The organism is Aeromonas jandaei, assembly GCF_037890695.1.
Lineage (GTDB): Bacteria > Pseudomonadota > Gammaproteobacteria > Enterobacterales > Aeromonadaceae > Aeromonas > Aeromonas jandaei.
In genome coordinates this window covers 600,001-653,347 of the sequence record NZ_CP149571.1, presented here as the reverse complement: position 1 = coordinate 653,347, position 53,347 = coordinate 600,001, and the positions used below count along the sequence as shown (strand labels likewise).

Here is a 53,347-nt window from a genome sequence, read left to right as displayed (position 1 = left end):
GATGATCGCTTTACCAGCGCTGAACTGCGTCTGGTGGAGATCTGGCGTGGCTATCAGGGCTATCGCTGGGTCTATGCCGAGCAGTACCTGACCCTGCGGGCCGTTCGCCCCTTCCGCCAGCGGATCTACCGTTTCTCCCCCAGTCCTGATGGACGCATTCTGATGGCCGAGCTGACCATGCCGCGGGCCACCGACTTTGCCGGCGCCTGGCACAATCCGGAATTGCTCGATAGCCTCACTCCCCAGCAACTTTCTCTGCGCCGTGGCTGCGAGATCTGGTTGAGCCGCACGCCATCCGGTGAATATGCCGGCCATACCCGGGTTGGCCACTGCGCTACCGATTTCGGTGGCGCCAGCACGCTGGTGCAGCATGTCTGGATTGGTCCCAACAGCGTCAGATTGCTGGATCGGGCTTATGATCTGGCGGGCAAGGCGCGCTGGGGGAGTCCGGGGGAGGGATATGTCTATCTGCGCAGGGTGCGCGAGCGCGGGCACTGAGCCTGACGGACGGAAAACGTGAATGATTGTAAGACCACAGAAACAAAAAAGACGCCCTTAAGGCGTCTTTTTCAGAATTCGTCAGAAGTAGAATTACTTCTTGGAAGTCATCGCACCGAAACGCTTGTTGAACTTGTCTACGCGGCCGCCGCTAGAAACTTCTTTCTGCTTGCCGGTGTAGAACGGGTGGCACTCGGAGCACACGTCCAGGTTCAGATCTTTACCGATGGTAGAGAAAGTGTTGATGACGTTACCGCAAGAGCACTTGGCGGTGATGGCTACGTAGTCAGGATGGATACCAGCTTTCATGGACAACCTCAAAGTAATAGGCCGTGTCGCCATCCGATCTCTTGTCGGACACCACACGATTGTTGAACACAGTTTCAAAGGCTGCGAATAATATAGGAAATGCCTGAGATCAGGCAAGTGGCTTCGCAGAAAAAATAGGCAACCTCTGGTGAATTCTTCCCAAACGCTGGATCTGGTTCGTGTGGCTGTACCGGTGCCGCTACGCCGTCATTTCGACTATCTCTCCCCCCTGCCGTTACCTGCTCCCGGTTGTCGGGTCGAGATCCCTTTCGGCCCGCAAACCCTGGTCGGGTTGGTGGTGGATCACCCGGCCGAGAGCCAGGTGCCGCGCAACAAGCTCAAACCCATCAAGCGCGTCCTCGATGGGACGCCTGTGCTGGGGCCCGACATTCTGGCGCTGATGAACTGGAGCGCCAGCTACTACCAGCACCCGTTGGGAGAGGTGCTGCCGCACGCCCTGCCGGTGCTGGTGCGCAAGGGGGAGCCGGCCGCCTATCGCGAGCTGGAGTTCTGGTTTGCCACCGAGGCTGGTATGGCCATCGATCTCAACGAACTCAAGCGGGCGGCCAAGCAGCAGCAGGCGCTCGCCCTGCTGCGCAAGGGGCCGCAGACGCCATCAGCTCTCAAGCAGGAGGAGATCCAGAGCGCAGCCCTCACCGCGCTGGAGAAAAAGGGATTGCTGGAGAAGCGTTCGCTGGAGCCGAGCCACGATGGCGATTGGGCTGCCCGTTTTGAGCCGGGGGAGGGGCTGCGCCTCAACGGCGAGCAGGCGCTGGCCGTCTCTGCCGTTACCAGCCAGAGCGACAAGTTCGGTGCCTTCCTGCTGGATGGCATCACTGGCTCCGGCAAGACCGAAGTTTACCTGAGCATCCTCGAGCCGTTGCTCAAGGCGGGCAAGCAGGCGCTGGTGATGGTGCCGGAGATCGGCCTCACCCCGCAGACCATCAACCGCTTCCGACGCCGCTTCAACGTGCCAGTGGTGGCGATGAACTCCGCCATGAACGACCGGGAACGGCTCGATGCCTGGCTCGCCTGTCGCGACGGTGGCGCCGCCATTCTGATCGGCACCCGCTCCGCGGTGTTCACCCCGTTTCACAACCTCGGCATCATCATCATCGACGAGGAGCATGACGGCTCCTTCAAGCAGCAGGACGGTTTTCGCTACCACGCGCGGGATCTGGCGGTGATGCGGGCCCATCGTGCCGGCATTCCCATCCTGCTTGGCTCGGCCACCCCGTCGCTGGAGACATTGCACAACGCTCGCACTGGCAAGTATCACCATCTCACGCTCACTCGCCGTGCTGGCAATGCCCAGACCGCCCGTCAGGTGATCCTGGATATCAAGAACGTGCGGCTGCAGGCCGGGCTCTCCCCCCAGCTGGAGCAGTTGATGGCGGAGCATCTGGCGGCGGGCAACCAGGTGATGCTGTTTCTCAACCGCCGTGGCTATGCCCCGGCCCTGATCTGTCACCAGTGTGGCTGGAGCGCCGCCTGTGAGCGTTGCGACGCCTGGTACACCTGGCATCAGGCCGGGCGGCGGCTGCACTGCCACCACTGCGACAGCGTGCGCCCGCTGCCCCACCACTGCCCCGAGTGTGGCAGCAACGAGCTCATCGGCTCCGGGGTGGGCACCGAACAGCTGGAGCAGCTGCTTAGCACCGTTTTCCCGCAATATCCGGTGGTGCGCATCGATCGGGACAACACCCGTCGCAAGGGGGAGCTGGAGACCCACCTCGGCGACATCAAGGCGGGCAAGTACAAGATCCTGATCGGCACCCAGATGCTGGCCAAGGGCCACCACTTCCCGGATGTGACCTTGGTAGGGCTGCTGGATGTGGATGGCGCCCTGTTCAGCGCCGATTTTCGCGCCGCCGAGAAGCTGGCCCAGCTCTACACCCAGGTGGCGGGCCGTGCCGGTCGTGCCAGCAAACCCGGGCTGGTAGTGCTGCAGAGCCACCATCCCGAGCACGCCCTGCTGCAGGATCTGACCCAGAACGGCTATGGCCACTTCGCCGATACGGCGCTGAAAGAGCGCCGCCTGCTGGGGCTGCCGCCTTTCAGCTATCAGGGACTGTTTCGGGCCGAGGCCAACGGCCGTGACGAGGTGCAGCTGTTTCTCAGCCGCCTCGCCGATACCCTGCGCAGCGCCCGCTATCCCAATGTTCAGGTGCTCGGGCCCATCAGCGGCTTTATGGAGCGCAAGGCGGGCAAGTTCCGCATGCAGTTACTGGTGCAGGGGTCGAACCGGACGCCACTGGCCCAGCTGCTCGATTGGGCGGTGAAGGAGCTGGAGGGATGGCCCGAGACCAAGCGGGTACGCTGGAGCCTCGACATCGACCCCACCGAGCTGAACTGAGTCAGGTTCTGGTCGCTGGCGGGCTTCGTCAGCGACCGGGTTTGCCATGCGGGTGCCGGTTTCAGACCCGCAGGTCGACCTGCTGCACCCAGCCGCCCTTGCCCTGTTGGGTCACATAGAGGCCGGACTGGCGCAATACCCCCTGATTGCCGCTTTCCCCCAGATGGTTGAAGGGGGTGTCGAGGGGATGCAGCAGGATGGCGCCGATCCCCAGCTCCACCAGAGCGATGGGGGATTGCTCCGGCTGCCAGAACTGCAGCGCCGAGAACTGGCTGTCCCGCTCGTCCAGCACCCCGTTGCCATCCTCATCCAGGGTCGCCAGCTCGCCGAAGCCATTGCCGGAGCGGGCCCCGAACAGCTCGCCGCCGTCATCTATGGTGCCGTTGCCGTTGCGATCCAGCGCCACGAAGCCGCTCCCTTCGCGCAGGCCCGGCAGGCTGTCCTCTTTGCCATCCTGATCGATGTCGAACTTGACCCGGGCGTCGGTCAGGCCGGCGATTTTTCCATTCAGACTGAGCACCAGCGGATCCTTGAGGGCATTGAGGGTAGTGCGGCGCTTGCTGATATCGAGCTGGCGCCAGTCCAGCACAAAACCCAGATCAAGTTGCAGGCTCTGGCCATCCTGAGTCTCTATGCTGGCCGAGGCGACTACGTTGAGCTGCTCCTTTTGCAGCAGGCTGTCGGTTACTTCCACCAGTTGATCCGGCTCGGCGGCGGGTTGACTGCTGTCGCCCGTCGGGGAGCTCGCCCCCTCCGCGCTCTGTTCGGTCGGTTTGATCGGATCCGGCAGCTCGATTTCGTGGCCCAGCATCGCCTCGATCATCAGCTTGATAAGCCGCTGGTGGTTGTCGAGCCCGTCGTTGGGAACGCCGTTCTCCTCCTGATTTTTGCTCCCCTCCGCTTTGGCTGGTGCGGCGGCCGTCTGCGGGGGAGTCTGGGTATTGCTCCGGCTGCTGGCTTGCAGCGTCAGGGCACTGGCTTGCATCAGGGTGGTTCGCTGCTCGCCGGATGGCGGTGTGGTGGCCGTTCCGCTCACGCCATTGGCCTGCGGCGCGACTGGCCCCAGTCTGCGCACCTTGCGGGCCTGCGCCTGTTGCTGCCGGTATTGCACCTCCCCCTGGAGGTCGTAGTGATCGATGCGCATATCTTCGCCCTCGGCGCTATACATCTGGTCAGTTATCGACCAGAAAATGAACTGGGATTAACACCAAATCGGACTAACAGGCAGAATTGTTAGTTCCATGTTGCAAAGTGATGGTGAGGCTGGATGATGGGCATTCAGGTTGCCAGCCCGGTAGCCGGGACGACAAGGGAATGGGAGAGAGGATGAGAAACTGTCTGGTGATGGGGGCGGCGGGCTATATAGGCTCCTATCTGGTGCCTCACCTGCAAACGCTGGGCTACAGGGTGATTGCCGGGGCGCGCCGTCCCTGCCGTCTGCCGGAGGGGGTGGAGTTTCGCCTCGCCGACAGCCTCAAGCCGATCACCCTGCTGCCTGCGCTGGCGGGTATAGATACCGTCTTCTATCTGGTGCATGCCATGGGAGCGGGAGCCGATTTTCACCGGCTGGAGCAGCAGGGGGTGAAGAACTTTGCTGCCGCCGCCCGCGCCGCCGGGGTGCGCCGCATCATCTATCTTGGGGCAATCCAGCCGGAGCAGTGCAACAGTCGCCATCTCAACTCCCGCCGCCACTGTGGCGAGCTGTTTCGCGAATCCGGTGTGCCGACGGTGGAGCTGCGTGCCGGTATCATTGTCGGCCCCGGCTCGGCGGCGTTCGAGGTGATGCGGGATCTGGTGTTCAACCTGCCGCTGATGGTGACGCCCAAATGGGTGCGCTCGCGCACGCCGCCCATTGCGCTGTCCAACCTGCTGCACTATCTGGGTGGGCTGGTGGAAGACGACGAGGTGGATGGCCGCATCTTCAATGCGGTCGGCCCAGAACTGCTCAGCTATCAACAGCAGTTGCAGAAGTTCGCCGCCCATATCGGCAAGCGTTGCCCTATCATTCCCATCCCGTTTCTGAGTCCGCGTCTCTCCGCCTGGTGGCTGCAGTTTGTCACCTCGGTGCCGCAGCCGGTGGCCAAGGCGCTGGTGGGCGGTCTCAAGCACGATATTCCGGCCGATGACGGCACGCTGCGTGCCCTGCTGCCACAGACCCTGCTCAGCTTCGACGAGGCACTGGCCGAGAGTCTGGCGCTGGAGCAGAAGCTGGGGGCCGAGCAACAGGGTCAGGAGACGCCGCTCGGCCTGCGCTGGCGCCATCCCGAATATGGCTTCTATGACCGTACCGCCAGCGGCGATGCCATCTGTCTCGCCTCCCCCGAGGTGGTGTGGCAGGTGTTGCAACAGTTGGGGGGCGAGAAGCGCTACTTCTACATGAACCAGCTGTGGGTGGTGCGCGAATGGATGGATCACCTGATCGGCGGTTCGGCTCGTACCCGTGGCCGCAGCAATCCCGATCGCTTCGTGAAGGGTGACATGCTCGACTCCTGGCAGATCCTCGGGGTGGATGAGGGGCGCAGGCTCGATCTGCTGTTCAACATGAAGGCCCCGGGCGTCGGCCGGCTGGAGTTCAACATCCTGCCGGAGGAGTCCGGGTTGACCCGCATCCGGGTCACCGCTCACTGGCATCCGCAGGGCGCCTGGGGGCTGGCTTACTGGCTCGCCATGCTGCCGTTTCATCTCTTCATCTTTCAGGGGATGACCGAGGCCATCGCCAGAGAGGCGGAGGCAAAAGCCGGTATCCCCGTAATGGACTGAACCTCTTGGCTTCGCGCTGATGGCGCTGGCTGTGGCCAGTCAGATGCCGTCAGCCCTCCCTTTGGCCCATATTGAGGTGCTTCCCCGGGCAAAGGCTGGCATCATGCCGCGGTCTTGTTTACCGCGGATAGATAACCAGTCAGAAAAAGAAGGGATTATGAAGAAAAAACCATCAATTTTGGGGGGCGCCTGCATTATCGCCAGCGTCTGCGTGGGGGCTGGCATGCTCGGTCTGCCGAGTTCGGGGGCGGGGGCCTGGACCCTCTGGTCGGTGTTGGCACTGACCGTCACCATGGTGATGATGACCCTCTCCGGCTGGATGCTGCTGGAAGCCTTCCAGCACCACGACATGCGCGTCTCCTTCAATACCGTGACCCGCGAACTGCTGGGGGAGCGGCTCAACTTCTTCAACAATCTCTCGGTCTACTTTGTCGGCGGCATTCTGCTCTACGCCTACATCACCTCCTCGGGCGCCATTCTGCAGGGGATTCTGGGGATCGACAGCAAGCTCGCTTCCGTGCTGTTCGTGGCGCTGTTTTCGCTGGTGGTCTGGCACTCGACCCGCGCCGTTGACCGCATCTCTGTGGTGCTGATCGCCTTCATGATCATCAGCTTCGCCCTCGGCGTGACCGGTCTGCTCGGCCATATCAAGCTGCCGACCCTGCTCGATCTGGCTGGTGGCGAGAGTCACTACGCCCCCTATGCCATGGCGATGTTGCCGGTGGCACTCACCTCGTTTGGCTATCACCACTCGGTCGCCTCCCTGCGCGCCTACTACCAGAACGAGCGGCAGGCAAAGTGGGCCATTCTGGGGGGAACCCTGATCGCGCTGGCGCTCTATGTGCTCTGGCTGCTGGGGATCTTCGGCAACCTGCCCCGTCAGGAGTTTGCCCCCGTGATTGCCGAGGGTGGCGATGTGAACGTGCTGCTGAAGGCGCTCTCCGGCGTCATCGAGTCGGAGCGGGTAGCCAGTGCCATCAACGGCTTCTCCATGGCGGCCATTCTCTCCTCCTTTATCGGGGTGGGGCTCGGGGTGTTCGACTATCTGGCGGATCTGTTCAAGTTCGACAACAGCCGTGCCGGTCGCTGCAAGAGCTGGGCTGTTACCTTCCTGCCACCGCTGCTGCTCTCGCTGCTTTTCCCGTTCGGCTTCCTGCTGGCCATCGGTTATGCCGGCGCAGTGGCCACAGTGTGGACCTGTCTTATTCCGGCGCTGCTGGTGCTGAAGTTCCGCGCCCGGGCTGCCAGTGGCAGCGCAGCCCCCCATTTCGTCACCCCGGGTGGCAAGCTGGTGGCCTGGCTGCTGATCCTGTTCGGATTGGCGACCGCACTGTTCCACTTCCTCGCGATGGCGAACCTGCTGCCGGTCTACTCGGGTCAGTAATCGGCACGCAAGGTCAAATGATGGCGGCAGGGCAACTTGCCGCCATTTTTTCACCTGCAATGCAGGATCTATAACTAAAGTGGTATCTGTGGCTGGGGGATGGTGCTAAACAAACTGGTCTGATCTGGCTAATGGCAGCATGATCTGCTGGGCATGCCCACCGCTTTCTTTTATGATCCCCGCCCTTCTGCGTGCCTCCTGCCGGCACCTCATTTGCACCAACCACATCGGGGTCCCCCATGTCCGATCTGCGTCAAGAAGCACTCGATTACCACGCCCAGCCCGTACCGGGCAAAATTGCCATCGCCCTGACCAAGCCTGCCGAAACCGCCCGCGATCTGGCGCTGGCCTACAGCCCGGGTGTTGCCGAGCCGGTGCGCGAGATCGCCGCCAACCCGGCCGATGCCTACCGCTATACCGGCAAGGGCAATCTGGTGGCCGTCATCTCCAACGGCACCGCCATTCTGGGGCTGGGCAATCTGGGGCCGCTGGCCTCCAAGCCGGTGATGGAGGGCAAGGCCCTGCTGTTCAAGCGCTTCGCCGGCATCGATGCTATCGACATCGAGGTGAAGCACGAGACCAGCCAGCAGTTCATCGACACGGTGGCGGCTATCGCCGATACCTTCGGTGGCATCAATCTGGAAGATATCAAGGCACCTGAGTGCTTCGAGATCGAGCAGGCGCTGATCGAGCGCTGCGATATTCCGGTGTTCCATGATGACCAGCACGGTACCGCCATCGTCACCGCCGCCGGCCTGCTCAATGCGCTGGAGATCCAGGGCAAGCTCATCAGCGACAGCCGCATCGTCTGCATGGGAGCGGGAGCTGCCGCCACCGCCTGCATGGACCTGCTGATCAAGTGTGGCGCCAGGGCGCACAACATCTTCATGCTGGATCGTCAGGGTGTCATCCACACCGGCCGCACCGATCTCAACAAGTACAAGCAGCGCTTCGCCAACGAGACCCCGCTGCGCACCCTGATGGATGTCATCGAAGGGGCGGATGTGTTTGTCGGTGTTTCCGGCCCCGATGTGCTGCCCGCCGAAGCGGTCGCCCTGATGGCGTCCAATCCGGTGATCTTCGCCTGCTCCAACCCGGATCCGGAGATCAAGCCGGCGCTGGCCCACGGGGTGCGCTGCGACCTCATCATGGGCACCGGTCGCTCCGACTACCCGAACCAGATCAACAACGTGCTCTGCTTCCCCTTCATCTTCCGCGGTGCCCTCGACGCCCGTGCCAGCCGCATCAACGATGCCATGAAGATTGCCGCGGTCGAGGCGATCCGTGCGCTGGCCAAGGAGCCGGTGCCGGCCGAGGTGCTGACCGCCGCCGGGGTGAGCGAGCTCGCCTTCGGCAAGGATTACGTCATTCCCAAGCCGATGGATGCCCGTCTGCTGCCGCGCGTCGCCCGCGCCGTGGCGCTGGCGGCGGTGGCCTCCGGCGTCGCCCGCATCGAGCTACCTGCGGACTACATGCTGTAATCCGGCGTTGCAAACGGCCCCATAGCGGGGCCGTTTTTATCTCTGCTTCTGGCGACAGCCAGAGACGCCAGCCGGGTGACAGGTTGGGGGATATGGGGGCAAATCGGGTTCAAAGGTGGTCAAACAGCGCTCTCCTCTGACACAATATTGCCACTATGACGCTAACGAGAATCAAGATGCAGCAGCCTGTAAGCGGCCGTTTGGCCCACGCCCTCTCCTTCTTGCGCCATGATGGTCGCCACTTTGCCCAGTTTGTCTGGGGCCGTTTCCAGCAGGACAGATTGACGGTTACCGCCGGCTATCTGGCCTATGTCACCCTGCTTTCACTGGTGCCGATGATCGCCGTGGTCTTTGGCATGATGTCCGCCTTCCCTGTGTTCCAGAGCCTCAAACAGGCGATGGAGCAGTTCGTCTACCACAACTTCGTACCGACGGCGGGAGAGGTGCTCAAGGAGTACATCGACGGCTTCGTCGCCAATGCCACCAACACCACGGCGGTGGGGATCGGGGCGCTGGTGGTGGTGGCGCTGATGCTGATCTCCGCCATCGACAAGAACCTCAACTACATCTGGCGTTCGACTCAGGGCCGCCCGCTGGCGCAGGCGTTTGCCATGTACTGGATGATCCTCACCCTGGGGCCCGTGCTTATCGGTGCCAGCATCGCCATCTCCTCCTACATCTTCTCGCTGCGGCTGTTTGGCGCCGAGAGCCTGTTCGGCATCGGCTATCTACTGCTGCGCGGCTTGCCGTTCCTCTTCTCGGTGCTCACCTTCCTGCTGGTCTATACCGTGGTACCGAACTGCAAGGTGCGGCTGGCACACGCCTTTATCGGCGCGCTGGTGGCGGCGACCCTGTTCGAGCTGGCCAAGCGCGGCTTTGCCATCTACATCACCAGCTTCCCCTCCTATCAGGCCATCTACGGTGCGCTGGCCACCATCCCGATCCTGTTTGTCTGGGTCTATTTGAGTTGGCTGGTGGTGCTGCTCGGCGCGGAGACTACCGCCTGCCTCGGCGAGTACGAGAAGCCGGCGAGCGAGGAGCTTGGCTAAGCCATCGCCTTGGCCACCGGTTTATTGGTAGCATCGACGACCGCCCCTGCAATCGAGCCGGGGCGGTCGTTCTGTTTTCAGAGGAGAGGGATGTGATTGCACTGATTCAGCGGGTCAGCGAGGCCAGCGTGACCGTCGAGGGGGAGGTGACCGGCGCCATCGGTCAGGGACTGCTGGTACTGCTCGGGGTGGAGCAGGGGGATGATGAGGCCAAGGCTGACAAGCTGCTGCACAAGGTGAGCGGATATCGTGTCTTCAGTGACGAGAACGGCAAGATGAACCTCAATGTCAGCCAGATCGGTGGCAGCCTGCTGGTGGTCTCCCAGTTTACCCTGGCGGCCGATACCAAGAGCGGGATGCGCCCGAGCTTCTCCTGCGGCGCCCACCCGAGCGAGGCCGAACGCCTCTATGACTACTTCGTGGCGAAGGCTGCTGCCAGCGGCATCCCGACCGCAACCGGGCGTTTTGCCGCCGACATGAAGGTGGCGCTGGTCAACGACGGCCCGGTTACCTTCTGGCTACAGGTCTGAGGATGCCTGATCCCGCGGTATGACGTGGACGATCACGTTGATGAGCCCAGCGACTGGGTAGGGGGTGGCTGGGCCAATCCACTGTTCTATCAGCGTCAGGGCGTGGGTTAGCTCCAGTTCGGTGCGCGGCAACAGGTTGATGACCAGAGTGCCGCAGAGGCGGGGAGCCAGCGCCCGGTAGAGCCGCTCCTGAAACAGCAGCAGCGGGTTGCCATCCTGACTGAAGAGATCGAGCAGGATGAGATCGTACTGCTGTTCGCTCTGCTCCAGAAAGGCGAGGGCATCGGCCTGATGGAGTGCCGGCGCGGCGCGTTCATCGCTCTCCTGATGCTGGAAAAACTGCTGATAAACGGTCAGCACCTCTTCGTCGAGATCGACGCACTCGTGGCGGGCATCGGGCCAGCGCTGACTCAGATGGCGGGTGAGATCACCACCACCCAACCCCAGTTCGAGGATCTGCCCGGCCTGTTCCGGCAGCAGGCAGGCGATGACCCGCTGATGGGGCAGACAGAGGGCTGCGGGGTCGGCGAGCGACATGGCGGATTGCACCACGCCGTCTATCTCCAGCCAGCGATGCTGGTCATTCTCCTGCACGGTGAGGCGGCGCTGGGGTTTGACGCTGAGGTGCAACAAGTGATCGGCTTGGTACGCTTGCAGATTGAAGTCCATGAATTTGCACGGCAAGATGGTTTCCGACCAGTGTAACTCAAGGATCGATCTATGTACCGGGTGGTCACCCCCCAAACGGCAGCCGAGCCGGGTACTTACTGCAAGCTGCGCTGGAAACGTCTGCGTAAGCCCTTCCATCTGCCAGTCGGCGCAAACTCAAGGATGAAACTATGTATCGGGTAGTCACCCCTCAGACAGCCGCCGAGCTGGATGCCTATTACCAGTTGCGCTGGGAACTTCTGCGTAAGCCCTTCAATCTGCCCGTCGGTTCCGAGCGGGACGAATACGACACGGTTGCCATTCACCGGCTGATGCTGGCACCCGATGGCACCCCCATCGCAGTGGGGCGCCTCTTTATCGGCGGCGACGAGGCGCAGATCCGCTTTATGGCGCTGCGTCCCGAATATCGCGGCCAGGGGCTGGGCGCCAAAATGGTGGAGGATCTCGAGCAGCTGGCCCGCAGCGAGAAGGTGAAACGGCTGGTGATGAACGCCCGTCAGGAGGCGGTGGAGTTCTATCGCAAGTGCGGTTTTCTCGAAGTGGGGGGCGGCCCCGTCTCCTTTGGCCGCATTCCCCATCGTCAGATGATCAAATCCCTGAGCCCGTTGCAGACCATCCAGTATCGGCCGGAGTGGTGTCAGGATCTCACCACCCGCTGGTCGCGCGGGGTGCCCATCAGCGAGAAGATGGGGATGCACATCAGCCACTACGACGGCCAGACCTTCCACCTCAAGGCCAATCTGGCGGCCAACCTCAACGTGCACGGCAGCATGTTTGCCGGCAGTGTCTACAGTCAGTGCGTGCTGGCGGGCTGGGGGCTGATCTGGTTGCAACTTAAAGAGGAGGGGCTGGTGGGCGAACCTGTGCTGGCCGAGAGCACCATCAAATATCATGGCCCGGTCGATGAGGAGCCGGAGGCGCGGGTGGCCCGCGAGGGTATGCCCGCTGTACTGCAGCCGCTAAAACGGGGCGAGCCTGCCACCTTCAGCCTCAATATCCAGTTGTTCAGCGGCGGCAAGCTGGCGGCGGAGTTCTGCGGTCACTACGTGGTGCAGCCGCCCCGCCGTCCGGGCCAGTAACCACGTCGTTTCCCCATCAAACAACAAGGCCTCATTATGAGGCCTTGTCTGTTTTTACCCTTGCTGACTGTTGGTCGCCTGCTCGGTTTGGGTTTGGGTTTGGGTTTGGGTTTGGGTTTGGGCTTGGGCTTGGGCTTGGGCTTTTGGCGCCGGAGCCGGTCGCCAGAGTGGCGCACTGTTGCCCTGCGGCGGGTAGCGCACCCCGGTCTCCCAGCCGCAGCCATCCGGCTTCTGTTTGAAGTCCCAGCTCAGAGTGGGCGCGGTGAGCGGGCCGCGCCACTGGCCGATCAGCTCGGCGCAGCGGTTGCCGTTGAGCACTCCCAGATCGAGTTGCCACTGCTCCTTGACCAGATCGAGGCCGCCCTGCGCACCCAGCAGGTGAGTTATGGTGGAGGCGCCAGCCTGTTCGAGCTGTAGCTGCCCCTTGTCGATCTTGCCCTGCAGCCTGACGCGGTAGAAGGGGGTATCGCCACCCTGCATCGCCTGCCACAGCTGATCCGGATTGAGCGCCGGTGCTGTTGCCTGCTTGAACCACTGATCCAGCAGCGGGTCTATCTTCACCTTGTCCCAGAAGGGTTCGTTGGCGTCGAGGGCGAAACTGCCCTGCAGGGTGCTGCGCCACTCACCCGGTGCGCTGCCGTGCTCCGCCTGCAGGTCGGCACTCAGATCTGCCTTGCCGGAGAAGGAGACGGGAGAGCCGAACATCTTGCCCCACTGCTCCAGATCGAGCTTGGTCGCCTTCAACTGCAGGGTGCTGCTCTGGCCCGGTTCGCGTGCCCACTGGCCGCTCATGCTGAGGCTGCCCTCATCCGGCAGCGAGCTGGTGAGCTTGCCCAACTGCCAGGAGCTGGGGGTCAGCTCGCCATCCAGTTCGCCGTTGCGGGCGCTGAGGCCATCCCACACCAGCTCGAACCACTTGCTCTCGATACGGGCACGGCCCAGCAGCGGGCCGGGCTGATTGCCACGCAGGGCGAGATCGCTCAGGTAGAGCTGCCAGCCGGTCAGCGACAGAGGGATTGAATCGTCGAAGGAGAGCACCTTGAGCTTGTCGAACGCCAGCTTGCGGATATCCACCTGCTGCGGGCGCCAGCCCTGCCAATCCTGCCACCAACCCTGCGGCAGGCTGATATCCATGCCGCTCAGCGCCACGTCTTTCAGGGTCAGCTTCTGCTGCTGGGTATCGAGGGAGAGCTCGACATTGAACTCCCCTTCATAGGCTTTGCCCTGCAGTTCTCCGTCGAGCTGCTGGGGAGAGAAGGCGAGCTTGCCCTTGATCCCCTCCAGCTGGAACAGGCCGCGCCCCATGTCGCCCAGCGTGCCCGCCAGATAGCCGCTGGGCTGGCTGCCAGCCTGCCAGTTGAAGGCGGTGAGCTGGCCACTGAAGTTGTTGAAGGAGAGCTCCTGCTCGATGGAGTTGATGCTCACCTGGTCGAACTGGCCGCGATCCAGCGACACCTGCCGCAGCGGGAATTGGTGCTGTGCCAGATCCCCCAGCTCGACCCGCATGCCGCGCGCCTTGAGATCGTGCAGTTCTAGGGTTCGTGCCGGCCAGTCGAGCACCATGCCGCTCTCCAGCAGGCCGTCAAACAGGTTGGTCACCAGCTTGTCGCTGCGCAGTACCTCTCCCTCCAGCCGCCCTTTCAGGCTGAGACGGGCGAAGGTGAACTGTGGTGTCTCCAGCTGGCCGATGTTGAGGGTCAGGTTGGCCTGTGGCTGGCGTTTCGGATCGATCAGATCCCAGTCGCTCAGGGTGGCGTTGAGGCCGCGCAGGGTCAGCCCGTCGCTCTCAAGGCTCAGCCTGTCTATGGTGCTGTCACCGATGGAGAGGGAGTGCACCGGCAGGCTGGGCAGCTGGTTGGGCAGCGGCAGCTTGATGGCGGGGCGAATGAGGTCGAGATGGGCGATCCGCACATCGCGGTTCAGCCAGTCGATGCTCTCGATCTCCAGATAGATCTTGTCGAGGGAGACTGCATCGCCGTAGCGCACCTGCTCCGCCAGCAGGGTGTAGGGGTGGAGCGGGTTGAATACCAGTCGCCCTATGGTGACCGGCACGCCGGTCTGCTGGCTGATCCAGCTGGCGATGGGGCCTTTGGCGCGCTCGGCGTCGAACAGGCCGAGGGCAACCCAGACAAAGAGCAGCAGGAAGGCAAAGGTGTAGAGCAGGCCGCGTAGCCAGGAATTCATAAGTGCTTTCCTCCTGTATTGGTTGAGCGATCAGGTGTTGGCAGCGTGATTCCGCAGGTCAGGCATTGGAATAGTGATCCCGTAAGCCAAGCCAGCGCCGTATCAAGGGTTCGACATGACTCGGATGCCTATCCATGAGGAAGCGCGCCATCTTCTGTACCTGCGGAATAAGCGGTTGATCCCGCACCAGATCGGCGATCTTGAGATCGGCCAGACCGGTCTGGCGGGTGCCGAGCAGTTCCCCCGGGCCGCGCAGCTCCAGATCCCGCTGGGCGATGAGGAAGCCATCGTTGGTCTCACGCAGCACCCCGAGCCGGCTCTGGGCCGTTTTGGACAAGGGGGCATGATAGAGCAGCACGCAGTGCGAGGCTACCGCTCCGCGTCCGACCCGGCCGCGCAGCTGGTGCAGTTGGGCCAGCCCGAGCCGTTCCGGGTTCTCGATGATCATCAGGCTGGCGTTGGGCACATCCACCCCCACCTCGATGACGGTGGTGGCGACCAGCAGTTGCAGTATGCCTGCCTTGAACTCCTCCATCACCCGCTGTTTCTCGACCGGACGCATCCGGCCGTGCACCAGCCCAATGTGCAGGCCGGGCAGCAGGTTCTGCAGCTCGGCGGCGGTATCCTCGGCGGCCTGACACTCCAGCACCTCCGACTCCTCGATCAGGGTGCAGACCCAGTAGGCCTGCTTGCCCTCGGTGCAGGCGAGCTTGACCCGTTCGATCACATCGCCACGACGACTGTCGGGCAGCGCGACCGTGGTGATGGGGGTTCGGCCCGGCGGCAGTTCGTCGATGACCGAGGTGTCGAGGTCGGCATAGGCGGTCATCGCCAGGGTGCGGGGGATAGGGGTGGCGGTCATGATGAGCTGATGGGGATGGACGCCCTCACGCTCCCCTTTCTCGCGCAGGGCGAGGCGCTGATGTACCCCGAATCTGTGCTGTTCATCGATGATGACCAGCGCCAGACGCTGGAACACCACCTGCTCCTGAAAGATGGCGTGGGTGCCCACCACCATCTTGACGCTGCCATCGGCGATGGCGGCCAGCGCCTCCTCCCGCGCCTTGCCTTTCTGCTTGCCCGCCAGCCAGCCGACTCCGATGCCGAGCGGCTCCAACCACTTGGCGAAGTTGATGGCGTGCTGTTCCGCCAGCAGCTCGGTCGGCGCCATCAAGCCCACCTGACAGCCGTTGCCGATGGCCTGCAGGGCGGCCAGCGCGGCGACCAGGGTCTTGCCGGAGCCTACGTCACCCTGCACCAGCCGCATCATGGGGTGGCTCTGTTGCAGATCCTTGCTTATCTCGGCCACCACCCGGCTCTGGGCGCCGGTGGGCTTGAACGGCAGGGCGCCGAGCAGCTGTTCGACCAGCGCGGGCGCCGGTTTGAGGGCGCGGGCCAGCTGGGTTTGTGCCTGAGCGCGCACCTTGAGTACCGAGAGGTTGTGAGCCAGCAGCTCCTCCAGCACCAGCCGCTGCTGGGCCGGATGTTGGCCGCTCTCGAGCAGCGGCAGAGCCACCGAGGGGGGCGGACGGTGCAGCAATTTCAGGGCGGCGGCCAGCTCAATCTGGTGGGGATAGAGGCCGGCGGGCAGCAGCTCCTCGACGCCATAGAGGTCGAGCTGGGCCAGCGCCTGATTGGTGAGGTTGCGCAGGGTGAGCTGGCGCAGTCCTTCGGTAGTCGGGTAGACGGGGGTGAGTGCCTCTTCGGTCTGGCCGGCTTGCTCCTCGCCGAGCAGCTTGTACTCGGGGTGGGCCATCTCCAGCCCGTATTTGCCGGGGCGCACCTCGCCAAAGCAGCGCATCAGGCGGCCTGTCGCCAGACTGTTCTTCTGGGCGGCGGTGAAGTTGAAGAAGCGCAGGGTGAGAGTGCCGGTGCCATCGCTGATACGGCAGACCAGCATGCGACGGCGCCCCATCACCAGCTGAGTGTCCTGGATCTCCCCCTCGACGGCGCCGTGCAGCCCGGGCGGCAGATCGCCGATGGGCCACACCTGGGTGCGGTCCTCGTAGCGCAGGGGGAGGTGGAACAGCAGGCCCTGTACCGTGGCCAGTCCCAGCCGCTCGAGCTTCTCCTGCATCTTGCTGCCGACACCCTTGAGGCTGTCGAGAGGAATTTTATCCAATTTCATCAATTAGATGCCCGAAAACACTGTAAATATGTCCAGATGATAGGGGTTGTTGAGGGGCCGATGCAAGCCGAGTTGCTGCTGGCAGGGCTGCCAACGCGGGGGAGATGGCGGATATAACAAAGGCCTGCCGAAAACGGGAGGCCTTGGTCTGATTGCCGTTGGGCAGAGTGGGCGCTGCGCGCCCCGAAGTCAGATGATCCGCTTGAGCAGCAGATGCGCCTTGACCCGGTGGATCCGTCCCAGCAGCTTGCGCACCTGCTCCGGGTAGTCGTGGATCTGCTCAACCTGATCGAAGTGGCTGATCCGCTTGGTGTTGGCCAGAATGTTCTCCCGCTCGGCATTGAACTGGGGACGCAGGTGGTGGCGACGATCGTGCACCAGCAGGCCGTTCTCCAGATCCAGCGCCCAGGCGCGCGGGTTGAGGTTGTTGCCAGTGAGCAGGGCCCACTCGTCATCCACGAAGATCCCCTTGAGATGGTAGGAGTTGCGCTCGCAGCACCAGAGCATCAGGTTGAGGCGACCATCATCGATGTGATGCTGGTTGCGCTCGGCAAACTTGCGCAGGTTGGTCTCGTACAGATAGGGCAGGCCGCCGATGGTGGAGAACTTCTCCTCCGGCGGGATGAAGAAGTCGTTGGCGGTCTTGTCGCCCACCACAATGGTTACCTTGCAGCCGCGCTGCAGCAGATCCTCGATATCCTTGCTCAACTCCTTGGGCGGGTTGAAGTAAGGTGTGCAGATGAAGATCTCCCGCTCGGTGGAGCGCACCAGATTGCGGATCATCTGGTTGAGCTGGTTGTTGCGTTTGCCCAGACCCGCCATCGGGGTGATGGCCACCTCCTGGGTATTGACCGGCATGGTGGCGAAGCGGTACTGCCCCTGACGCAGGCTCAGCTTGAAACGGCGGATCGGCCCTTTCAGCTGTTTGGCGCTGGGCACGTCGCTGCGATCCAGCCGCTGCACGGCGTCGCTCTTCACGAACAGGTCATCCACGTAGTTGACCATGCTGCGGGCCAGCTCCGGGCTGATGATCTGGTGATAGCGGTCGAAGCGGTAGCGATCCTGCTGGTGCAGGTAGATGTCGTTGAGGCTGGCACCGGAGTAGAGCACCGCATCGTCAAAGATGAAGCCCTTGAGGTGCAACACGCCGAGCAGCTCGCGCCCCTTGACCGGTACGCCGTAGATTTCGATCTTGTGCTCGTAGCGGGCAGCCATCTCCTGATACATCAGGTGGTTGCCACCCTGCTTGCCCTTGCCGATCAGACCGCGCTGGGCACGGTGGAAATCGACGAACACCTTGACGTCGAGGGCCGGATTGCGCTGCTTGGCCTCGTAGAGGGCGGTGAGGATCTCGCGACCCGCGTCGTCATCCTGCAGATAGAGCGCGACCAGATAGATGCGCTGGGTGGCACTGGCGATGAGTGCAAGAATGCGGCGCTTGAAATCCTTGGCGCTGTAGAGCACTTCAAACTGGTCTGCCGCGACGGCGATCTGGGGCAGGCGTGTCAGCAGTTGTCGATAATGGGCCGATGAATGCATAGAGAGACCTGAAATCACGGGGTTAAGCGTTCCACTCGGAGCGATGAATAGGCGATTCTAGCAATCTCGCCCTCTCAGCCAAAGAAAGAATCGTCAGAAAGATGAAAAAGGCCTCACAAGTGAGGCCTTTTTTGTGCGTATCGGCAGTGATCAGAGGAAGCTGTAAATGATCATCGCCATCACGCCGCCGGTGGTGCCGATGATGGTCTCCATCACGGTCCAGGTCTGCAGGGTCTGCTTCTCGGAGAGGCCGAGGTAGCGGTTGGCCAGCCAGAAACCGGAGTCGTTGACGTGGGAGAGCACGATGGCACCGCCGCCGATGGCGATGGTGACGGCAGCCAGCTGGGCACCGTTCAGGCCGAGCGGCTCCAGCATCGGCAGCACCAGACCACAGGCGGTCAGCATGGCGACGGTGGCGGAGCCCTGAATCACCCGTACCGCGGCGGCCAGAATGAAGGCCAGTGCGACGATGGGCAGACCGGAGTCGGCCAGCATGTTGCCAAGGGCGGCACCCACGCCGGAATCAACCAGTACCTGCTTGAAGACGCCACCGGCACCGGTAACCAGAATGATGACGCCGGCCGGCTGGATGGCGCTGTTGCAGACGCTCATCACCTCGTCACGGGACATGCCGCGGCGAATACCCAGCAGATAGAAGGCGGCCAGACAGGCGACCATGATGGCAGTGAAGGGGTGACCGATGAACTCCAGCCAGTTGTGCAGGGTAGAGCCCGCCTCGACGAAGCGGCCGACGATGGTCTTGAGGCCGATCATCAGCAGCGGCAGGCCGATGAGACCCATGGCCAGCCCGAAGGAGGGCAGGGATTTGCTGTCATCGTGCACGCTGTTCTGGGCATCGGCAGGCAGCGGTACATCGACGATCTTGCTGATGAAGTCACCGAACAGCGGGCCAGCCAGGATCAGTGCCGGTACGGCTGCGATCAGGCCGAACAGGATCATGTAGCCGAAGTCGGCACCCAGCTGGGAAGCCACCAGGATCGGGCCCGGCGCCGGAATAAGGAAGGCCTGACAGGTGGCGATACCCGCCAGCAGGGCGATACCGATCTTCACCACACTGCCGCCGCCACGACGGACGATGGCGAAGGCGACGCCGATCAGCAGCACTACGGCCACGTCAAAGAAGAGCGGCAGGGCGCAGACAAAGCCGGTCAGGGCCATGGCCCAGTTGGCGCGCTTGACGCCGAACTTGCCGAGCAGGGTGTGAGCCACCCGGTCGAGGGCACCGGTCACTTCCATCACCTTGCCAAACATGGCACCCAGCGCCACCACCACGGCGACGAAGCCGAGGGTGCCGCCCATCCCTTTCTGGATGGTGGCGGCGATGTCGGCCGGGTTCATGCCGGCGGCAAGACCGGCCACCATGGAGACCAGAATGAGGGAGACGACGGCGTGCAGACGAGCCTTCATCACCAGGAAGAGCAGCAGCACGATCGAGCCGGCGGCCGTCATGATCAGGGAGAGGTCAGACATTGTTATGCGTTCCTTAATCCAAGTTCGGTAGTGACACCCTGTCGATCCGTCGACAAACCATATCTTTATGATTTATTTAGATTTATGGCAAGGGCTCAACATCATATGCCCAGGTGACTATGGGTTTGCTCAGTCTGTGGCAGACTTCACATTTTTAATCGTTACCGGTAACATGTTACCGGTAACGTGCTAGATTAGAACCCATCAACAGCTGGTTTTTTGAAAAGTGGGACAGAGGTCAAATTATGGCGGGTAAGTGCATTATCGTGATGGGTGTATGTGGCAGCGGTAAATCCAGCGTGGGCCTCAAGGTGGCAGAAGCGCTGGGCGCCAAGTTCATCGATGGTGATGATCTCCACCCCAAGGCCAACATCCAGAAGATGGCTGGCGGCAACCCCCTCAACGATGAGGATCGCGCCCCCTGGCTGGAGCGGATCCGCGACGCTGCCTACAGTCTCGAGCAGAAGAACGAGACCGGCATCATCGTCTGCTCCGCCCTCAAAAAACAGTACCGCGACCAGATCCGCGAAGGCAACGAGTCGGTCAGCTTTATCTTCCTCGATGGCAGCCAGCCGCTGATCCTCGAGCGGATGCGTGCCCGCAAGGGCCACTTCATGCGCGAAAGCATGGTACAAAGTCAGTTCGATACCCTGGAGCGCCCGGATGGCGAAGCCGGTGTATTCCACATCGATATCGACGGCACCTTCGAACAGGTGGTTGACCGCGCCGTCACAGCATTGGAGCAAGCCCAATGATTCATAAGGTAATTTCCGACGTCACTGCCCGCATCCGCGAGCGCAGTGCCGCCCGTCGTCAGGCCTTTATGGCCCGCATCCAGCGTCAGGCCGAGCAGGGCAAGACCCGCGCCGCACTGGCCTGCGGCAACCTGGCCCACGCCGTGGCCGCCTGCAGCAGTGACGAGAAGGGTCGCATCCTCGACATGACCCGTGCCAACGTCGGCATCGTCACCGCCTACAACGACATGCTGAGTGCCCATCAGCCCTATCAGGGTTATCCGGATATCATCAAGGGAGCCTTGGCCGAGCTGGGCCACAGTGCTCAGGTTGCTGGCGGCGTGCCCGCCATGTGCGACGGGGTGACTCAGGGTCAGCCGGGGATGGACATGTCCCTCTTCTCCCGCGATCTGATTGCTCAGGCAACCGCGCTGTCGCTCTCTCACAACACTTTCGATGCCACCCTGCTGCTCGGTATCTGCGACAAGATCGCTCCGGGCCAGATCATGGGGGCCCTCTCCCACGCTCACCTGCCGACTGCCTTCGTGCCGGCCGGCCCGATGGCGAGCGGCATCAGCAACGACGAGAAGGTGAAGGTTCGCCAGCAGTACGCCGCCGGTGAAGTGGGCCGCGATGCCCTGCTGCAGATGGAGTGCGGCGCCTACCATGCAGCGGGCACCTGCACTTTCTACGGCACTGCCAACACCAATCAGCTGGTGTTCGAGGCCATGGGCCTGATGCTGCCGGGCTCCGCCTTCGTCCACCCGCACAGCGAACTGCGCCATGCCCTGACCATTGAGGCGGCCCGCCGCATCAGCGCCATGATCCCGGGTTCTCCGGCCTATCGCCCGCTGAGCGAAGTGCTGGATGAGCGCTCGCTGGTCAATGGTCTGGTGGCCCTGCTCGCCTCCGGCGGCAGCACCAACCACAGCATCCACATGGTGGCGCTGGCCCGCGCGGCCGGTCTGGTACTGACCTGGGATGACATCAGCGATCTCTCCGACGTGGTGCCGCTCTTGGTTCGCATGTACCCGAATGGCCCGGCCGACGTCAACGCCTTCGAACAGGCGGGCGGCGTGCCCGGCCTGATGCGCCGTCTGGCCGAAGAGGGGCTGATCCATATGGATGCCACCCCGGTCTTTGGCGAGATGCAGGATTACCTCAGCCGTCCGGCTCTGGTCGACGGCCAGCTGGTATGGCAGCCGGTCGGTGAGAGCGGCGATGCGAGCGTGCTGTCGCCTTCCGGCAGCGTATTCCAGGCCACCGGCGGCACCAAGCTGCTGGCGGGCAATCTGGGCCGCGCCGTGGTCAAGGTCTCCGCCGTGGCTCCCGAGTATCGGGTGATTGAAGCGCCGGCGCGGGTCTTCTCCTCCCAGCATGCGGTGGAAGCGGCCTACAAGGCGGGTGATCTCAATCAGGATGCCGTGATCGTGGTGCGCCACAATGGCCCGGCCGCCAACGGCATGCCGGAGCTGCACAAGCTGATGCCGGTGCTCGGCAACCTGCAGAAGGCGGGTTACAAGGTGGCGCTGGTCACCGACGGCCGTCTCTCAGGTGCTTCCGGCAAGATCCCGGCCGCCATCCACGTCACCCCGGAAGCGCTGCACGGCGGGGCCATTGGCCTGCTTGCCGATGGCGATCTGCTGCGGGTTGACGCGGTAAACGGCAGCCTCGACTGCCTGACCGATTTGAGTGGCCGTACCCAGGCCGAGATTGACCTCACTCTGGAACAAGAGGGGTGGGGTCGTGAACTGTTCAGCGTGATGCGTCGCGCGGTATCGAGCGCCGAGTGTGGCGCCACCATCTTTGACTAAGGAAGAGCTATGCAGAACTGGAAAGTGACCCCGGCCGAGGTGTTTGCCGCCTCCCCGCTGGTACCCGTGATGGTTATCAACGAGCTGGATCAGGCCCTGCCGATGGCCAAGGCGCTGCTCGACGGCGGCATCTCTGTCTTCGAAATCACCCTGCGCACCCCGGTGGCGCTCGATGCCATCGCCCTCATCGCCAAGGCGATGCCGGATGCCATGGTCGGTGCCGGTACCGTGCTCAACTGCGAGCAGTTTGACGCAGCAGTTGCTGCCGGTGCCCGTTTCGTCATCTCCCCGGGGATGACCCCGGCCCTGCTGGCCCATGCGGCCAAGAGCACTGCACCGCTGATCCCGGGTGTGGCTACTCCGTCTGAAGTGATGCAGGCGCTGGAAGCGGGCTACGACCACCTGAAGTTCTTCCCGGCCGAAGCGAACGGCGGTACCAAGGCGCTCTCCGCCATTGCCGCGCCGCTGCCCCAGGTGAAGTTCTGCCCCACCGGCGGTATCGGCCCGAAAAACGTGGCCGACTATCTGGCGCTCAAGTGCGTGGCCACCGTCGGCGGCTCCTGGATGCTGCCGGCCGATGCGGTCAAGAGCGGTAACTGGGAAGAGGTGACTCGCCTCTCCCGCGAAGCGGTTGAATTGGTTAAACGCTAAGCGCAAGTCGTGTAGATAAATCGAACAGGCCACCCTCGGGTGGCCTGCTTCTTTTGGCCATTCTGACGGCGGAAAAGCCATTTACAGGGTGCCGTCTGCTCCCTTATGGTCGTGGTCGGTTTCTTATCCGGCTGGCCGATATGTCCTTTCTCCATCGCTCCTGCCCGCAAGGGCACTTCACTTCGCTGCACTGCCATCCACAGGCCCAGTATTGCTACATGCACGACGGTGGCGGCGTTATCACCGGCGGTGCTGCCAGCGAGCTGCTGGTTGCCGGCCAGCTCTGCTTTATTCCGGCGGGCTGGGAGCATGAATTTCGCGTGCTGCGCCACTCTCGCCTCTCGCTTATCTATACCGCATCGTCCCTATCAGCCCCTTTTGGCCTGCGCCAGGTGACACCGCTGCTGGCCGGCCTCTTTGCCCGCCTCAGCGAGCTGGAAGAGGGGGCCGAGCGGGAGGCCTATCTGACGGTGATTGGTCACGAGTTGGCGCGAGCTGCCCCGCAAGTGGCCCAGCCTGCGCTGGCGGCCAACCTCGACCCGCGCCTGCTGCGGGTGCTGGAGCGCTTCTGTCAGGCGCCCTCCATCAACACCACGCTTGCCGAGCTGGCCATGGATTGCGGCGCTTCGCTGCGCACCCTCAACCGGCTTTTCCTCCAGCAGCTGGGCTGCACCTTCCGCCAGTGGCGCGAGCAGGTGGTGATGGGGCGGGCCCGCCAGTTGCAGTATCAGGGGTTCACATCGGCGCAGATTGCCGACCTGCTCGGTTACGAAGATCCCGCCGCCTTCTCCCGCGCGCACCAGCGTTTCGCCCGGCGCGACTCAGCGTCGTGAACCTATGTCGGCATCCTGCTCGCTGCCGCTCAGCAGGCAGGTCACCTCGTCGGTCTGGCAGATCTTGCCGTCGCGAAAGGTGAAGAGACCGCTCACCTTGCAGACCAGCGGGGCGCCATCGTGGCGGGTGGCTCGTACCACATGGGTCGAGTGCACCCTGTCCCCTTGCGCGATGGTGGCGACAAACTCGATGGTGGCTTCGGCCAGATGATCTCTGAGCGTCGCTATGTGCTGGCGAAAGGCGGCGTAGTCGAGCTGCTCGCCGTTCACCCGCTGGCAGTAATCCGGGGTGAACCACTGGTCGAGTTCGGCCAGGGTAAAGCGGGGATCGCAGACAACGCGCTGCAGGCAGGCTTGCAATCGTTCGGTGTTGTTCATCTTCTGCTCCTGACATGTGGCTGGAATGCCGGGCCAGCATAGAGCAGAGGATGGCGAGACGCGGTGGCAGGATGCGCCATCATGACGGGCCAACGCGCCATGATGGCAAGGGATCAGCCGAGGCTTTCTCCCTCATAGAGGGTGAAGCCCATATCCTTGCGGCTCTCGGCTGGCGGTTTGCCGCCGAGGCGGGCGAGCAGCATGGTGGCCGCTTCGCGGCCGATCTCTTCGCGGGGGGTTACGATACTGGCCAGCTTGGGGGTCATGGCGTGGCCGATGTCGAGGGCGTTGCTGCCGGCGATGGCAATCTGCTGCGGCACCGGGATCCAGCGGCTTTGGCACTGCAGCAGGGCGCCGACGGCCAGGTCATCGTTGGTGCAGAAGATGCCGTCGAGGTCGGGGTAGCGCGCCAGCGCCTGATCGAGCAGCTCGCCGCCGAGGGTAAAGGTGGAGGATTGCTCGGTCAGCAGGTGCTGGCCGGTGAGGCCGAAGTCCTGCATCGCCTGATAATAACCCTCCATCCGCAGCTGGGTCCGCACGTCGAGACGGGCGCCGAGATAGACCACCTGACGTCGGCCCCGGCGCAGCATCTCTGATACCATGGCCCGGGCGGCCGCCTTGTGATCCATGCCGACCACCATGTCGATGGGGTCGGGGGGGAGATCCATGGTCTCCACCACCGGAATGCCGGCAGTGGCGATCATCTTGCGGGTTCGCTCGGTGTGGCGGCTGTCGGAGAGGATCAGGCCATCCACGTTGTAGGAGAGTAGCGAGGCGATCTGCTCCTCCTCCCGCTCCGGGCTGTAGCCGTAGTGGGCGAGCAGGGTCTGGTAGCCGGCCGGTCGGGTCACCGCTTCGATGCCGTGGATCACCGCCGAGAAGACCTGGTTGGAGAGGGAAGGGATCAGGATGCCGATCGCCCGACTGGTCGCGTTGGAGAGAATATCCGGCGCCCGGTTGGGGATATAGCCCAGCTCCTCCACCGCCGCGGCGATCCGCTCGCGGGTGCCCTCGGCCACGGTCTGCGGATCGCGCAGATAGCGGCTGACGGTCATCTTGGTGACCCCGGTCAGGTCGGCGATATCCTGCAGGGTGGGGCGGCGCTTGCGAGTGGGGCTCATGACGGTATCCAGGATGAATGTTACTTGTAACATTACCGTTTTTGGCGGCGAAAGTCAGCATATGAAACCGTAAAGAGGCAGATTTCCGATGGTAAAAGGCAAGCAGTTCGCACAGGTGCGTTTCACGCAGGATGAGGTGGAGGGGGAGCACTTCTCGGAGTGCCGCTTTATCGGCTGTGACTTCTCCTGGCTCGATCTTGGTGAGAGCCGCTTCGTCGATTGCAGCTTCTACGATCGGGAGAGCGAGCAGAGTTGTCTGATGCAGGGTTGCGACCTGCGCGAGGCGAGCTTTCTGCGCTGCGATCTCACCATGGTCGATTGCAGTCGCAGCCAGTGTCTGGGGCTGGAGCTGCGCGACTGTCAGGCGGTAGGCATCAACTTCGGCCATGCCAGCTTTGCCAACAGGATCACCGCCAAAAGCTACTTCTGCGAGGCGCACCTGACCGGCAACAACTTCAGCTATGCCAGTTTCGAAGGCTGCCTGCTGGAGAAGTGCGAGCTCAGCGGCAACCGCTGGCAGGGGGCCAACCTGTTCGGCGCATCACTGGCGGGGTCTGACCTCAGTGGTTCCGAGTTTGGCCAGATCGACTGGAGCAGCTTCAGCCTGCAGGGTTGCGACCTGCGCCAGTGTGATCTGCCGGGGCTGGATCTGCGCCGGATCGATCTGCAGGGGGTGATGATTAACGAGGATCAGCAGCAGACGCTGCTGGAGCAGGTCGGTTTGATCGTCTTCCCCTGAGCTGACTGAAAAATATGTAATTTTTCACCAAAGAGGGGAGGTGCCTCTTCCCCTTGAATGACAAAAGCCTGCGCAGGGCAGGCTTTTGGCTGATGTGGGCTGGTGCGCGGCGTTACGAGCGCTTGCCCAGCCACTTGGTCGGGTTGATGGCCTCGCCTTGATAGCGGATCTCGAAGTAGAGGCCGGGCCTGTCCTGTCCACCGCTGTCGCCGACCAGCGCCACCGGTTCGCCCTGCTCCACATTCTGGCCCACCTGACGCAGCAGCGACTGGTTGTGACCGTAGAGGCTCATGTAGCCGCTGCCGTGGTCGATCACCAGCAGCATACCGAAGCCGTCGAGCCAGTCGGCGTAGACTACCTGACCCGGGGCGACCGCCTTGACCTGGGTTCCTTCGCTGGCGCCGATCAGGGTGCCTTTCCACTTCAGTTCGGCGGTACGCGGCGAGCCGTAGGCGATGAGGATCGGCCCCTGTACCGGCCAGCGCAGGCTGCCGTTGGTCTTGAGCCCGGTGTAGTGGCCGGCGCTGCTGATGCCGGAACCGCGCTCCGGCTTGGTGCTGGCGACCTCCTGCTGGCTCGCCTGATCCTGACGCTGCTGCTCGGCACGGCGCTGTTCTGCCAGACGGCGCTGACGCTCCTGTTCCGCCTTCAGCTTGGCCAGCCGTTCCCGTTCGGCCCGTTCGCGGCGCTCCTGCTCTTCCCGTTTGCGACGCAGCTCTTCCAGTCGGGCCTTCAGCGCTTTCTCCGCCTTGACCAGCTGGGTCAGCTTCTGTTCGTCATCCTCGACCGACTGTTGCAGCTGGTTGCGCACCTTGGCCCGGCTCTGCTGGCTGGCCAGCAGGGTCTGGTGGTGCTCCTGCTGTTCACTCAGCAGGGCTTGCAGCTTGCTCTCGGTCTCTTTGGTGGCTTGCTGGTTTTTCGCCAGCTTGTCGCGGGTGGCACGCAGCGCCTCGATGGCTTCGATGCGCGCCTTGTTGAGGTAGTCGTAGTAGTCGAGGGAGCGGCTCAGTTTGGCCGGATCCTGCTGATTGAGCAGCAGTTTGAGGTAATCGTGACTGCCGGCGGTGAAGGCGCTTTCCGCCTGCTTGGCCAGCAGTTGCTTCTGATGTTTGGCTTGTTGCTCCAGCGCCAGCTTGTCTTTTTGCAGATTGGCCAGCTTCTGCTGGTTTTGCTTGAGTTGCTGTCTGGTCTCATCAAGTTTGGCTGCGGCGGCCGAGATGGCCTGCTCGTCAGCTTTTAGCTGGGCGTTGAGCTTGGCCAGCTCCTGCTTGCTGAGCTTGATGGTTTGCTGTTGTTCCTTGATCTGGGACTGCATGGCGCCCAGCTGCTGATTGGCGGCCAAAACCGGTTTGCTGGCGCCAAACGACAGGCAAAAAAACAGCGCGCCGGCCAACAGGCCGACGCGACTGGTTTTTGGTGAAATAACTTCGCATCCCCGCATGGGGAAGGATTATTTCAGAATCATCAGGGGCTTGCCAGTCATTTCCGGCGGTACCGGCAGACCCATCAGGGTCAGCATGGTGGGGGCCAGATCGGACAGTTTGCCACCCTCGGCAACCTCGGCTTTGCGACCGAAGTAGATGAGCGGAACCGGCAGATTGGTGTGGGCGGTGTGAGCCTGACCAGTCTCTTCGTCCATCATCTTCTCGGCGTTGCCGTGGTCGGCAGTGATCAGGCACTCGCCACCCACTTCGGCTAGGGCGTCGGTAACGCGACCGATGCAGTGGTCAACGGCTTCACAGGCTTTGACGGCGGCATCGAACACACCGGTGTGACCAACCATGTCGCCATTCGGGTAGTTACAGATGATGACGTCGTACTTGCCGCTCTTGATGGCTGCAACCAGCTTGTCGGTCAGCTCTTCGGAGCTCATCTCCGGCTGCAGGTCATAGGTAGCCACTTTCGGGCTGGCGACGATTTCGCGATCTTCGCCAGTGAAGCAGGCCTCTTCGCCACCGTTGAAGAAGAAGGTGACGTGAGCATACTTCTCGGTTTCGGAGATGCGCAGCTGGGTCTTGCCCTGCTTGGCCAGCCACTCACCCAGGGTGTTGACCAGAGCGGTCGGCGGGTAGGCACAGGCAGTTTTGATGTCGGCCGCGTATTCGGTCAGCATCACGAAGTTCAGCTTCGGCTCGACTGCACGGGCGAAGCCGGTGAAGTCGGTGTCAACGAAGGCGCGGGTGATTTCACGGGCACGGTCGGCACGGAAGTTCATGAAAATCAGCGCATCGCCATCTTCCATAGGGGCAGCTTCGCCGATGCGGGTGGCTTTGACGAACTCGTCGTTCTCATCGCGGGCATAAGCGGCAGCCAGTGCTTCGGTGGCGCTCTCGGCGGTGAACTCGCCCTTGCCCTGGGTCATCAGGTCATAGGCTTGCTGCACGCGATCCCAGCGGTTGTCGCGGTCCATGGCGTAGTAACGGCCGATCATGGAGGCGAAACGGCCCTTGCCCAGCTTGGCAAACAGGGCGTCGAACAGCTCGATGGAGGACTGGGCGGAGCGCGGCGGCACGTCACGACCATCCAGGAAGGCGTGGAAGTAGATCTTCTCGGCGCCACGTTTGGCGGCCATCTCGATCATGCCCATGATGTGCTCTTCGTGGCTGTGTACGCCACCCGGAGACATCAGACCCATGATGTGAACGGCTTTGCCGTTGCTCACGGCAGCGTCAACAGCCTTGGCCAGCTCCACGTTCTCGAAGAAGGGGCCGTCCTGAATGTCTTTGGAGATGCGGGTCAGCTCCTGATAGACGATGCGACCGGCACCGATGTTGACGTGGCCCACTTCGGAGTTGCCCATCTGGCCATCCGGCAGACCGACGTCTAGGCCGGAGCCGGAGATCAGGGTGCTGGTGTAATCACGGGCCAGACGATCGAGGTTGGGAGTCTTGGCGGCAGCGACGGCGTTGAACTCCTGCTTGGTGCTGTAGCCCCAACCGTCCATGATGACCAGAACCAAAGGTTTCTTAGCTGTTGACATAAGACTATGTCCTCTCGGATTGGAAAAAATGCGGGAAATGAAACTAGCGTAATATTACTACATCTGCCGAAATAGTCACCTGATAGCCAAGGGCGACCCCCTCGGCTCCGCACAGCGCCGTTTCAGGGGCGCAACATACCGAATCGTGATGGGAGCCTGCTCGCGCTTTCCCGCCAAGATGGCTGATCTTGGCTATTCCCCCATGTATACTCGGGCCCTTGTCTTGATCCCTGGATAGTAGAAGATGCAAGAGTATTTGGATTTCGCGGCTCGCAACCCGCTGCTGACCGCAGCCTGGTTCGGCCTGGCAGGCACTCTGGTTTACACCACTGTGCGTGCCCGTCTTTCTCCGGTAAAAACCGTCAACAACCACACCGCGACCCTGCTGATCAACCGTGAAAACGCCACCGTGGTGGATATTCGCAGTCAGGAAGAGTACGCCAAGGGCCATCTGGCCGGTGCCCAGCACCTGCCCCTCACCCAGATCCAGAGCAATAACCTGGGCCCGGTTGAAAAGCATAAAGATGCCCCCATCATAGTGGTGTGCGAGTCGGGAATGACTGCGGGCGGCGCAGGTCGTCAACTGAGCAAGGCCGGATTCCAGCAGGTATATGTGCTCGGCGGTGGCATGGCCCAGTGGCGTGCAGAAAATCTGCCGGTCACCAAGAAGCGCTGATTAACGCTGATTCAAGCAGGGCCTGTGCCCACTTATCCATATAAAAGGAAGCAAACGAAATGGCTGACGAGATCAACAACCAGGAAGTACAACCGGAATTCCACATCCAGCGTGTCTACACCAAGGATGTCTCTTTCGAAGCGCCCAACACCCCGCACATCTTCCAGAAAGAGTGGCAGCCGGACGTCAAGCTGGATATGGACACCAAGACCAACATCCTGGCTGACAGCGTCTACGAAGTGGTGCTGACCCTGACCGTCACCTGCAAGCTGGAAACCGAAACTGCCTTCCTGTGCGAAGTTCAGCAAGCCGGTATCTTCACCATCGGCAACCTGCCGGAGCCGCAACTGGCTCACTGCCTGGCTGCCTTCTGCCCGAACATCCTGTTCCCGTATGCCCGCGAAGCCGTGGCCAACATGGTGAGCAAGGGTTCCTTCCCGCAGCTGAACCTGGCACCGGTCAACTTCGATGCCCTGTTTGCCCAGCACATGGCGCAAGCTCAGGCCCAGCAGGCGACTGCGGAAGCCTGATAATGGCTGACCAGATCGCTATCTCGGTCCTGGGGGCGGGGTCTTACGGCTCCGCCCTTGCCATTTCTCTGGCGCGCAACGGTCATCCGACCCTGCTGTGGGGTCATGACCCCGCCCATGTCGCCGAGCTGGAACAGGATCGCTGCAACAAGGCATTTTTGCCGGATGTCCCTTTTCCTGCCGATCTGCAGCTGACTGCGGATCTGCAACGTGCGGTACAGGCTGCCCCCGTACTGCTGCTGGTCGTGCCGAGCCACGTATTCGGCCAGGTGCTGACTCAGGTCAAACCCTTCCTGCGCCCCGATACCCGTATCGCCTGGGCCACCAAGGGGCTGGAGCCTGACAGCGGCCGCCTGCTGCAGGATGTGGCCCGCGAGGTGCTGGGTGACGAGATGCCGCTGGCGGTCATCTCCGGCCCGACCTTCGCCAAGGAGCTGGCTGCCGGCATGCCGACCGCCATCTCGGTCGCCTCGACCCACGATGATTTCGCCGACGATCTCTCCCATCTGCTGCACTGTGGCCGTTCGTTCCGGGTCTATACCAATCCGGACTTCGTCGGTCTGCAACTGGGTGGTGCAGTGAAGAACGTCATCGCCATCGGTGCCGGTCTCTCCGACGGGCTGGGTTTTGGCGCCAACGCCAGAACCGCGCTCATCACCCGGGGTCTGGTGGAGATGCAGCGTCTTGGAGCTGCGCTTGGAGCCGATGCCAAAACCTTTATGGGGATGGCCGGGCTCGGGGATCTGGTGCTCACCTGTACCGACAACCAGTCGCGCAACCGTCGCTTCGGACTGGCGCTTGGCGCCGGTAAAGATGTCGACACTGCCATGACCGAGATCGGTCAGGTGGTGGAAGGGTATCGCAACACCAAGGAAGTGCATCTGCTGGCGGCGCGCTGCGGCGTCGAGATGCCCATCTGCGAACAGATCTTCAAGGTGCTCTATGAGGGGAAAAACCCGAAAGAGGCCGCCATCGCCCTGCTGTCGCGCGACAAGAAGGACGAGTAATCTGCCGATTGCCCATGCAAAAGGCCCCGCCGGATGGCGGGGCCTTTTCTTTGCGCCGCAAGGGCAACAAATCAGTAGTAGGAGTGGTCGCCGCGCTGGTGCTCGGTGGCGTCTTTGACACCCTTGAGTTCGCCCGGGAATTTCTCCAGCAGCTGCTTCTCGATACCCTCTTTCAGGGTGTAATCGACCATGGAGCAACCGTTGCAACCGCCGCCAAACTGCAGGATGGCGTAGCCATCTTCAGTCAGCTCGGTCAGGGTCACCTTGCCGCCGTGACCGGCCAGCATGGGGTTCACCTCGGAGATGAGGGTGTACTCGATGCGCTCGATCAGCGGGGCATCGTCGGCAACCTTGCGCATCTTGGCGTTCGGCGCCTTCAGAGTGAGCTGGGAGCCCATCTGATCGGTCACGAAATCGATGGTGGCATCCACCAGGAAGGGGGCGCTCAGGGGATCGACCATGCAGTCGAAACCGCTGAAAGGCAGGTGTTGATCTTCCGGATCCACGGCATCGGGTGGGCAATACGATACGCCACACTCGGCATTCTGGGTTCCCGGATTGACCACAAACACCCGGATATTGGTGCCATCAGGCTGTTTTTCCAGCAGTTTACGGAAATGGGCCTGGGCGGCGTCGGAAATGCTGATCATCACTATCCTCATAAACCTGAGTGTACGACTAGGGTATTCATGATAACGCGGTTAGCAAGGCTTGGGTAGCATGCCGATGGCTACTTGAGATGCCTCTGAGTGCGGCAGATGGCCCAGACCTCCACCTTTGTGACTCCGCTCTCATGAAGCAGGCGGGTGAGCTGGCCGGCGGTGGCGCCGGTGGTAACCACGTCATCGAGCAGGGCGATATGGCGATAGTGGTGCGGCGCAATGTGAAATGCGCCGCGCAGATTGCGCCGTCTCTGCCCAGCGCTGAGCTTGGTCTGCTGTGGCGTCGCTCTGATCCTGCGCAGCAGCCGGTTATCGCAAGGAATTCCGCTTAGCTGGCTCAGGTGACTGGCGATCTCCTCCGCCTGGTTGAAGCCGCGCCACCACTGACGCCACCAGTGCAGAGGAACAGGAATAATCGCCTCCGGCAGGTCATCGCAATCGAGATGATCTGCCAGCAAACGGGCCAACAGGGGGGCCAGCAGGATTTGCCCCGAATACTTCAGGCGCGGGATCAGGGCCGGGTAGGGTGGCTGATAGTCACCGATCACCTGGAGTCGCTCCCACGGCGGTGGCCTGCGCTGGCAGCGGCCGCATACTACCCCGGTCTGTATCTCTTCCGGCAGCGGCGCGGCGCAGAGTCGGCAGCGCTGTTGCGGTTGGTGCAGGGCGTTCCGGCACCAGCTGCATAGCAAAGGTTCGTTATCACAAGGCTGCCGACAGAGCAGGCAGCTGCCCTGCCAGTCGGCGTGGCTGCCGAACAGTGGACTTGCTTTGGCAAGCAGGCGCTTTAACATGCTGACCCCAAGAGCATGAACAGGGATCTTGAGTCTAGATGAGCGTATCGGTAGAGCAGTTTGGTCAGGGACCCGATCTGGTGCTGTTGCACGGATGGGGTATGAACGGCGCAGTGTGGCACGGCATCGCCCAGCAGCTGGCGGTACATTACCGGGTTCATCTGGTGGATCTGCCCGGCTTTGGCAACAGCCCGCTGGCCGAGGGGGTCGACTATAACCTGCCATGGCTGGCGGAGCAGGTCACCACCGTGTTGCCAGATAAGTGTCATCTGGTGGGGTGGTCACTCGGAGGTCTGGTGGCGAGCCAGCTGGCGCTGACTCATCCCGAGCGTCTGCACTCCCTGATCACCGTGGCCAGCTCTCCCTGCTTTATGGCACGGGACGAGTGGCCCGGAATTGCCCCCAAGGTGCTGACCGGTTTCAACCAGATGCTGGCGGGGGATTTTCGCCAAACCATAGAGCGCTTTCTGGCGATCCAGGCGATGGGCAGCGAACATGCCCGGGATGACATCCGCCAGCTGCGCCACTGGCTTGCGGAACGACCTGTTCCCCAGTTCGCAGCACTGGAGGCGGGGCTCGGTTTGCTGGCTGATATTGATATGCGCGATGACCTGCTATCCCTGGCGTTGCCCTGGCTGCGCATCTATGGTCGGCTGGATTCACTGGTGCCCAAAGCAGCCATTCCTCTGCTGGATGAACGCTATCCCGCTAGTCGAAGCGTCACCTTCAGCAAGGCCTCACATGCACCTTTTATTTCCCATCCTGACGAATTCATTGAAATCCTTCGAGATTTTGTTGGCTAAAAAATAGCCGCAAAGCTTCATTAATCCTCTGGTCTGGCGGATAATTAAGCTGTGATCAGAGGAGTAACGCCATGCGTATTGAATCCGTCTTTAACAGTGGCCTGCAGGGATTCCAGCGAGCCGAGCAGGTTGCCGATCGGGCATCCGGCCAGCTTGCCCGTCTTAACACGCCAAGTGGGGATCAGGTGCAAGTGCCGGACGAGCTCGTCAATCTCAAGTCTGCCGAGCTGCAAGCCGGAGCCTCCGCCAAGGTGATGAAGACTGCCAGCGACATGATGGGAACCCTGATCGACATCCGGGTGTGAGATGAACATCAATGTCAGTCTGCCCCCCCTTATTCCGACGCAGCTGCAACCTCAGGTGGAAGCGGCCCGGACGGATAATCGCCGGGCAGAACTGATCCCGCAGGCTCGCTCGAGCCAGGCTTCCGTTGCCGAATCCGAAGTCGGCTCCCAGAAAGAGAAATCCAAAGCCGGTCAGGCGACCAACACCAACCCTGCCACCCAGAGCAGCCGGGAAGGCAATCAATCCACCGTACAGAATCCCCTCGACCACCGTTTTGTCGAAGCGACGGGGGAGGATGGTCAGCGCAAGCAACAAGACCCGAATAATAAAGAGCAGGAGCAGCAAAGGCAGCACGAGCAACAGGTTCAGGATCTGGCCGATCGGGATCAGGAGGTGCGCACCCATGAACAGGCGCACCACTCTGCCGGCGGTAGCTATGCGGGAATGCCGACCTACCAGTTTACTCAGGGGCCAGATGGCAAGCGCTATGCGACCGGTGGTGAAGTCCAGATAGACACCAGCGCAGTGCCCGGTGATCCTGCTGCCACCATCACCAAGATGCAGCAAATCCGTTCGGCAGCGCTGGCCCCTGCCGAGCCATCAGCTCAGGACCTATCGGTCGCGCGCAGTGCGGCTGCCAGTGAAGCCAAAGCACGCAAAGAGCTGATAGCCGAACGTAGCAATAGTACGGATGGGGTGCTGAGCGCTTACATGGACAAGCGCAATCAGGTGATCGCCAACCGCTATCAGCAGTCTGTGAGCCCGGCTGCAAACCAGTCACTTAGTCTGCGCATCTGACGCAGTGCCAGCAACTTTCGGCAGCACACCCCATTTTTGCAACTAACCTGAAGATCAGGCCCATCCTATTTTTACAGGAGCTGTCATGCATTTCGATGAAGTCAAACCGGAAGATTTCACTACCTTCTCCCGTGTACCGCCGGCCCATCTGCAGATGGAGCAATTTCTGATGCAGCTGGGTGGTGGTGGCACCGAGGGCACCAGTTTCAAGAAGAAAGTGATGCTTGCTGCAGGCTGGAGCCACACAGGGGTGGTCTCCTACGGCAAATACCCGCAGGAGGCCTGCAAGGCCTTCAACCGGCTGCGGGAAGTATTGGCTGCCCATCAGGAGGCTGACGCCATTCTGGCCGCACTGGCCCAATAACGCTGAGTAACTGTGACAAAAAAGCCCCTCGCGGGGCTTTTTGCATTTCTGGGGCGCTTATTTCTTCAGCTTGGAGAGGGCCGCCGCGAAGGCGTTGCCCATGGCCCCCTTGGTTGGAGCGCTCTGCCGGGGCGCCTGTTTCGGCTTGGTGTTACCGGAGTGGCGCGGCTCGGCCGGTTTGCGTGCCGGCTGACCGGCCTTTTCGTCAAGGCGCATGGTCAGGCTGATCCGCTTGCGCGGCACGTCCACTTCCAGCACCTTCACTCGCACTATGTCACCGGCCTTGACCACCTCGCGGGGATCCTTGACGAAGCGGTCGGTGAGAGAGGAGATGTGCACCAGGCCATCCTGATGAACGCCGACATCGACGAAGGCGCCAAAGTTGGTGACGTTGGTGACCACCCCCTCCAGCACCATCTCAGGCACCAGATCGCTGATTTTCTCCACCCCTTCCTTGAAGGTCGCGGTTTTGAACTCGGGGCGCGGGTCGCGGCCCGGCTTGTCCAGTTCGCCTATGATGTCGGTGACGGTGGGAACACCGAACTGCTCGTCCGTATAATCGGCAGGCTTGAGGGTACGCAGCAGGCTGCTGTTGCCGAGCAGGCTATCCACGGTCTGCTCCAGCCTGGCGAGGATCCGCTCTACCACTGGGTAGGATTCCGGGTGTACCGCCGAGCCGTCCAGCGGGTTGCTGCCGCCACGAATGCGCAGGAAGCCGGCACACTGCTCGAACGCCTTGGGGCCGAGCCGGCTCACTTTCAGCAGTTGCTGACGATTCTGGAAGGCGCCGTGTTCGTCACGGTAGGCGACGATGTTCTGGGCCAGGGTCTGGGAGAGGCCGGATACCCGGTTGAGCAGGGCGACCGAAGCGGTGTTCACATCCACCCCGACCGCGTTGACGCAATCCTCGACCACGGCATCGAGTCGGCGGGCCAGCATGCTCTGGCCAACATCGTGCTGGTACTGACCCACACCTATGCTCTTGGGATCGATCTTGACCAGCTCGGCCAGCGGATCCTGCAGACGGCGGGCGATGGAGACGGCGCCGCGCAGTGAGACGTCGAGATCCGGGAACTCCAGAGAGGCGAGCTCGGAGGCGGAATAGACCGAGGCTCCCGCTTCGCTTACCACGATCTTCTGCGCCTTGGCGGCCGGATAGCGTTCAAACAGATCGCTCACCAGGCGGTCGGTCTCCCGTGAGGCGGTGCCGTTGCCAATGCTGATGAGTTCGACCTTGTGCTTCTGGCAGAGCTCGCTCAGGGTCTTGAGGCTCTGGTCGATCTGGCGCTTGGGTTCGAACGGATAGATGGTCGCGGTGTCGACCAGCTTGCCGGTGGCATCGACCACGGCCACCTTGACACCGGTACGGATGCCGGGATCCAGCCCCATGGTGCAACGCATGCCGGCCGGAGCCGCCATAAGCAGATCCTTGAGGTTCATGGCAAATACCTTGATCGCCTCATCCTCTGCTGACTCGCGGATGCGACCGATCAGTTCGGTCTCCATCTGGAGCGATAGCTTGATCTTCCAGGTCCAGCTCACCACCCCTTGCAGCCACTTGTCGGCCGGGCGATTTTGCAGGTTGAGCTTGAGGTGATGGGCAATAATCCCTTCGCAGGGGCTGGCACCCTCATCGTCACCCGCGACCAGCGCCAGATTGAGCACACCCTCGTTGCGACCGCGCAGCATGGCCAGCACCCGGTGGGAGGGGGCCTTGTGCAGCGGCTCGTCGTGCTCGAAGTAGTCCTTGAACTTGGCCCCTTCCTGCTCCTTGCCAGCCACCACGCGAGCGCGCAGGGTAGCGTTCTGCCACAGGTAGTCGCGCAGCTTCTCCAGCAGGTCGGCCTGCTCGGCAAAGCGCTCCATCAGGATGTAGCGGGCGCCATCGAGAGCCGCTTTGCTGTCGGTGATCCCCTGCTCGGCGTTGAGGAAGCGAAGCGCCTCCTGATCGGGCTCTTTCATCGGGTCGCTCAGCAGCAGGTCGGCCAGCGGCTCCAGCCCCGCCTCGATGGCCATCTGCCCTTTGGTACGACGCTTGGGTTTGTAGGGGAGATAGAGGTCTTCCAGCCGGGTCTTGCTGTCGGCTTCGTTCAGCTCGCGGGCCAGCTCAGGGGTCAGCTTGCCCTGCTCCTCGATGGAGCGCAGGATCACCTGGCGGCGATCTGCCAGTTCGCGCAGGTAGCCGAGGCGGCTCTCCAGGGTACGCAGCTGGCTGTCGTCCAGACCGCCGGTCACCTCTTTGCGGTAACGGGCGATGAAGGGCACGGTCGCGCCTTCATCCAGCAGGCGTACAGCGGCTTCGACTTGTTGCGGGCGAGCATTGAGCTCGGTAGCGATCAGATGTTCGATGGTCTGTGTCATGGTTTCTGTTAAGAACCTCTGTGGTCGGGTCTGGCTCAATGGCGCCAAGTGCCAGCACTATAGGGCGCGCAGGAGGGGATGCCAACCACATGGCCGGCATCAGAGAGGGCTAGCGCGGGTAACTGATGTCGTTGACATACCAGCAGACGTCACCGACTGGCGTGCGCACGATGGCTTCGTCGCCCACCTCTTTCTTGAGCAGGGCGCGGGCCATGGGGGAGTCGATGGAGATGTAATCCTTGCGCTCGAAGATCTCGTCATAGCCGACGATGCGAAAGCGCTTGGTCTCGCCCTCGTCGTTCTCCACCTCGACCCAGGCACCGAAGAAGACCTTGCCCTCCTGAGCGGGGGCGTAATCGACTATCCCCAGCTCTTCCAGACACTTGCGCAGGTAACGAACCCGCCGGTCGATCTCCCGCAGCCGTTTCTTGTTGTACTGGTAGTCGGCATTCTCGCTGCGATCACCGAGGCTGGCCGCCCAAGCCACCTTGCGGGTGGTCTCGGGTCGTTCCTGACGCCACAGGAAATCGAGCTCTTCCTTCAGTTTGTTGTAACCTTCGCGGGTGATCAGCTTTGTCTTCATGATGATCTCTGACCTGGTCTGATAGAGAGGTGGTGCTAACTGCACGGGAATATTAGCTTTTGTCCCTCTGCTGTCGAGTGAAATCATGGTATCCGGGTGGCTGCGACAAGATATGGCCAATACGATTTTCGTTCGATTGACTTCCGCTTCCGCAACCATCAAGCAATAACCGGTAACATATTTATGCTTTGCTCCCGCAGTGGCCCGCCCTAGTATTGGAGGCAGATTAAGGCGACGAGGCAATCCAATGAGTCAGCAGCAATACAAGGTCCTGGTGGTGGACGACGATCTGAAATTACGCTCCCTGCTGGAGCGCTACCTCACCGAACAGGGGTTCGTGGTGCGTGGCGTTGCCAACGGCGAGCAGGCCGATCGTCTGCTGACCCGTGAAAACTTCAGCCTGATGGTGCTCGACCTGATGTTGCCCGGCGAGGATGGTCTCTCCATCTGCCGCCGTTTGCGCGAGGGTGGCAACCAGATCCCGGTATTGATGCTGACTGCCAAGGGGGATGATGTCGATCGCATCGTCGGACTCGAGATGGGGGCGGATGATTACCTGCCCAAGCCGTTTAATCCGCGCGAGCTGCTGGCCCGGATCCGTGCCGTGCTGCGCCGTCATACCGTCGAGTTGCCCGGTGCTCCCTCCGCCGCCGAGAAAGTGGTCAACTTCGGGGTTTATCAGCTCAATCTCGCGACCCGCGAGCTGAGCCGCGATGGTGAGCCGATGGCGCTGACCAGCGGTGAATTTGCCGTGCTCAAGGTGTTGGTGAGCCACCCGCGCGAGCCGCTCTCCCGCGACAAGCTGATGAATCTGGCCCGGGGTCGCGAATACACCGCCACCGAGCGCAGCATCGACGTGCAGGTGTCGCGCCTGCGACGTCTGCTGGAGCAGGATCCGACCCAGCCGCGTTATCTGCAGACTGTCTGGGGTCTGGGCTACGTCTTTGTGCCTGATGGTGAAAGAGCATGAAAAAAGTCGGGAGCATGTTTTCACGCATGCTCTGGTTTTTGGCGGCCGTGCTGATCGTCTATCAAGCAGTCTCCTACGTTACCTTCTACAACTATCTGCTGGCCCCGACGGTCAAGCAGATCAGTCACCTGCTGGCCAATCAGGTCAAACTCATCTTTCCGGTCGAGAGCAATCAGCTGGCGCTGAGCGATGACGCCGAGGCGCTGGTCTATGTTGCGACCGGCAGCGATATCTACACCCAGAGCGAAGCGGAGCAGCATGGACTCAACGACTCCAAGCCCTATGCCTATCTGGAGGAGAACATCAGTCGCGAGCTTGGTGGCAAGACCAAGGTGCGGGTCGAGATCCAGGATCACTACATCATCTGGATCCAGCCTCCCCAGGCCAACAAGACCTGGGTCAGGATCCCGCTGACCGAGATTGAAGATGACGATATCGAGCCGCTCATCCTCTATATGAGCGTGCTGCTGGTGATCACCCTCTTTGCCGCCTGGCGTTTTGCCCGTCAGCTGGTTCGCCCGCTGGAGGATCTGGAGGAGGGGGCCGTTGCGGTGGCCAAAGGGGAGTTCCCCGAGGCGCTGGGCGAGCAGGGGTCCCGTGAAGTTCGCCGTCTGACCCGTACCTTCAACCATATGTCGCACTCCATCAAGAGCCTGATAGAGGAGCGCAATATGATGATGGCGGGGGTGTCCCACGATCTGCGCACCCCGCTGACCCGGATTCGTCTTGCGACCGAGATGATGTCGTCGGGCGACGAGTACCTCAAGGAGAGCATCAACTCCGATATCGATGAATCCAATGCCATCATCGACCAGTTCATCGACTACATCCGTCCCGATGAAGGGCAGCAGTTTTCACCGGCCGATTTGACTCAGCTGGTACACGACACCTTGCTGATGCACACCGAGCAGGGGCTCGAAGTTGACCTCGCCCTGCCGAAGGATGCGGTGCGAGTCGTCTGCAACCCGATCAGTATGCGGCGGGTGCTGACCAATCTGGCGGGCAACTCGTTACGCTATGGCGCAGGCAGTCTGCATGCCGAGCTGAAAGATGATGGTCACTGGGTTCGCCTGCGCTTGTCCGATGATGGCCCGGGTATCCCGGAGCAGGACTACAGCCGGGTACTCAAGCCCTTTACTCAGGGGAATGTGGCTCGCACCGTGGGAGGGAGCGGGCTGGGACTGGCCATCGTTGCCAAGATCATGGCCCAGCATCACGGTACCATCAGGTTGGGGCGATCCGAGCTGGGTGGCTTGCTGGTCGAGCTGCGGTTACCCAAGAACCAGCCGCAGGAGTGGATGGATTGAGAGAAGGGGCGTATCGAGAGATACGCCCCTTCTGCTTGGTCAGGCTTGTGGCTTGGCGGTATTGCGATAGCGCTTGCCATATTTCAGCTGCTGAATAAGCAGGGCCGCGACGATGAGGGCCAGCCCGATAGGGGTGGCGGGGTGAATGGTTTCGCCGATCAGCAAGTTGAGCAGCACCAGCGAGGCAAACGGCGAGATGAAGATAAGGTTGCTGATGGGGGCTGTGTTAGTGGCGTGGCGCAGCGCCATCAACCAGAGCACGAAACCGAAACCCATCTCGAACAGACCTACATAGATGGCGCCTGCCCATCCCTGCCAGGCGGTCATGGTAAAATCGGAAAGCAGCCAGGTCGCAGCGACGATAAAGGGCAGGCTGATGATGAAGCCAAGCAGCAAGCTGACGACGGGATCCCCCTGATTGCGGGTATTGAGGATCCAGTAGCTGGCCCAGATCAGAGTCGACACCAGTGCCAGCGTTACGCCGAGCGGGCTGTCGAACTGCAGGCCGAATACATCTCCCTTGGTGGCGATCACCAGCGCGCCAAAGTAGCCAAGCACGATGGCGACGCCATCGCGGCGACGCAGTTTCTGACCGAGGAAGGGAACGGCCAGCAGACTGAGGGTGATGGCCCAGGTGTAGTTGAGGGTCTGCGCCTGCTGCGCGGGCAGCAGGTCATAGGCCTTGAACAGCAGCAGGTAATAGAGGAAGGGGTTGAGTACGCCCAGCGCCAGATAGTAGAACGGGCGTGCCTTGATATAGCTGCCCAGCAGACCCAGTTTGCCCTGCTTGGCCACGATGGTTGTCAGCGTCAGTGTCGAGGTAAACGCCGCGACCAGCAGTAGTTGCACCGGTTCAAAGTAGGTGAGCGATATCTTGAAGGCACTGGCGACCGTCGACCAGAGCGCAACGGCACAGAGGCCATATTGATAGGCTTTCTTTTGATCTTTGAGCATGTGGGAGTCGTTCCATTGACGAAGGCGGAGCCCAGTCTATCAGCCTGCTTGCCGGCTTGTCGTCAGTGCTGCCGACAGGGGAGAAGAGGCGGTGAGTGCGAGATCCATCTGTCACATAAAATTGCGCACAATCTGTTCGCCTTCACTTGCGCAAATTTGAAAAATCCGTATAATCCCCTCCGCTTGCCCATGAGGCAAGCCAGACGATATGTCTGCTTGCTGAGTATCCCCTTTGTGGGAACCAGCCATACAGTCTCCCCGATATGGGGAGAAACGTGAAAAATCACACCTCTGGCGGGATTAATCTCGGTCGGGCGGTGTTGATTTATGTTCTTTTATCTATTGGAGCTCTGTCAATGCAGAACCAAAGAATCCGTATCCGCCTGAAGGCTTTTGATCATCGTCTGATTGATCAATCCACTGCGGAAATCGTTGAAACTGCTAAGCGCACTGGCGCGCAGGTTCGCGGTCGTATCCCGCTGCCGACTCGCAAAGAGCGTTTCACCGTTCTGATCTCCCCGCACGTCAACAAAGACGCGCGTGATCAGTACGAGATCCGCACTCACAAGCGTCTGGTAGACATCGTTGAGCCGACTGACAAGACCGTAGACGCCCTGATGCGTCTGGATCTGGCAGCTGGTGTAGACGTCCAGATCAGCCTGGGTTAATTACGGAAAGAGGTTGATAACAATGACAATCGGTCTTGTAGGTCGCAAAGTGGGTATGACTCGCATCTTCACTGAAGATGGCGTTTCTATCCCGGTGACTGTTATCGAAGTTGAAGCTAACCGTGTAACTCAGGTCAAATCTGTAGAAACCGACGGCTACAACGCTATTCAGGTTACCACTGGCTCCAAGAAAGCTAGCCGCGTAACCAAGCCGGAAGCTGGCCACTTCGCCAAAGCTGGTGTAGAAGCCGGTCGCGGTCTGTGGGAATTCCGCCTGAACAACGGTGAAACTTTCACTGTTGGTAGCGAGCTGAAAGTAGATCTTCTCGCTGACGTTAAGCTGGTAGACGTTACCGGCACATCCAAGGGTAAAGGTTTTGCCGGTACTGTTAAGCGCTGGAACTTCCGTACCCAGGATATGACCCACGGTAACTCTCTGTCCCACCGTGTACCTGGCTCCATCGGTCAAAACCAGACCCCGGGCCGTGTATTCAAGGGCAAAAAGATGGCTGGTCACATGGGTGCTGAGCGTGTAACGACTCAGAACCTGGAACTGGTTCGTGTTGACGCTGAACGCAACCTGCTGCTCATCAAAGGTGCAGTACCGGGTGCAACCAACGGCAACGTGATCGTTAAACCTGCCGTCAAAGCGTAACGTCTGAGGAGATAGTAATGGAATTGGTAATGAAAGACGCCAAGAGCGCTCTTGAAGTTTCCGAGACTACCTTCGGGCGCGAATTCAACGAAGCTCTGGTTCACCAGGTTGTCGTTGCTTATGCCGCTGGTGCCCGTCAGGGTACTCGTGCGCAGCTGACTCGCTCTGAAGTGTCTGGTGGCGGCAAAAAGCCGTGGCGTCAGAAGGGTACTGGTCGTGCCCGTGCTGGCTCCATCCGTTCGCCCATTTGGCGTTCCGGTGGTGTGACTTTTGCTGCTAAGCCGCAAGATCACAGCCAGAAAGTAAACAAGAAGATGTACCGCGGCGCTATCCGTAGCATTCTGTCCGAGCTGGTACGTCAAGAGCGCCTGATCGTTGTTGAGAAGTTCGGCATCGAAGCTCCGAAGACCAAAGAACTGATCGCCAAGCTGAAAGAAATGGAACTGACTGACGTTCTGATCGTGACTGCTGAAGTCGATGAGAACCTGTTCCTGGCTGCTCGCAACCTGTACAAAGTTGACGTGCGTGACGTTGCCGGTATCGACCCGGTCAGCCTGATCGCTTTCGACAAGGTTCTGATGACTGCTGACGCAGTTAAGCAAATCGAGGAGATGCTGGCATGATCCGTGAAGAGCGTCTGCTGAAAGTTCTGAAGGCTCCGCACATCTCTGAAAAGAGCACCATGGTTGCAGAAAAGCAGAACACTATCGTGTTCAAAGTTGCTGTTGATGCCACCAAGGCGGAAGTCAAAGCTGCAGTTGCGAAACTGTTCGAGGTCGAAGTTGAGACCGTCCGTACCCTGAACATGAAGGGTAAGACCAAGCGCGCAGGTGCACGCGTAGGCCGTCGTTCCGATTGGAAAAAGGCTTATGTGACCCTGAAAGCTGGTCAGGACATCGACTTCATGGGCGCAGCCGAGTAAGAGGAGTTCTGAAAAATGGCAATCGTTAAGTGCAAGCCTACTTCTCCGGGCCGCCGCCACGTCGTCAAGATCGTCAACCAGGAACTGTACAAGGGTAAGCCCTTTGCAGCTCTGCTGGACAAGAAAGACAAAACCGGTGGTCGTAACAACAACGGCCGCATCACCACTCGCCACATCGGCGGTGGTCACAAGCAGCACTACCGTCTGATCGACTTCAAGCGCGACAAAGACGGTATCCCGGCTAAAGTTGAGCGCCTGGAATACGATCCGAACCGTACCGCAAACATCGCCCTGGTGCTGTATGCAGACGGTGAGCGTCGTTACATCCTGGCTCCGAAAGGCCTGAAAGCTGGTGATGCAATCGCTTCTGGTGCTGATGCCGCAATCAAGGTAGGTAACACCCTGCCGATGCGCAACATCCCGGTCGGTTCTACCGTTCACGCTGTTGAGATGAAGCCTGGTAAAGGTGCCCAGCTGGCTCGTTCCGCTGGTACTTTCATCCAGATCCTGGCTCGTGAAGGTAACTATGTAACTCTGCGTCTGCGTTCCGGCGAAGTACGTAAAGTTCTGGCCGAGTGCCGCGCTACCATCGGCGAAGTCGGTAACTCCGAGCACATGCTGCGTCAACTGGGTAAAGCCGGTGCAAACCGCTGGCGTGGTATTCGTCCGACCGTTCGCGGTATGGCGATGAACCCGGTTGACCACCCGCACGGTGGTGGTGAGGGTCGTAACAAGGGCATGCAGCCTGTGTCCCCATGGGGCCAGAAGGCTAAAGGCTTCAAGACCCGTAAGAACAAGCGTACCGACAAGTACATCGTACGTCGTCGTAACAAGTAATTGTTAACATAGAGGAATCACCATGCCACGTTCTCTCAAGAAGGGTCCATTTATCGACCTGCACTTGCTGAAGAAGGTAGAGAAAGCGGTGGAAAGCGGGGATAAAAAGCCGGTTAAAACCTGGTCCCGTCGTTCAATGATCATCCCGAACATGATCGGTTTGACCATCGCTGTCCATAATGGTCGTCAGCACGTTCCGGTTTTCGTTACCGAAGAAATGATCGGTCACAAACTGGGTGAATTCGCACCGACTCGTACTTATCGCGGCCATGCTGCTGATAAGAAGGCTAAGAAGCGCTAAGGGATAAATGATGGAAGCTATCGCTAAACACCGTTATGCCCGTACTTCTGCCCAGAAAGCTCGTCTGGTAGCCGATCAAGTACGTGGTCTGTCCGTAGACAAGGCTCTGAACATCCTGACCTTCAGCCCGAAAAAGGCTGCTGTTCTGGTGAAGAAAGTGCTGGAATCTGCCATTGCAAACGCTGAGCACAACGAAGGCGCCGACATCGACGCCCTGCGTGTTGCTACTATCATGGTCGACGAAGGTCCCTCCATGAAGCGCATCCGTCCTCGTGCCAAAGGTCGCGCGGATCGTATCCTCAAGCGTACCGCTCACATCACCGTAGTGGTATCCGACGCTAAGGCTGGGAGATAAGCAATGGGTCAGAAAGTACATCCTAATGGCATTCGCCTGGGTATTACCAAGCCTTGGAATTCTACCTGGTTCGCGAACACCAAAGACTTCGCTGACAACCTGTACAGCGATTTTCAAGTACGCCAGTTCCTGACCAAGGAACTGAAAAACGCGTCCTTGTCCAAGATCACCATCGAGCGTCCGGCCAAGAGCATCCGTGTGACCATTCACACCGCTCGTCCGGGTGTTGTGATCGGTAAGAAAGGCGAAGACGTTGAGAAGCTGCGCAAAGCTGTAGCCACTATTGCTGGCGTGCCTGCTCAGATCAACATTTCCGAAGTCCGCAAGCCGGAGCTGGATGGCAAACTGGTTGCCGACAGCATCACTTCCCAGCTGGAGCGTCGTGTAATGTTTCGTCGTGCTATGAAGCGCGCCGTACAGAACGCAATGCGCCTGGGTGCCAAGGGCATCAAAGTGGAAGTTTCCGGTCGTCTGGGCGGCGCTGAAATCGCGCGTACCGAATGGTACCGTGAAGGTCGTGTGCCGTTGCACACCCTGCGTGCCGACATCGACTACGCAACTTCTGAAGCCCACACCACTTACGGTGTGATCGGCGTTAAAGTTTGGATCTTCAAGGGCGAAGTTCTGGGCGGTCTGGCTGCTGTCAACGCTGCCGCTGCTCAAGAGCAAGCTCCTGCGAAGCCCAAGCGTGACAACAAGCGCCGCGCTGCCAAGTAAGGAGATTCGGTAAATGTTGCAACCAAAGCGTACTAAATTCCGCAAGACCCACAAAGGTCGTAACCGCGGTCTGGCCACCTCTGGTAACGAAGTATCCTTCGGTACCTTTGGCCTGAAGGCGACATCTCGTGGTCAGCTGACTGCTCGTCAAATCGAAGCAGCCCGTCGTGCCATGACCCGTCACGTTAAGCGTCAGGGTAAGATCTGGATCCGTGTGTTCCCGGACAAGCCGATTACCGAAAAGCCCCTCGAAGTTCGTATGGGTAAAGGTAAGGGTAACGTGGAATACTGGGTTTGCCCGATCCAGCCTGGCAAGGTTCTGTACGAGATGGACGGTGTACCTGAGGCTCTGGCGCGTGAAGCGTTCGCCCTGGCCGCAGCCAAGCTGTCTGTTCAGACCACTTTCGTAATTAAGACGGTGATGTGATGAAAGCCCAAGATCTGCGTCAAAAGAGCGTCGAAGAACTGAACCAGGAGCTGCTGGGCCTGCTGCGTGAGCAATTCAACATGCGCATGCAAGCTTCCACCGGCCAACTGGCTCAGACTCACACTCTGAAACAAGTGCGTCGTGACGTCGCACGTATCAAGACTGTACTGACTGAGAAGGCAGGTGCGTAATGACTGACAAAATCCGTACTCTGCAGGGTCGTGTAATCAGCGACAAGATGGACAAGTCCATCACTGTTGCCATCGAGCGCAAGGTAAAGCACCCGATCTACGGTAAGATCATCAAGCGCACTACCAAGCTGCACGTACATGATGAAAACAACGAGTGCAAAGCTGGTGACCTCGTGGAAATCCGCGAGTGCCGCCCGCTGTCCAAGACCAAGTCCTGGACCCTGGTTGCCGTTGTAGAAAAGGCCTAATCGGTACTTTTTAGCTCAAACGGCCCCTTTCAGGGGCCGTTTGTTTTTTAGGCTACCTTTTCTAAAAATCCTGTGTTATAGTTTCGCGCCTTTTGAAGGCAGCCAGATCCCGAAAGGGATAAGAAGTAAACAAAGCGGAGCACTAAGATGATCCAGATGCAAAGTATGCTGGGTGTTGCCGACAACTCCGGCGCTCGCAGTGTAATGTGTATTAAGGTTCTGGGTGGTTCGCACCGCCGTTACGCCGGCATCGGCGACATCATCAAAGTTTCCATCAAGGAAGCTATTCCTCGCGGTAAAGTGAAGAAAGGTGATGTGTATAACGCGGTGGTCGTACGCACCCGTAAAGGCGTTCGTCGTCCGGACGGCTCAGTCATCCGTTTCGACAACAATGCGGCTGTGTTGCTTAACAACAACCAACAGCCGATCGGTACTCGTATTTTTGGCCCGGTGACCCGTGAACTGCGTAATGAGAAGTTCATGAAGATTGTGTCCCTGGCACCCGAAGTACTGTAAGGAGTCGAACGATGGCAGCTAAAATCCGTCGCGAAGACGAAGTGATTGTTCTTACCGGCAAAGACAAGGGCAAGCGTGGCAAAGTCACTCAAGTTCTGATTGCTAAAGGTAAGGTAATCGTGGAAGGCATCAACCAGGTGAAGAAACACCAGAAGCCGGTACCCGCACTGGGTCAGGCTGGCGGTATCGTCACCAAAGAAGCCCCCATCGATGTATCTAACGTAGCGCTGTTCAACTCTGCCACTGGCAAAGCTGACCGCGTTGGTTTCCGGATTGAAGACGGCAAAAAAGTTCGTTTCTTCAAATCCACCGGCGAACTTGTGAAGTAATTGGAGTTTAACGATGGCGAAACTGCATGATTACTACAAATCCGATGTAGTAAGTGAACTGACCAAGCAGTTCGGTTACAAGACTATCATGCAAGTCCCTCGGATCGAGAAAATCACCCTGAACATGGGTGTTGGTGAAGCGATCTCTGACAAGAAATTGCTGGAAAATGCTGCTGCCGATATGGCTGCCATTTCCGGTCAGAAGCCGCTGATCACCAAAGCTCGCAAATCTGTTGCGGGCTTCAAGATTCGTGAAGGCTACCCGATAGGTTGTAAAGTAACCCTGCGTGGCGAGCGTATGTGGGAGTTCCTGGAACGGCTGATCTGCATCTCCGTACCGCGTATCCGTGACTTCCGTGGCCTGAACGCTAAAGCGTTCGACGGTCGTGGTAACTACTCCATGGGCGTGCGTGAGCAGATCATCTTCCCGGAAATCGACTATGACAAAGTCGATCGCGTCCGTGGTCTGGATATCACCATCACCACTTCCGCGAATACCGATGAAGAAGGCCGTGCTCTGCTGGCTGCCTTTAACTTCCCATTCCGCAAGTAAGGTTAGGGTTATGGCTAAAACATCCATGAAAGCGCGCGAAGCAAAGCGTGCCAAGCTGGTAGCCAAGTACGCAACCAAGCGTGCCGAGCTCAAAGCTATCATCGTTGATATGAACGCTTCTGAAGAAGCGCGTTGGGATGCTGTTCTGCAACTGCAACAGCTGCCCCGTGATTCCAGTCCGTCCCGTCAGCGTAACCGTTGCAACATTACTGGTCGTCCGCACGGTTTCCTGCGCAAGTTTGGCCTGTCTCGCATCAAGGTGCGTGAGCATGCCATGAAGGGCGAAATTCCGGGCCTGAAAAAGGCCTCTTGGTAAAGAATCTCGGGAGTTAGACTATGAGCATGCAAGATCCGATCGCGGATATGCTGACCCGCATCCGTAACGGTCAGGCGGCGAGCAAAGTTGCGGTTTCCATGCCTTCTTCCAAGCTGAAAGTGGCTATTGCCAAAGTGCTGAAAGAAGAAGGTTACATCGCTGGCTACACCGTAGCTGGTGACGTGAAGCCGGAACTGGAAATTGAACTGAAATATTTCCAGGGCAAGCCGGTTGTAGAACTGATCCAACGCGTGAGCCGTCCCGGCCTGCGTATTTACAAGCGCACTACTGATCTGCCGAAAGTTATGGGCGGTCTCGGTGTTGCTATCGTGTCCACGTCTAAAGGTGTGATGACCGACCGTGCTGCTCGCAAAGCAAGCATGGGTGGTGAGATCATCTGCTACGTCGCTTAATAGGAGGTCGGAAATGTCTCGCGTTGCTAAGGCACCCGTCACTATTCCTGCTGGCGTAGAAGTGACTCTGAACGGTCAGGAACTGTCCATCAAAGGTGGTAAAGGTTCCCTGGTTCGTTCTATTCACGCCGGTGTAGAAGTGACCAAAGAAGACAATGTACTGAAGTTCGCCCCGCGCGACGGCATCGCTGGTGCTGACGCTCAGGCCGGTACTGCCCGTGCATTGGTCAACAACATGGTAATCGGTGTTACCCAAGGCTTCGAGCGCAAGCTGCAGCTGGTTGGTGTAGGTTACAAAGCCTCCATCAAGGGCAATGCTGTCGCTCTGGCTCTGGGCTTCTCTCACCCGGTAGAGCATGAGCTGCCGGCTGGTGTAACCGCTGAGTGCCCGTCCCAGACCGAAATCGTTCTGCGTGGCGTTGACAAGCAGCTGGTTGGCCAAGTCGCCGCCGATATCCGTGCTTACCGCGCTCCGGAGCCCTACAAGGGCAAGGGTGTACGCTATGCCAACGAGCAAGTGCGTACTAAAGAAGCTAAGAAGAAGTAAGGTAACACTATGGACAAGAAAGCAGCTCGTCTCCGTCGTGCTACTCGTGCTCGGAAAAAGATGCAGGAACTGGGAGCTACCCGTCTGGTTGTTCACCGTACCCCGCGTCATATCTATGCGCAGGTTATTGCAGCCAACGGTTCCGAAGTTCTGGCCTCTGCTTCCACAGTAGAGAAAGCCATCAGTGAAGCTCTGAAATACACCGGTAACGCAGATGCTGCTACCGCTGTAGGTAAAGCTATCGCTGAGCGTGCTATTGCCAAAGGCGTTCAGAACGTATCTTTCGATCGTTCCGGTTTCAAGTATCACGGCCGCATCGCTGCTCTGGCAGCTGCTGCACGTGACGCTGGTCTTCAGTTCTAAGCTAGGAGTCGAAGATGGCTAAAGTCGAATCTCAAGCCGGCGAACTGCAAGAAAAGCTGATTGCAGTAAACCGTGTTTCGAAAACTGTTAAAGGTGGTCGTATCATGTCCTTCACCGCGTTGACCGTGGTGGGTGATGGTAACGGCCGTGTAGGTTACGGTTACGGTAAAGCCCGTGAAGTTCCGGCTGCTATTCAAAAAGCAATGGAACAGGCCAAGCGTAACCTGAACAAGGTTGAGCTGAACAACGGCACCCTGCACCACCCGGTGAAAGGTGTTCACTCCGGTTCCACCGTGTTCATGAAGCCGGCCTCTCAAGGTACTGGTATCATCGCAGGCGGCGCTATGCGTGCTGTTCTGGAAGTTGCTGGTATCCACAACGTGCTGGCTAAGACCTACGGTTCCACCAACCCAATCAACGTTGTTCGCGCAACTGTAGACGCTCTGGTTCACGGTCAATCACCGGAACAGATCGCTGCCAAGCGTGGTCTGCGCGTTGAAGAAATTCTGGGGTAATGCGACATGGCTAACACTGTAAAAGTAACTCAAACTCGCAGCTCTATCGGCCGTCTGCCCAAGCACAAGGCGACTCTGCGTGGTCTGGGTCTGCGTCGCATTGGTCACACCGTTGAGCTGGAAGATACTCCCTGCGTACGCGGTATGATCAACCAGGTTTATTACATGGTTAAGGTGGAGGGCTAAGCATGCGTCTGAACACTCTGTCTCCGGCCGCTGGTTCCAAGCCTGAAAAACATCGTCGTGGCCGTGGTATCGGCTCCGGCCTGGGCAAGACTGGTGGTCGTGGTGTTAAAGGCCAAACCTCTCGTTCCGGTGGCGGCAAAGTTCGCAACGGTTTCGAAGGCGGCCAGATGCCTTTGAAAATCCGTCTGCCGAAGTTCGGTTTCTTCTCTCGCAAATCTTTGGTTTCTGCCGAAGTTCGCCTGAACGAAATCGCCCTGGTAGAAGGTGATGTGGTCGACGTGAGCACTCTGAAGCAAGCCGGTGTTATTACTAAAAACATCGTGTTCGCTAAAGTTGTTCTGTCTGGCAACATTGACCGTGCTGTGACCGTTCGTGGTCTGTCCGTCACCAAAGGTGCACGCGCAGCCATCGAGGCCGCTGGCGGTAAAATCGAGGAATAATCAGTACAATGGCTAAGAAACCAGGATTGGATGTTAAAGCACAGGGTGGTCTGAGTGAACTGAAGAGCCGTCTGCTCTTCGTTCTCGGGGCGATTATCGTTTTCCGTGCAGGCTCTTATGTGCCGATTCCTGGTATTGACGCCGCCGTACTGGCCGAGTTGTTCCAGCAACAGAAGGGCACCATCATTGAGATGTTCAACATGTTCAGTGGTGGTGCACTCTCGCGTGCTTCTATTCTTGCGTTGGGGATCATGCCGTACATTTCGGCGTCGATCATTATCCAGCTGCTGACTGTGGTTCATCCTGCTCTTGCTGAACTCAAGAAAGAGGGTGAATCCGGCCGTCGCAAGATTAGCCAATATACCCGTTGGGGCACGCTGGTTTTGGGAACTTTCCAGGCCATTGGTATTGCAACCGGTCTGCCGAATATGATGCATGGACTCGTGACTAATCCGGGTCTGGGCTTCTATTTCACAGCGGTTGTGAGTCTGGTCACCGGTACCATGTTCTTGATGTGGTTGGGTGAGCAGATTACCGAGCGTGGGATTGGTAATGGTATCTCGTTGATTATTTTCACAGGTATCGTTGCCGGTCTGCCGCATGCCATTGGCGCTACGGCCGAACAGGCACGTCAAGGGGAATTGCACATCCTGCTGTTGTTGTTGCTGGGCTTGATTGTTTTCGCAGTGACTTACTTTGTGGTGTTCGTAGAGCGTGGTCAGCGTCGTATCGTCGTTAACTATGCCAAGCGTCAACAAGGCCGCCAGGTATTCGCCGCGCAAAGCACGCACCTGCCGTTGAAAGTCAACATGGCCGGTGTGATTCCTGCGATTTTCGCATCCAGCATCATCCTCTTCCCGGGGCCGATTACCTCTTGGTTTGGTCAGGGCGAGGGTAAAGTAGCCGACATCCTGCAACAGGTCTCTATGGCTCCTGCAGCCGGGTCAGCCGCTTTACGAGATGCTCTATGCAGCAGCCATTATCTTCTTCTGCTTCTTCTATACCGCGCTGGTGTTCAACCCCCGCGAGACAGCAGATAATCTGAAGAAGAGTGGAGCCTTTATCCCGGGGATTCGCCCGGGCGAGCAGACAGCACGTTATATCGATAAGGTTATGACTCGCCTGACATTGGCAGGTGCACTCTATATAACCTTTATCTGTCTGGTACCCCAGTTCTTGATGACTGCCTGGAACGTACAGTTCTACTTCGGTGGCACCTCGCTGCTGATTATCGTGGTGGTTATCATGGACTTCATGGCTCAGGTTCAGACCCATATGATGTCTCATCAATATGGTGATGTCCTGAGGAAGGCCAACCTGAAGGGCTACGGCCGCTAAAGGTCGGCGTAGTTACGGAGTTAAGCAATGAAAGTTCGTGCTTCCGTTAAGGCAATCTGCCGTAACTGCAAAATCATCAAGCGTCACGGTGTGGTGCGTGTGATTTGCAGCGAGCCTAAGCATAAACAGCGTCAAGGCTAATTTTTTACGGTTAGTACTTGCAACAAATAGTTGTGCTGGCTAATATAGCCAGCCAACTTTTGTTGTGTATTGGTTGACCGCCACGTATCCGCTCACGGGCTTTGTGGTGGTCGTAATCTACTATATGTAGGAGTGAATAGTGGCCCGTATCGCTGGCATTAACATTCCTGACCATAAGCATGCAGTCATCGCTTTGACTGCTATTTATGGCGTCGGTCGTACCCGCTCCAAGGCCATCTGTGCCGCAGCCGGTATCGCTGAGAATGTGAAAATTAAAGACCTGGACGAAGCTCAGATCGAGAGTCTGCGTGAACAAGTAGGTAAATTCACCGTTGAAGGTGACCTGCGTCGTCAGATTTCCATGAACATCAAGCGTTTGATGGATCTGGGTTGCTACCGTGGTTTGCGTCACCGTCGTAGCCTGCCTGTTCGTGGTCAACGTACCAAGACCAACGCTCGTACCCGTAAGGGTCCGCGCAAGGCTATCAAGAAGTAACGGGAAGGTAGAAAATGGCTAAAACTCCGACTCGTGCTCGCAAGCGCGTTAAAAAGCAAGTGAGCGACGGTATTGCGCACGTTCATGCATCTTTCAACAACACAATCGTGACCATTACTGACCGTCAGGGCAACGCTCTGTCTTGGGCTACTTCTGGTGGTTCCGGTTTCCGTGGTTCTCGTAAGTCCACCCCGTTCGCTGCTCAGGTAGCTGCTGAACGCGCTGGTGAGATGGCCAAAGAATATGGCGTCAAGAACCTGGAAGTCATGGTCAAAGGTCCGGGTCCCGGTCGTGAGTCTTCCATCCGCGCCCTGAACGCGGCTGGTTTCCGCATCACTAACATTACTGATGTGACTCCGATCCCGCACAACGGTTGTCGTCCTCCCAAGAAGCGCCGCGTGTAACGCTGGTAGCTACTTGGTCTAGGATTGTTGGAGAAAGAAGATGGCAAGATATATCGGTCCTAAGCTTAAGCTTAGCCGTCGTGAGGGCACAGACCTCTTCCTGAAGTCTGGTGTTCGCGCGATTGATTCTAAGTGCAAGATTGACACCGCTCCTGGTCAGCACGGCGCTCGTAAGCCGCGTCTGTCCGACTACGGTGTGCAACTGCGCGAGAAACAAAAAGTTCGTCGTATCTACGGCGTATTGGAAAAACAGTTCCGCAACTACTACCGCGACGCTGCCCGTCAAAAGGGTAACACCGGTGAAAACCTGTTGCAGCTGCTGGAAGGTCGTCTGGACAACGTCGTATACCGCATGGGCTTCGGTGCTACCCGCGCTGAATCTCGTCAGCTGGTGAGCCACAAGGCCATCATGGTAAACGGCCGCGTTGTGAACATTCCTTCTTTCCAGGTTTCCCCTGAGGACGTGATCTGCGTTCGTGAGAAGGCTAAGAAGCAAGCGCGTATCAAAGCTGCCCTTGAGGTTGCTGGTCAGCGCGAGAAGCCGACTTGGGTAGAGGTTGATGCCGCTAAAATGGAAGGTGCCTTCAAGCGCCTGCCGGAGCGTTCCGACCTGTCTGCCGACATTAACGAACAGCTGATCGTCGAGCTTTACTCCAAGTAAAGCTAGC

The 53,347-nt window shown here is 59.9% G+C and carries 63 protein-coding genes and 1 pseudogene (1 of these 64 cut by a window edge); 48 read left to right on the top strand and 16 right to left on the bottom strand.

The genetic code is table 11. From position 1 onward, the window contains the following. Window positions 1–498 carry the 3' portion of a chromophore lyase CpcT/CpeT gene (locus WE862_RS03290; RefSeq protein WP_041209735.1) on the top strand. 147 nt of this gene lie to the left of the window's left edge, so only the last 498 of its 645 coding nucleotides appear in the window; its start codon lies beyond the left edge, outside the window; it ends in the stop codon at window positions 496–498. A 93-nt stretch (window positions 499–591) separates the two neighbouring features. Here the strand turns inward: WE862_RS03290 and rpmE are convergent, their stop codons facing one another. Next, window positions 592–807, bottom strand: coding sequence for a 50S ribosomal protein L31 (gene rpmE / locus WE862_RS03285; protein ID WP_033115620.1), 216 nt, complete (start codon window positions 805–807; stop codon window positions 592–594). A 148-nt stretch (window positions 808–955) separates the two neighbouring features. Between rpmE and priA the strand changes: the two genes are divergently transcribed. Beyond that, window positions 956–3,163, top strand: a complete 2,208-nt coding sequence (priA, locus tag WE862_RS03280; protein WP_082035405.1) for a primosomal protein N' — start codon at window positions 956–958, stop codon at window positions 3,161–3,163. A gap of 61 nt (window positions 3,164–3,224) precedes the next feature. Here the strand turns inward: priA and WE862_RS03275 are convergent, their stop codons facing one another. Further along, complete coding sequence (locus WE862_RS03275; protein ID WP_042029505.1) at window positions 3,225–4,331, bottom strand: hypothetical protein; 1,107 nt, start codon at window positions 4,329–4,331, stop codon at window positions 3,225–3,227. A gap of 158 nt (window positions 4,332–4,489) precedes the next feature. Here WE862_RS03275 and WE862_RS03270 point away from each other — a divergent pair, with 158 nt between their 5' ends. From WE862_RS03270 to dtd, 5 genes are all read left to right on the top strand, one after another. Then, a complete protein-coding gene (locus tag WE862_RS03270) occupies window positions 4,490–5,923 on the top strand; it encodes a DUF2867 domain-containing protein (protein ID WP_339058700.1) in 1,434 nt (477 codons plus the stop codon). A gap of 157 nt (window positions 5,924–6,080) precedes the next feature. After that, window positions 6,081–7,307 (top strand): aromatic amino acid transporter, encoded by a 1,227-nt coding sequence (locus WE862_RS03265; protein WP_042029502.1) that lies wholly within the window; start codon window positions 6,081–6,083, stop codon window positions 7,305–7,307. Between the two features lie 239 nt (window positions 7,308–7,546). Next, window positions 7,547–8,788, top strand: coding sequence for a malic enzyme-like NAD(P)-binding protein (locus tag WE862_RS03260; protein ID WP_042029500.1), 1,242 nt, complete (start codon window positions 7,547–7,549; stop codon window positions 8,786–8,788). Between the two features lie 176 nt (window positions 8,789–8,964). Then, window positions 8,965–9,837 (top strand): virulence factor BrkB family protein, encoded by an 873-nt coding sequence (locus tag WE862_RS03255; protein ID WP_041209731.1) that lies wholly within the window; start codon window positions 8,965–8,967, stop codon window positions 9,835–9,837. A 92-nt stretch (window positions 9,838–9,929) separates the two neighbouring features. After that, window positions 9,930–10,367: a D-aminoacyl-tRNA deacylase gene (dtd, locus tag WE862_RS03250; RefSeq protein WP_033138812.1), complete on the top strand. Its 438-nt coding sequence runs from the start codon at window positions 9,930–9,932 to the stop codon at window positions 10,365–10,367. On the opposite strand, the gene WE862_RS03245 is transcribed toward dtd, so the two are convergent. Next, entirely contained in the window at window positions 10,356–11,036 is a 681-nt protein-coding gene (locus WE862_RS03245; protein WP_042029604.1) for a spermidine synthase, read from the bottom strand. The two genes, dtd and WE862_RS03245, sit on opposite strands and share 12 nt — an antisense overlap. Before the next feature lie 170 nt (window positions 11,037–11,206). On the opposite strand from WE862_RS03245, the gene WE862_RS03240 reads away from it, so the two are divergent. Further along, window positions 11,207–12,115 carry a bifunctional GNAT family N-acetyltransferase/hotdog fold thioesterase gene (locus WE862_RS03240; RefSeq protein WP_042029499.1) on the top strand — a complete coding sequence of 303 codons (909 nt, stop codon included), beginning with the start codon at window positions 11,207–11,209 and terminating at the stop codon, window positions 12,113–12,115. 54 nt (window positions 12,116–12,169) lie between these two features. Here WE862_RS03240 and WE862_RS03235 read toward each other — a convergent pair whose 3' ends face one another. The 4 genes from WE862_RS03235 to gntU all read right to left on the bottom strand — a co-directional run bounded on the left by WE862_RS03235 (window position 12,170) and on the right by gntU (window position 19,457). Beyond that, on the bottom strand, window positions 12,170–14,299 hold the full coding sequence (locus WE862_RS03235) for an AsmA family protein (RefSeq protein ID WP_042029497.1): 2,130 nt from the start codon (window positions 14,297–14,299) through the stop codon (window positions 12,170–12,172). A gap of 58 nt (window positions 14,300–14,357) precedes the next feature. Then, a complete protein-coding gene (gene recG, locus WE862_RS03230; protein ID WP_339058699.1) occupies window positions 14,358–16,427 on the bottom strand; it encodes an ATP-dependent DNA helicase RecG in 2,070 nt (689 codons plus the stop codon). 189 nt (window positions 16,428–16,616) lie between these two features. Further along, window positions 16,617–17,966: a CDP-diacylglycerol--serine O-phosphatidyltransferase gene (pssA, locus tag WE862_RS03225; RefSeq protein WP_019445053.1), complete on the bottom strand. Its 1,350-nt coding sequence runs from the start codon at window positions 17,964–17,966 to the stop codon at window positions 16,617–16,619. Between the two features lie 150 nt (window positions 17,967–18,116). Then, complete coding sequence (gene gntU, locus WE862_RS03220; RefSeq protein WP_019445052.1) at window positions 18,117–19,457, bottom strand: gluconate transporter; 1,341 nt, start codon at window positions 19,455–19,457, stop codon at window positions 18,117–18,119. Between the two features lie 245 nt (window positions 19,458–19,702). Here gntU and WE862_RS03215 point away from each other — a divergent pair, with 245 nt between their 5' ends. The 4 genes from WE862_RS03215 (at window position 19,703) to WE862_RS03200 (ending at window position 23,489) form a co-directional block, all read left to right on the top strand. Beyond that, window positions 19,703–20,212, top strand: coding sequence for a gluconokinase (locus tag WE862_RS03215; protein WP_033115607.1), 510 nt, complete (start codon window positions 19,703–19,705; stop codon window positions 20,210–20,212). Then, window positions 20,209–22,005, top strand: coding sequence for a phosphogluconate dehydratase (edd, locus tag WE862_RS03210; protein ID WP_042029494.1), 1,797 nt, complete (start codon window positions 20,209–20,211; stop codon window positions 22,003–22,005). The genes WE862_RS03215 and edd overlap by 4 nt, the downstream gene beginning before the upstream one ends. A gap of 9 nt (window positions 22,006–22,014) precedes the next feature. Further along, on the top strand, window positions 22,015–22,656 hold the full coding sequence (locus tag WE862_RS03205; RefSeq protein ID WP_005342660.1) for a bifunctional 4-hydroxy-2-oxoglutarate aldolase/2-dehydro-3-deoxy-phosphogluconate aldolase: 642 nt from the start codon (window positions 22,015–22,017) through the stop codon (window positions 22,654–22,656). 140 nt (window positions 22,657–22,796) lie between these two features. Beyond that, window positions 22,797–23,489, top strand: coding sequence for a helix-turn-helix domain-containing protein (locus WE862_RS03200; protein ID WP_042029491.1), 693 nt, complete (start codon window positions 22,797–22,799; stop codon window positions 23,487–23,489). On the opposite strand, the gene WE862_RS03195 is transcribed toward WE862_RS03200, so the two are convergent. Beyond that, window positions 23,478–23,867, bottom strand: a complete 390-nt coding sequence (locus tag WE862_RS03195; RefSeq protein WP_042029489.1) for a nuclear transport factor 2 family protein — start codon at window positions 23,865–23,867, stop codon at window positions 23,478–23,480. The two genes, WE862_RS03200 and WE862_RS03195, sit on opposite strands and share 12 nt — an antisense overlap. A gap of 113 nt (window positions 23,868–23,980) precedes the next feature. After that, entirely contained in the window at window positions 23,981–24,988 is a 1,008-nt protein-coding gene (locus tag WE862_RS03190) for a substrate-binding domain-containing protein (RefSeq protein WP_033115604.1), read from the bottom strand. Window positions 24,989–25,076: 88 nt separating this feature from the next. On the opposite strand from WE862_RS03190, the gene WE862_RS03185 reads away from it, so the two are divergent. Beyond that, complete coding sequence (locus WE862_RS03185) at window positions 25,077–25,727, top strand: Qnr family pentapeptide repeat protein (RefSeq protein WP_042029487.1); 651 nt, start codon at window positions 25,077–25,079, stop codon at window positions 25,725–25,727. Between the two features lie 112 nt (window positions 25,728–25,839). Here WE862_RS03185 and envC read toward each other — a convergent pair whose 3' ends face one another. Continuing rightward, the gene (envC, locus tag WE862_RS03180; RefSeq protein WP_041209720.1) at window positions 25,840–27,168 is read right to left on the bottom strand and encodes a murein hydrolase activator EnvC; all 1,329 of its coding nucleotides are present in this window, start codon (window positions 27,166–27,168) and stop codon (window positions 25,840–25,842) included. Between the two features lie 9 nt (window positions 27,169–27,177). After that, window positions 27,178–28,707, bottom strand: coding sequence for a 2,3-bisphosphoglycerate-independent phosphoglycerate mutase (gpmM, locus tag WE862_RS03175; RefSeq protein WP_042029485.1), 1,530 nt, complete (start codon window positions 28,705–28,707; stop codon window positions 27,178–27,180). 244 nt (window positions 28,708–28,951) lie between these two features. Here gpmM and WE862_RS03170 point away from each other — a divergent pair, with 244 nt between their 5' ends. Genes WE862_RS03170 through gpsA form a run of 3 tightly spaced genes read left to right on the top strand, consistent with a single transcriptional unit; the run spans window position 28,952 to window position 30,920 of the window. Next, the gene (locus WE862_RS03170; protein ID WP_042029483.1) at window positions 28,952–29,383 is read left to right on the top strand and encodes a rhodanese-like domain-containing protein; all 432 of its coding nucleotides are present in this window, start codon (window positions 28,952–28,954) and stop codon (window positions 29,381–29,383) included. A gap of 59 nt (window positions 29,384–29,442) precedes the next feature. Then, window positions 29,443–29,913: a protein-export chaperone SecB gene (secB, locus tag WE862_RS03165; RefSeq protein WP_033115599.1), complete on the top strand. Its 471-nt coding sequence runs from the start codon at window positions 29,443–29,445 to the stop codon at window positions 29,911–29,913. Window positions 29,914–29,915: 2 nt separating this feature from the next. Further along, on the top strand, window positions 29,916–30,920 hold the full coding sequence (gene gpsA, locus WE862_RS03160) for an NAD(P)H-dependent glycerol-3-phosphate dehydrogenase (RefSeq protein WP_042029482.1): 1,005 nt from the start codon (window positions 29,916–29,918) through the stop codon (window positions 30,918–30,920). Between the two features lie 71 nt (window positions 30,921–30,991). Here gpsA and nfuA read toward each other — a convergent pair whose 3' ends face one another. Then, window positions 30,992–31,570: a Fe-S biogenesis protein NfuA gene (gene nfuA, locus WE862_RS03155; RefSeq protein WP_033115597.1), complete on the bottom strand. Its 579-nt coding sequence runs from the start codon at window positions 31,568–31,570 to the stop codon at window positions 30,992–30,994. Window positions 31,571–31,650: 80 nt separating this feature from the next. Beyond that, window positions 31,651–32,376, bottom strand: coding sequence for a ComF family protein (locus tag WE862_RS03150; RefSeq protein WP_042029481.1), 726 nt, complete (start codon window positions 32,374–32,376; stop codon window positions 31,651–31,653). Between the two features lie 38 nt (window positions 32,377–32,414). Between WE862_RS03150 and bioH the strand changes: the two genes are divergently transcribed. The 4 genes from bioH (at window position 32,415) to WE862_RS03130 (ending at window position 34,626) form a co-directional block, all read left to right on the top strand. Then, complete coding sequence (bioH, locus tag WE862_RS03145; RefSeq protein ID WP_042029479.1) at window positions 32,415–33,179, top strand: pimeloyl-ACP methyl ester esterase BioH; 765 nt, start codon at window positions 32,415–32,417, stop codon at window positions 33,177–33,179. Between the two features lie 71 nt (window positions 33,180–33,250). Continuing rightward, on the top strand, window positions 33,251–33,484 hold the full coding sequence (locus WE862_RS03140; protein WP_042029477.1) for a flagellar hook protein FlgE: 234 nt from the start codon (window positions 33,251–33,253) through the stop codon (window positions 33,482–33,484). A gap of 1 nt (window position 33,485) precedes the next feature. Beyond that, a complete protein-coding gene (locus tag WE862_RS03135; protein WP_042029474.1) occupies window positions 33,486–34,262 on the top strand; it encodes a putative metalloprotease CJM1_0395 family protein in 777 nt (258 codons plus the stop codon). Window positions 34,263–34,347: 85 nt separating this feature from the next. Next, the gene (locus WE862_RS03130; protein ID WP_033115592.1) at window positions 34,348–34,626 is read left to right on the top strand and encodes a hypothetical protein; all 279 of its coding nucleotides are present in this window, start codon (window positions 34,348–34,350) and stop codon (window positions 34,624–34,626) included. Between the two features lie 57 nt (window positions 34,627–34,683). On the opposite strand, the gene WE862_RS03125 is transcribed toward WE862_RS03130, so the two are convergent. After that, window positions 34,684–36,987 carry a Tex family protein gene (locus WE862_RS03125; protein ID WP_042029472.1) on the bottom strand — a complete coding sequence of 768 codons (2,304 nt, stop codon included), beginning with the start codon at window positions 36,985–36,987 and terminating at the stop codon, window positions 34,684–34,686. 109 nt (window positions 36,988–37,096) lie between these two features. Next, window positions 37,097–37,570: a transcription elongation factor GreB gene (greB, locus tag WE862_RS03120; RefSeq protein WP_033115590.1), complete on the bottom strand. Its 474-nt coding sequence runs from the start codon at window positions 37,568–37,570 to the stop codon at window positions 37,097–37,099. Between the two features lie 247 nt (window positions 37,571–37,817). On the opposite strand from greB, the gene ompR reads away from it, so the two are divergent. Then, window positions 37,818–38,540: a two-component system response regulator OmpR gene (ompR, locus tag WE862_RS03115; protein WP_033115589.1), complete on the top strand. Its 723-nt coding sequence runs from the start codon at window positions 37,818–37,820 to the stop codon at window positions 38,538–38,540. Then, window positions 38,537–39,847 (top strand): two-component system sensor histidine kinase EnvZ, encoded by a 1,311-nt coding sequence (gene envZ, locus WE862_RS03110; RefSeq protein WP_042029470.1) that lies wholly within the window; start codon window positions 38,537–38,539, stop codon window positions 39,845–39,847. The genes ompR and envZ overlap by 4 nt, the downstream gene beginning before the upstream one ends. A 39-nt stretch (window positions 39,848–39,886) precedes the next feature. Here the strand turns inward: envZ and WE862_RS03105 are convergent, their stop codons facing one another. Further along, window positions 39,887–40,801, bottom strand: coding sequence for a DMT family transporter (locus tag WE862_RS03105; protein ID WP_042029469.1), 915 nt, complete (start codon window positions 40,799–40,801; stop codon window positions 39,887–39,889). A gap of 356 nt (window positions 40,802–41,157) precedes the next feature. Between WE862_RS03105 and rpsJ the strand changes: the two genes are divergently transcribed. From rpsJ to rpsD, 26 genes and pseudogenes are all read left to right on the top strand, one after another. After that, a complete protein-coding gene (rpsJ, locus tag WE862_RS03100) occupies window positions 41,158–41,469 on the top strand; it encodes a 30S ribosomal protein S10 (protein ID WP_339058747.1) in 312 nt (103 codons plus the stop codon). A gap of 22 nt (window positions 41,470–41,491) precedes the next feature. Beyond that, window positions 41,492–42,124 carry a 50S ribosomal protein L3 gene (gene rplC / locus WE862_RS03095; protein ID WP_005307947.1) on the top strand — a complete coding sequence of 211 codons (633 nt, stop codon included), beginning with the start codon at window positions 41,492–41,494 and terminating at the stop codon, window positions 42,122–42,124. A gap of 17 nt (window positions 42,125–42,141) precedes the next feature. After that, entirely contained in the window at window positions 42,142–42,747 is a 606-nt protein-coding gene (gene rplD, locus WE862_RS03090; protein WP_005340616.1) for a 50S ribosomal protein L4, read from the top strand. Next, on the top strand, window positions 42,744–43,046 hold the full coding sequence (gene rplW / locus WE862_RS03085; protein WP_005307955.1) for a 50S ribosomal protein L23: 303 nt from the start codon (window positions 42,744–42,746) through the stop codon (window positions 43,044–43,046). Before rplD ends, rplW begins: the two co-directional genes overlap by 4 nt. A gap of 15 nt (window positions 43,047–43,061) precedes the next feature. Then, window positions 43,062–43,883 (top strand): 50S ribosomal protein L2, encoded by an 822-nt coding sequence (gene rplB, locus WE862_RS03080; RefSeq protein ID WP_041209710.1) that lies wholly within the window; start codon window positions 43,062–43,064, stop codon window positions 43,881–43,883. A gap of 22 nt (window positions 43,884–43,905) precedes the next feature. Continuing rightward, the gene (rpsS, locus tag WE862_RS03075; RefSeq protein WP_005307960.1) at window positions 43,906–44,184 is read left to right on the top strand and encodes a 30S ribosomal protein S19; all 279 of its coding nucleotides are present in this window, start codon (window positions 43,906–43,908) and stop codon (window positions 44,182–44,184) included. A 10-nt stretch (window positions 44,185–44,194) separates the two neighbouring features. Beyond that, window positions 44,195–44,539, top strand: coding sequence for a 50S ribosomal protein L22 (rplV, locus tag WE862_RS03070; protein ID WP_005319741.1), 345 nt, complete (start codon window positions 44,195–44,197; stop codon window positions 44,537–44,539). 3 nt (window positions 44,540–44,542) lie between these two features. Next, the gene (gene rpsC, locus WE862_RS03065; RefSeq protein WP_005307962.1) at window positions 44,543–45,256 is read left to right on the top strand and encodes a 30S ribosomal protein S3; all 714 of its coding nucleotides are present in this window, start codon (window positions 44,543–44,545) and stop codon (window positions 45,254–45,256) included. 13 nt (window positions 45,257–45,269) lie between these two features. Further along, window positions 45,270–45,683, top strand: a complete 414-nt coding sequence (gene rplP / locus WE862_RS03060; protein ID WP_005340612.1) for a 50S ribosomal protein L16 — start codon at window positions 45,270–45,272, stop codon at window positions 45,681–45,683. Further along, window positions 45,683–45,874, top strand: coding sequence for a 50S ribosomal protein L29 (gene rpmC / locus WE862_RS03055; protein ID WP_005307965.1), 192 nt, complete (start codon window positions 45,683–45,685; stop codon window positions 45,872–45,874). Before rplP ends, rpmC begins: the two co-directional genes overlap by 1 nt. After that, window positions 45,874–46,122 (top strand): 30S ribosomal protein S17, encoded by a 249-nt coding sequence (gene rpsQ, locus WE862_RS03050; RefSeq protein ID WP_005307966.1) that lies wholly within the window; start codon window positions 45,874–45,876, stop codon window positions 46,120–46,122. Before rpmC ends, rpsQ begins: the two co-directional genes overlap by 1 nt. Window positions 46,123–46,269: 147 nt before the next feature. Then, window positions 46,270–46,638, top strand: coding sequence for a 50S ribosomal protein L14 (gene rplN, locus WE862_RS03045; protein WP_005307975.1), 369 nt, complete (start codon window positions 46,270–46,272; stop codon window positions 46,636–46,638). An 11-nt stretch (window positions 46,639–46,649) separates the two neighbouring features. Beyond that, window positions 46,650–46,967: a 50S ribosomal protein L24 gene (gene rplX / locus WE862_RS03040; RefSeq protein WP_005307977.1), complete on the top strand. Its 318-nt coding sequence runs from the start codon at window positions 46,650–46,652 to the stop codon at window positions 46,965–46,967. Between the two features lie 13 nt (window positions 46,968–46,980). Further along, window positions 46,981–47,520 carry a 50S ribosomal protein L5 gene (gene rplE, locus WE862_RS03035; RefSeq protein ID WP_033115585.1) on the top strand — a complete coding sequence of 180 codons (540 nt, stop codon included), beginning with the start codon at window positions 46,981–46,983 and terminating at the stop codon, window positions 47,518–47,520. A gap of 10 nt (window positions 47,521–47,530) precedes the next feature. Then, a complete protein-coding gene (gene rpsN, locus WE862_RS03030; protein ID WP_005340609.1) occupies window positions 47,531–47,836 on the top strand; it encodes a 30S ribosomal protein S14 in 306 nt (101 codons plus the stop codon). A 20-nt stretch (window positions 47,837–47,856) separates the two neighbouring features. Further along, a complete protein-coding gene (gene rpsH / locus WE862_RS03025; protein ID WP_033115584.1) occupies window positions 47,857–48,249 on the top strand; it encodes a 30S ribosomal protein S8 in 393 nt (130 codons plus the stop codon). Between the two features lie 13 nt (window positions 48,250–48,262). Continuing rightward, window positions 48,263–48,796 carry a 50S ribosomal protein L6 gene (gene rplF, locus WE862_RS03020; RefSeq protein ID WP_033115583.1) on the top strand — a complete coding sequence of 178 codons (534 nt, stop codon included), beginning with the start codon at window positions 48,263–48,265 and terminating at the stop codon, window positions 48,794–48,796. Window positions 48,797–48,805: 9 nt separating this feature from the next. After that, window positions 48,806–49,159 (top strand): 50S ribosomal protein L18, encoded by a 354-nt coding sequence (rplR, locus tag WE862_RS03015; protein ID WP_005340606.1) that lies wholly within the window; start codon window positions 48,806–48,808, stop codon window positions 49,157–49,159. A gap of 14 nt (window positions 49,160–49,173) precedes the next feature. Further along, on the top strand, window positions 49,174–49,674 hold the full coding sequence (gene rpsE, locus WE862_RS03010; RefSeq protein WP_005342686.1) for a 30S ribosomal protein S5: 501 nt from the start codon (window positions 49,174–49,176) through the stop codon (window positions 49,672–49,674). Between the two features lie 6 nt (window positions 49,675–49,680). Next, window positions 49,681–49,860: a 50S ribosomal protein L30 gene (gene rpmD / locus WE862_RS03005; protein WP_005307985.1), complete on the top strand. Its 180-nt coding sequence runs from the start codon at window positions 49,681–49,683 to the stop codon at window positions 49,858–49,860. Window positions 49,861–49,862: 2 nt separating this feature from the next. Continuing rightward, a complete protein-coding gene (gene rplO, locus WE862_RS03000; protein ID WP_033115582.1) occupies window positions 49,863–50,300 on the top strand; it encodes a 50S ribosomal protein L15 in 438 nt (145 codons plus the stop codon). 8 nt (window positions 50,301–50,308) lie between these two features. Beyond that, window positions 50,309–51,638 (top strand): annotated as a pseudogene (secY, locus tag WE862_RS02995) (preprotein translocase subunit SecY). 27 nt (window positions 51,639–51,665) lie between these two features. Continuing rightward, window positions 51,666–51,779: a 50S ribosomal protein L36 gene (gene rpmJ / locus WE862_RS02990; RefSeq protein WP_005319705.1), complete on the top strand. Its 114-nt coding sequence runs from the start codon at window positions 51,666–51,668 to the stop codon at window positions 51,777–51,779. A 139-nt stretch (window positions 51,780–51,918) separates the two neighbouring features. Continuing rightward, on the top strand, window positions 51,919–52,275 hold the full coding sequence (gene rpsM, locus WE862_RS02985; protein WP_005307991.1) for a 30S ribosomal protein S13: 357 nt from the start codon (window positions 51,919–51,921) through the stop codon (window positions 52,273–52,275). Between the two features lie 14 nt (window positions 52,276–52,289). After that, the gene (gene rpsK / locus WE862_RS02980; protein ID WP_005307993.1) at window positions 52,290–52,679 is read left to right on the top strand and encodes a 30S ribosomal protein S11; all 390 of its coding nucleotides are present in this window, start codon (window positions 52,290–52,292) and stop codon (window positions 52,677–52,679) included. Between the two features lie 40 nt (window positions 52,680–52,719). Further along, window positions 52,720–53,340: a 30S ribosomal protein S4 gene (rpsD, locus tag WE862_RS02975; RefSeq protein WP_005342696.1), complete on the top strand. Its 621-nt coding sequence runs from the start codon at window positions 52,720–52,722 to the stop codon at window positions 53,338–53,340. Window positions 53,341–53,347: the final 7 nt, after the last annotated feature.

Coding starts and splice junctions, on each gene's coding strand:
- rpmE (WP_033115620.1), bottom strand. CDS start 807: ATGAAAGCTGGTATCCATCCTGACTACGTAGCCATCACCGCCAAGTGC.
- WE862_RS03275 (WP_042029505.1), bottom strand. CDS start 4,331: ATGTATAGCGCCGAGGGCGAAGATATGCGCATCGATCACTACGACCTC.
- WE862_RS03270 (WP_339058700.1), top strand. CDS start 4,490: ATGAGAAACTGTCTGGTGATGGGGGCGGCGGGCTATATAGGCTCCTAT.
- WE862_RS03265 (WP_042029502.1), top strand. CDS start 6,081: ATGAAGAAAAAACCATCAATTTTGGGGGGCGCCTGCATTATCGCCAGC.
- WE862_RS03260 (WP_042029500.1), top strand. CDS start 7,547: ATGTCCGATCTGCGTCAAGAAGCACTCGATTACCACGCCCAGCCCGTA.
- WE862_RS03255 (WP_041209731.1), top strand. CDS start 8,965: ATGCAGCAGCCTGTAAGCGGCCGTTTGGCCCACGCCCTCTCCTTCTTG.
- WE862_RS03245 (WP_042029604.1), bottom strand. CDS start 11,036: ATGGACTTCAATCTGCAAGCGTACCAAGCCGATCACTTGTTGCACCTC.
- WE862_RS03240 (WP_042029499.1), top strand. CDS start 11,207: ATGTATCGGGTAGTCACCCCTCAGACAGCCGCCGAGCTGGATGCCTAT.
- WE862_RS03235 (WP_042029497.1), bottom strand. CDS start 14,299: ATGAATTCCTGGCTACGCGGCCTGCTCTACACCTTTGCCTTCCTGCTG.
- recG (WP_339058699.1), bottom strand. CDS start 16,427: ATGAAATTGGATAAAATTCCTCTCGACAGCCTCAAGGGTGTCGGCAGC.
- pssA (WP_019445053.1), bottom strand. CDS start 17,966: ATGCATTCATCGGCCCATTATCGACAACTGCTGACACGCCTGCCCCAG.
- gntU (WP_019445052.1), bottom strand. CDS start 19,457: ATGTCTGACCTCTCCCTGATCATGACGGCCGCCGGCTCGATCGTGCTG.
- WE862_RS03215 (WP_033115607.1), top strand. CDS start 19,703: ATGGCGGGTAAGTGCATTATCGTGATGGGTGTATGTGGCAGCGGTAAA.
- edd (WP_042029494.1), top strand. CDS start 20,209: ATGATTCATAAGGTAATTTCCGACGTCACTGCCCGCATCCGCGAGCGC.
- WE862_RS03205 (WP_005342660.1), top strand. CDS start 22,015: ATGCAGAACTGGAAAGTGACCCCGGCCGAGGTGTTTGCCGCCTCCCCG.
- WE862_RS03200 (WP_042029491.1), top strand. CDS start 22,797: ATGTCCTTTCTCCATCGCTCCTGCCCGCAAGGGCACTTCACTTCGCTG.
- WE862_RS03195 (WP_042029489.1), bottom strand. CDS start 23,867: ATGAACAACACCGAACGATTGCAAGCCTGCCTGCAGCGCGTTGTCTGC.
- WE862_RS03190 (WP_033115604.1), bottom strand. CDS start 24,988: ATGAGCCCCACTCGCAAGCGCCGCCCCACCCTGCAGGATATCGCCGAC.
- WE862_RS03185 (WP_042029487.1), top strand. CDS start 25,077: ATGGTAAAAGGCAAGCAGTTCGCACAGGTGCGTTTCACGCAGGATGAG.
- envC (WP_041209720.1), bottom strand. CDS start 27,168: ATGCGGGGATGCGAAGTTATTTCACCAAAAACCAGTCGCGTCGGCCTG.
- gpmM (WP_042029485.1), bottom strand. CDS start 28,707: ATGTCAACAGCTAAGAAACCTTTGGTTCTGGTCATCATGGACGGTTGG.
- WE862_RS03170 (WP_042029483.1), top strand. CDS start 28,952: ATGCAAGAGTATTTGGATTTCGCGGCTCGCAACCCGCTGCTGACCGCA.
- secB (WP_033115599.1), top strand. CDS start 29,443: ATGGCTGACGAGATCAACAACCAGGAAGTACAACCGGAATTCCACATC.
- gpsA (WP_042029482.1), top strand. CDS start 29,916: ATGGCTGACCAGATCGCTATCTCGGTCCTGGGGGCGGGGTCTTACGGC.
- nfuA (WP_033115597.1), bottom strand. CDS start 31,570: ATGATCAGCATTTCCGACGCCGCCCAGGCCCATTTCCGTAAACTGCTG.
- WE862_RS03150 (WP_042029481.1), bottom strand. CDS start 32,376: ATGTTAAAGCGCCTGCTTGCCAAAGCAAGTCCACTGTTCGGCAGCCAC.
- bioH (WP_042029479.1), top strand. CDS start 32,415: ATGAGCGTATCGGTAGAGCAGTTTGGTCAGGGACCCGATCTGGTGCTG.
- WE862_RS03140 (WP_042029477.1), top strand. CDS start 33,251: ATGCGTATTGAATCCGTCTTTAACAGTGGCCTGCAGGGATTCCAGCGA.
- WE862_RS03135 (WP_042029474.1), top strand. CDS start 33,486: ATGAACATCAATGTCAGTCTGCCCCCCCTTATTCCGACGCAGCTGCAA.
- WE862_RS03130 (WP_033115592.1), top strand. CDS start 34,348: ATGCATTTCGATGAAGTCAAACCGGAAGATTTCACTACCTTCTCCCGT.
- WE862_RS03125 (WP_042029472.1), bottom strand. CDS start 36,987: ATGACACAGACCATCGAACATCTGATCGCTACCGAGCTCAATGCTCGC.
- greB (WP_033115590.1), bottom strand. CDS start 37,570: ATGAAGACAAAGCTGATCACCCGCGAAGGTTACAACAAACTGAAGGAA.
- ompR (WP_033115589.1), top strand. CDS start 37,818: ATGAGTCAGCAGCAATACAAGGTCCTGGTGGTGGACGACGATCTGAAA.
- envZ (WP_042029470.1), top strand. CDS start 38,537: ATGAAAAAAGTCGGGAGCATGTTTTCACGCATGCTCTGGTTTTTGGCG.
- WE862_RS03105 (WP_042029469.1), bottom strand. CDS start 40,801: ATGCTCAAAGATCAAAAGAAAGCCTATCAATATGGCCTCTGTGCCGTT.
- rpsJ (WP_339058747.1), top strand. CDS start 41,158: ATGCAGAACCAAAGAATCCGTATCCGCCTGAAGGCTTTTGATCATCGT.
- rplC (WP_005307947.1), top strand. CDS start 41,492: ATGACAATCGGTCTTGTAGGTCGCAAAGTGGGTATGACTCGCATCTTC.
- rplD (WP_005340616.1), top strand. CDS start 42,142: ATGGAATTGGTAATGAAAGACGCCAAGAGCGCTCTTGAAGTTTCCGAG.
- rplW (WP_005307955.1), top strand. CDS start 42,744: ATGATCCGTGAAGAGCGTCTGCTGAAAGTTCTGAAGGCTCCGCACATC.
- rplB (WP_041209710.1), top strand. CDS start 43,062: ATGGCAATCGTTAAGTGCAAGCCTACTTCTCCGGGCCGCCGCCACGTC.
- rpsS (WP_005307960.1), top strand. CDS start 43,906: ATGCCACGTTCTCTCAAGAAGGGTCCATTTATCGACCTGCACTTGCTG.
- rplV (WP_005319741.1), top strand. CDS start 44,195: ATGGAAGCTATCGCTAAACACCGTTATGCCCGTACTTCTGCCCAGAAA.
- rpsC (WP_005307962.1), top strand. CDS start 44,543: ATGGGTCAGAAAGTACATCCTAATGGCATTCGCCTGGGTATTACCAAG.
- rplP (WP_005340612.1), top strand. CDS start 45,270: ATGTTGCAACCAAAGCGTACTAAATTCCGCAAGACCCACAAAGGTCGT.
- rpmC (WP_005307965.1), top strand. CDS start 45,683: ATGAAAGCCCAAGATCTGCGTCAAAAGAGCGTCGAAGAACTGAACCAG.
- rpsQ (WP_005307966.1), top strand. CDS start 45,874: ATGACTGACAAAATCCGTACTCTGCAGGGTCGTGTAATCAGCGACAAG.
- rplN (WP_005307975.1), top strand. CDS start 46,270: ATGATCCAGATGCAAAGTATGCTGGGTGTTGCCGACAACTCCGGCGCT.
- rplX (WP_005307977.1), top strand. CDS start 46,650: ATGGCAGCTAAAATCCGTCGCGAAGACGAAGTGATTGTTCTTACCGGC.
- rplE (WP_033115585.1), top strand. CDS start 46,981: ATGGCGAAACTGCATGATTACTACAAATCCGATGTAGTAAGTGAACTG.
- rpsN (WP_005340609.1), top strand. CDS start 47,531: ATGGCTAAAACATCCATGAAAGCGCGCGAAGCAAAGCGTGCCAAGCTG.
- rpsH (WP_033115584.1), top strand. CDS start 47,857: ATGAGCATGCAAGATCCGATCGCGGATATGCTGACCCGCATCCGTAAC.
- rplF (WP_033115583.1), top strand. CDS start 48,263: ATGTCTCGCGTTGCTAAGGCACCCGTCACTATTCCTGCTGGCGTAGAA.
- rplR (WP_005340606.1), top strand. CDS start 48,806: ATGGACAAGAAAGCAGCTCGTCTCCGTCGTGCTACTCGTGCTCGGAAA.
- rpsE (WP_005342686.1), top strand. CDS start 49,174: ATGGCTAAAGTCGAATCTCAAGCCGGCGAACTGCAAGAAAAGCTGATT.
- rpmD (WP_005307985.1), top strand. CDS start 49,681: ATGGCTAACACTGTAAAAGTAACTCAAACTCGCAGCTCTATCGGCCGT.
- rplO (WP_033115582.1), top strand. CDS start 49,863: ATGCGTCTGAACACTCTGTCTCCGGCCGCTGGTTCCAAGCCTGAAAAA.
- rpmJ (WP_005319705.1), top strand. CDS start 51,666: ATGAAAGTTCGTGCTTCCGTTAAGGCAATCTGCCGTAACTGCAAAATC.
- rpsK (WP_005307993.1), top strand. CDS start 52,290: ATGGCTAAAACTCCGACTCGTGCTCGCAAGCGCGTTAAAAAGCAAGTG.
- rpsD (WP_005342696.1), top strand. CDS start 52,720: ATGGCAAGATATATCGGTCCTAAGCTTAAGCTTAGCCGTCGTGAGGGC.